Here is a 57,671-nt window from a genome sequence, read left to right on the forward strand (position 1 = left end):
GATAAATCCGTGGTAAATGAATGGTGTTCATTAATCAGTGTTTGATTGTCATCTTTATTCTCACGCAACCATGCTGCTGTAATATACGCCTGTGAGGAAGTCGCCATGCCAGAGCCAAATTCATACCCTAAAGATAACCCAACCTCACTGCGCAGTGACGTAAAGGGACGTACATCACCTCTCATGTCATTCGATAACTTGATTTCTTTTCCCTCAACCTGCAACCAAGTAAATTGTCCATAAGGCTGCAACCAACTGCTCTTGGACGTCTGAAGTCGATAACCTGCTTCAAAGGAGGTTCCCACCGCCCATTGCTTATAACTTCCTTCAATCCCTAAACCATTCGTGGAAACTGCCTTCAGACTATTTTGATAATGATTGTATTTTAAAAGAGCATCCAGATACCATCCACTATGATCCACATACGTGACATAAGCCCCAATGCCATAACTATTGATACCACTGGTACCACCCCGAGTATGTGCAACACGAGCATGATCATAACTGCCAAAACCACCTATATAAAACTCTCCATTTGCCCACTCGCTTAAGCCATTGATCCCTAACACAATCCCTGTCTGATCGAGCTTAAAATCTATATGCTCTGTCGCAATGCTCTCTTTTGCTTTAATTGCATAGCCCCATAAAGCCGTATTCCTTTTATTTTTATCTAGAACTCCTCTTCCCGCACGTACGCTTTGTATTTCATTGTGAAATATCATTGCTGGAGCTACAGACATAGACAATACTGCATCTGTAGAAGGCGTGGTTAAAAACTGAGAACCTGAAAGCTTCTCACTCAATTGTGGAGAAGGTTGTTTCTGATTACTTGGACGCAAAGTCATCTCATCTGCTAAAGACTGAGAAGAGACTGAAACAGCAGCCTGTGGTGTGTCAGAAGAAAGAGAATGTGGAGATGATGGAGGCAATACCACATGCGTCTGATTTTCTTGAGAAGAAGATATCGAAACACTAGAGACATTTTGTGCTTCTCTTAAATGACGTGGAGGCCGTTTCTGGGGTTGCTCTTTTTTAGGGGGACGACGACCAGCCTTTTTCCCTCCTGAAGAATCACCTTGTTTAGACTGTGTTCCCATATCAGCAGACAATGCAACAGGAACCTTCATTTTCTTGTTGACACACTGTACCTCAGAATTAGAACGTTCCGTATCTCCAGAAGCTCTAGCTAAATACCAAGTTGTGGAACTACCACTAGAATTAGCACATCTACCTCTCTTCTCCAAAACATACTGATATGTCCCACCATCAACAGCTGTAATGTCCTTTCCTGAAAGATCTGCCAGAGTAAAATTAGCTCCTCCATCTGGTCCTCTATCGGTAATTAATGGAATCTCAGTAACAAAACTATTCCTTTGTGAGAGAGGACTTGTAATTTCACGACCAGAATCGGCAACATTTATTTTGTGATTACCAGCTCCCTCATCAATCAACAAGTAATCACTCGCATCCCATGTAGCACTAATATTGAATCGAAAATGCAAATTTCCTGAAAGTTTCTCAACATGAAGTGAAATATGACGTGGATCATACGGAATAGAAGTAAAAATAACAGTTCCATCTTGTCCCCCTAAATCTTCAATTTTAATCTGAGGTTTTTCTCCTATATTCCGTTCACCAACATCAAATATTGTTTCCACAGGTCGTCCCTCTATAGGAATCTTTTTCTTATGAGTGTGGTTTGTCCTATCACCAGCAAACAAATAAAGTTCTCCGTGATTATTGACCCTTATTTCTCCAACAACTTCTTGTGCATTAGCGTGGAGCCACGATTGGGCATAATCCATAATTGTTAAAGTATCTACAAACCCTCCAGGATATACTACCTGAGTAGCATGATCCTTCAAAGTAGTAGACAAAGATTCTCCTAGTGCTAAGACATGCTGTCTACCATTTCCTGAGACCTCTGTATCCATTGCTCTTCCCCCCTCTTTTCTCTCTCCCGCATAAAGATTTTGTTCTCCGTTATTTCCTACTTTCGTATTCAAAGCCCATGCACCATCATACACATTCTGCTGTCCTACCGCTCCCCCCTCGCCAGAAACGCTAGTATTATATGCACTGCTTCTTCTAACCACACTTGTAAGATCAATATTTGGCTCTTCATGAACAAACTGCTGACCTCCAAGAATTTTAGCTTCAAAAGCATTCCCTCCGCGCACAACTATCTGCATCCCTCCATTTTTAATAGTGGATCCCACGGAAGTTGCTCCATTTTCAACAATTTCAACACCCCCATCTTCGATTGTAACCTTATTGCTGACAGTACGACTAATTAGTGCTGAACCTTTTGGTACAGTTCCTCCAGGTGTCATAGTTTCTAATCTTTCTAGCTCTTCACTCTTTTTCGCAATTGCACTTGCAGATTGTGCAAGACAACTACTGATCATCAATACTGAAAAACTTAACTTGTATTTATATCGCATTATCCACACTCCACTCTCAATTATTTAGACAAATATCCCGCGGCTACGCAGGTAGCTCGTTTTAGATTGTATCATAATGTGTTTTATTTATGTCTAAATGCAATTTTTTAGTGTATTTTTTAATTTAAACAATTTTTAGTTGTGTTTATAAACCACTAAAAAACGCTAACTGAAAGCAGAAAAACTAAAAAATTTAAATTGTTTATTTGAATTAAAAGAATAATTTTCAGGTTTGTATTTGAAATTATGGATGAAAAAATGCCCGTGCCCTTTAACGGGATCACCACCCCTCACGTAAAAGAGAACGTCATTGGGATGCTCATGCGCTTGTTTGAAAGAAACATCTCTTAATATGCTAAGCCTATATTTTCCAGACGCCGACAATGAATAGCATAATTGCTAAAAATCCATTGAACACTACCATTTTTACACTATGGAGTCGGCTCCTTCAAACACTTTACCAGCTCTAAAACGTTGCGATAGTTCTTAGCTCTTAAAGTGATTTATCAGAAGCATTTTTAGTCCTTTCTTGTACAATTTTGCTCCACACGGTTCTTCCCCACCTTATGACGTGCAAGAAAGTGATTTTGATTGATCAAAATGGAGTAGATTTAGAATGAGAAAATCCTACAATATTCAAGACTCTCATTCAACATACAAAAAAATGAACACTCTTAATTAATACCTTGCTTCAAAAGAGAGTATAAAGGCATCCTTACTGTTTGAAAAGGTCTCTATACTCTCAAAAAGACATCGTAAAGTGTTATCTGTTTAAGCTTGTAAACTTAGTCAGTTGTGTAAAGGTGTATTTAGAAACTATAGCGTAATCCTAAAATACCTTGAAGAGCATTTTTAATCTTATGTCCTTTTAGATAATATGCTTCCGCATAAAGTGTTAGGTTATCATTGACCGAACTGTTTAAACCAATTCCCAATTTACCCGCACTACCCGATAAGTCTGTGATAAATTTATGCTGGTTATTAATTATCGCGTGATTATTATTTATATTCTCACGCAACCAAGCTGCCATTATATAAGCTGTTAATGAAGTTTCTGAATTCACAAAAAATTCATGTCCTGCCGTCAATCCAACTTCACTACGGAATGAGATCAATGGACTTAGATCACCGATCATTCCATTGGAAAGTTTTATTTTTTTACCTTCCACCTGTAAACCTGTTAACTTGATATAAGGCTGCATCCAAGTATTTTGAGCTGGTTCAAAATAACAACCAATCTCAAATGATCCACCTATCGCCCACTGATTGTAATGACTTTGTATTGCTAAACCATTCGTTGATATGGCTTTCAAATTATCTTGATAATAATTATATTTCAAAACACCATCCATATACCATCCACGATGATCAAAATAAGTTGCGTAAGTTCCAATGCTATAAGAGCTTACATCACTCCTCCCCCCTCGTGCATGAGAAACACGTGCTTGATCATAACTGCCGAAGCCACCAATATATAACTCTCCATGCCTTAATTCATTCAACTGATCAGCACCAAAGACTAAACCTGTCTGCCCAAGCTTAAAGTGTGTGTGGCCTGTCGCAATACGTTCTCTGCTCTTAATTCCATAAGTCCATAACTCGATATCTTTCCTATTTCTGTTCCAAATTTTTCTACCATTCCGTACAATTTGCAATTCATTGTTAAAAATAAGTCCAGGGACTACAGACAACGTTAATACTGCATCCGTAGAGGGAGTGGTTAATGTTCCACCAGGAATAAATGGATTTGTAGGATCTGGAATAGAGTTTTCTGGTCCACTAAGGCGATCTGCCGATAAAAACCAAACTTTTCCATTTTCATCCTTTCTTTCTTTCAGTCCATACATATAAGTTCCACCATCAAGGGCGTTAATGTTTTCTCCCTTAAGATCTGTCAGCGTAAAATGCGCTCCACCACTTTGATCAGTAATTAAATCACGCTTATTTGAAAAAGGATCTGTGATTTCAACGCCAGAATCAGCAACACTTATCGTATGCTTCCCTGCGCCTTTCTCAACGAAGAGATAATCTCCACGGTTTTGGGCAAGCGTGGTATTCAATGAGAAATGTAAACTTCCTGAAAGATTATTCACATGAAGCTGAGAATAATAGGGATCAGAACCCGTAAATGCAAAAATAACACTCCCCTCACCACTTAATTTTTGTATCAAAGAGCTTTTTCCATCAGACTCATCCGTGAGTGAATACAGTTTTGTCTCTTTTCCATTTAAAAGAATATCTTCTACTGTGGTGCGATGTTGTTCATTCCCAGCATAAAGATGAAGCTGCCCAAAATGATTTACTTGTGTCTTGCCTTCTAATGTCGCTCCAGCATGTACCCATGATTTTGTCTCATCATTCATTGTTAGATTTTTTACAGATCCACCCGTATATATTTCCTGCATAGCGCTCTCATTTAAAGTGACTCCAATGGCCTGACCGCCTTTTAAGATACGCTGTTTGCCACCAGAAAAAACTTCTGTATCAAATGCAAAACCACCATTCTTTGCATCTTCAGACTTTTTTCCAACCTCTTGGATGCCCCCTTGCATAACTTTTGTATTCCAAACTTTACCCCCGTCATATACTTTTTGTTGACCTAATGTTTCCTCTTGTCCATAAATGACTGTATGAGAAGCGCTACTCCCTTTAATCTCTCCTCCAACATCCCCCTCCCCGAAAACAAGCTGCTCCCCACCATAAATTTTAGTCCCCTCTACTTTTCCTCCATTTCCAACACTTTGCTGTCCGCCTTCTTTAACGACAGCATTTTTCGAAAATCCTTGTTTTCCCTTTAAAGCCTGAACATTCTCAATTCCACCATGTTCAATTTTACTATTCTCACTGAGGCCTCCTGCATATACATAAAGCTCCGCACCATTCTTTACTGTGTTATCGATAGACCGCCCTGGACTATCAATCTCACCATCATTTGAAATGTATGCTTTACCCTCATTATCAAGGACATAATTTTCAAGTCGTGCCCCATCTTTAATGAAGATAAGCTCAGGTTTTTTAAGAAACGCAGTATTTTGTGCTCGCGCATTATCTCCAACATAGTCGCGACGATTGCTATCAAGCCCCTTCTGGCTCGCAAATATTCTAGCACCCTTAACAAGAGTAAAATTCCTAGGCTTTTTAAAAAAGCCTAATTCATTGTGTCTTCTTATAATGAAATCATTCGATGCTCCAAGGATGCATCTTCCTGTTTTCATATCTTCATTATATTGATCGTGAAATACTTGACCATTTCCATTACTTGAAGATTGACAAAAAAGCGGTATCCCCCCCTCATTTGCGGCAGCTACCTGTACAAAACAGCTGCTCAACAAGAGTGCCCAAAAATTGCGTTTCCATTTATATTGTGTAGCCATATCCTCCCCCCTCTTTACGCCTGCATAGACACCAAACGTAACTAGCTCTACAAAATATATTTTCAACCTTAGATTGTAATAATTCTTCTAAGTATCCTCATCATTTCGTTCAAAGAACTATTCTTTATAATCTTTTCGATGTGTTTTTGATCGAGAATATAAGGAAATTCTTGGACTTCTTCAAAGTTTTTTCACCAAATAAAAAAGTAACACATCATAAACTATAATATAAAAAATGGTATACAATCTGTCATGAAAAGCGAGTCTGCACGCTCTGAAAAATTGTTTATGCTTTATTTGAGACTTTTAAAAACAATTATACATTTGAAAGATAACTATACTCTTATAATTAGAAACTATAGCGTATTCCTAAAATGCCTTGAAGGGATTGTTTTGTCTTACGCCCTTTAACATAATGAGCCTCACCATATAACTTCAACTGCTCACTCACAAAACTACTTAAACCTATGCCTAATTTACCCGCATTACCGGATAAATCCGTGGTAAATGAATGGTGTTCATTAATCAGTGTTTGATTGTCATCTTTATTCTCACACAACCATGCTGCTGTAATATACGCCTGTGAGGAAGTCGCCATGCCAGAGCCAAATTCATACCCTAAAGATAACCCAACCTCACTGCGCAGTGACGTAAAGGGACGTACATCACCTCTCATGTCATTCGATAACTTGATTTCTTTTCCCTCAACCTGCAACCAAGTAAATTGTCCATAAGGCTGCAACCAACTGCTCTTGGACGTCTGAAGTCGATAACCTGCTTCAAAGGAGGTTCCCACCGCCCATTGCTTATAACTTCCTTCAATCCCTAAACCATTCGTGGAAACTGCCTTCAGACTATTTTGATAATGATTGTATTTTAAAAGAGCATCCAGATACCATCCACTATGATCCACATACGTGACATAAGCCCCAATGCCATAACTATTGATACCACTGGTACCACCCCGAGTATGTGCAACACGAGCATGATCATAACTGCCAAAACCACCTATATAAAACTCTCCATTTGCCCACTCGCTTAAGCCATTGATCCCTAACACAATCCCTGTCTGATCGAGCTTAAAATCTATATGCTCTGTCGCAATGCTCTCTTTTGCTTTAATTGCATAGCCCCATAAAGCCGTATTCCTTTTATTTTTATCTAGAATTCCTCTTCCCGCACGTACGCTTTGCATTTCATTGTGAAATATCATTACTGGAGCTACAGACATAGACAATACTGCATCTGTAGAAGGCGTGGTTAAAAACTGAGAACCTGAAAGCGTCTCACCCAATTGTGGAGAAGGTTGTTGCTGATTACTTGGACGCAAAGTCATCTGATCTGCTAAAGACTGAGAAGAGACTGAAACAGCAGCCTGTGGTGTGTCAGAAGAAAGAGAATGTGGAAGTGCTCCTTTAATCATTTGACTGCCCAGAGTTGAAACGATTGAAGAAACAGAAGTTGAGGATTTTTGACTCAATTTGTGGCGGTTTTCTTTTTGACGTGGCAATTTAATCGTATGCTCTTGTGTATTGGTCAGAGTTGAAAGAGAAGAAACCGGTTGATTTTGACTTAAATGCCGTGCAGATCGGCTTCTCCTCCGTTTCTCTCTTGGCGTACTATCCATGTAAACTGCGGTCAAATACCAAATTTTCCCCTCTTCATCCTCAATATTTTTGTGTTTTAAGCCATAGGTATAAGTTCCACCATCAACCATTCCAATTTTTGCACCAGAAAAACTTTGTAAGGTAAAAGATGCGCCGCCACTTTGATCCAAAATTAAATCAAGTTCTGTTGAAAAAGGATCAGCAATTTCAATACCAGAATCTACGACATTTATTGTGTGAGAACCACTCCCATTCTCAATAAAAAGGTAATCACCTTTTCCTTCTGCAAGACTGACATTAAAATCGAAATGGAGACTCCCCGAAAGATTATCAACATAAAGCTTGGAGTAATACAAATCATCTTCAGAAGAGGTAAAAATGACTTTTCCTACACCACTTAACTGCTTAATGTGTGTACTTTTGTCGTCAAATTCACGAGAAATGGAGTATAATTGAGCTTCTTCTCCATTTAGATTGATATTTTCTGCTTTAGTTTGTTGATGATCATCTCCAGCATAAAGGTGGAGTCCACCAAAATCCTGAACCGCTATTTCTCCTCCTAATATCGCACCAGCAAAGACCCATGAATTGGCTCTCTCTTCAATTGTCAGATTTTTTACAATGCTCTCAGCATGGACTTCTTGAGCACCACCAGTGCGTAAAATTACTGCATTTGCTTCACCCCCTGCTAATACCCTCTGTACACCACCCGCAAAAACCTCAGTCTTTATGGCTAAACCACCGGCTTTTTCTGCAAAGTTATCATCATCGGGAAACCATTTAGCAAGAGTTTGTATTCCTCCACTCATCACTTTTGTTCCCACTGCCATTCCATCATCATACACATTCTGCTGTCCGGGTGTGTCCCCTTGACCATAAATTATCGTATCATAGGCACTGCTTCCAACAATCCCACCGTTCTCGTAACTATCTCCCCAAATCAGCTGATCACCACCGTAAATTGTAGTCTGCAATGCTGTTCCTCCTCCTTCTACCTTTTGTTGCCCGCCATCGTAAATAATCGTAGAACTTGAAATTCCCTGTTCTCCAATAAGCTCAGAACCACCACGTTCAACTGTTGTATTTTCACTGAAACCACCTGTTTCAACATAAAGTGTTCCAGATCCTGCAACTGTAGCGTTCATGGATTGCTTAAGCGCACCTTGCTCTCCATCATCAGAGATATAAACTACCCTGTCATCATCAAGCAAAAAGCTTTGTAAAATGCCTCCTCCTTCACGAATACTGAAATTAATGACATCAGAATATGGATCAAAATTAATATTAACATCTTGTGACGGTGTGATATTTTCTTCTTTTTCAGGAAATTTCTCTATAGCCGTATGAGATGAAGGAGTTACAGAAGTAGAAGTTGTTTCCAACGGCGCTAAATACCAAGTCTTTCCACCGTTATGATCTTTCGTCTTTAGAGTATACATATAGGCTCCACCATCAATTGTACTAGCCTTTTCACCAGAAAAATCTGTCAGAGTAAAATGCGCATTTCCGCTTTGTTCATGAATTAAATCAAGCTCTAAAACTAAATTCTGGTTTTGTAGAGAAGAATCGGCAATTTCAATACCATAATCAATCACGCTTATTGTGTGATCTCCTTCCCCCTTTTTGATAAGGAGATAATCACCGCGCTGCTCCTCAAAATTGGTGTTCAATCTAAAATGTAATTTCCCTGAAAGATTACCGACCTCAAGTTTAGAGTAATGTGGATTCAATACCGTAGAAGTAAAAATAACACGTCCATTACCACTTAAGTTCTCAATTAAAGAACTTTCATTGTCCATATCAGAAGCGATAGCGTACAATCTTGTATCTCTGCCATTTAAAACAATTTTTTCGACTTCAGTACGAGATCGCTTAGCGCCAGCATAAAGATAAATTCGCCCAGAATCATGAATCATAGTGCTTCCCTCTAATGTTGCACCAGGATGTAACCATGATTGTGCTTGATTCTTAATGATTAAATCTTTTACATAGCCCCCTAAATCTATTTTCTGAAAAGCATTCCCTTGTAAAAGAACACCAAGAGCTATTCCCCCCGCTAAAACGTGTTGCTCTCCACCAGAAAAGACCTCTGTATTAGATGCAAAACTGCTATAATCATCGAGATCTCCTTCTACATAAAGATTTTGTACCCCTCCTGCCTTAATCTTTGTATTAAAAACTTCTCCAGCATCGTACACATTCTGATATCCTCTCACCCCGTTTTTACCAGAAATGATAGTGTCATAAGCGCTACTTCTTACCATCTCCCCTTTGACATCAAAACTTCCTGAAACAAACTGCTCACCACCGGAAATTTTAACCCCTTCAGCTTTTCCCCCCTCCTCAACCTTTTGTTTTCCTCCTTTCTTGACGATACTATCTTGTGAAAGACCTTGCCTTTTAATAAGCTCAATCCCGCCTCTTTGAATTGTCGTATACAAACTAAAACCACCGTTATAAACAGAGAGCGTTCCACCATCTTTAACTGTATTACTAATTGAAGTTTCTCCATTGCTCTCAACTTTTTCGCTGCTCATGTCAAAGCTAGGATCCGTAATCGTAACAATCATTCCCTTTTCAATAGTCAATTCTGTAAGTTCATCCGGTAATGAAGAAGTAGATGACTGTAAGCTAAAATCAGAAAACAAAGAGGTATTTGTCTTATCAAGAGCATAATTTGCATCTAAATACCAAGTTTTACCAGTGCCTTTATTGTTTCTATGTTTCAAATGATATCTATAGGTTCCGGCATCAATCGTTTCGATTTTTTCACCAAAAATATTTGTCAGAGTAAAATGAGCATTTCCACTGTGATCAGAAATTAATTTAAGCTTTTTGTGAGAAGAATTTATAATTTCACGTCCAGAATCAGCCATGCTTATTGTGTGAGAACCAGAGCTTCTTTCTTTAATGACAAGATAATCGTTAAGGTTCTTGGCAAAGTTAACATTAAAATCGAAATGGAAAGAACCTGAAAGATCATCAATATTAAGCTCAGAGTAATGCTTATGAGCCCCTAAAGAGGTAAAAATAACTCTTCCATTTCCTTTTAAATTCTGGATATTAACCTGAGGTTTTTTGCTATTATCTTCAGAAGCAATAATGTAGAGTTTGGTATCTTCTCCGTTTAAATTAAGATTTTCTACTTCCGTAACAGCTTCACCATTTCCAGCATAAAGATAGAGGCTGCCAAAATCATGAATATTTATATTCTTATCTAATATTGCACCAGCAAAAACCCACGATCGTGCTTGATGATTAATTGTTAAATCATCCGCGTATCCAGCATCATATATCTTCTGAATCGCTCTATCGTATAAAGTAACTTCGCTCGCATTCCCTCCTGCAAAAATATTCTGCGCCCCATTTTTAAAAAGTTCGGTATTTAGTGCAAAAGCTCCCTCATTGATTGTAAAGCCTTCATCCTCTGTATCGACTGCATCAGAATCTTCTGAAAAGCTGTTATTAAAATTCTCTTGACCATCAAGATTTTGAACACCCCCTTTCATAACCCTTGTGTCAACAGCTATCCCCCCACTATAGACACTTTGTAGTCCTGGCATTCCATCTGCTGCATAAATTTCAGCGCCATAAGCACTACTTTCCTTATCTTTACGCAACAAGCCATCTCCAAGGACTCCCTTACCCACAATAATCTGCTCACCTCCATGGATTTTAGTCCCTTCAGCATTTGCGCCACTTTCAATAATTTGTTGCCCCCCTTTTTTAACAAAAGCATATTCGGAAGTACTTAAGCTTTGGACAAACTCAATCCCACCATGCTCAATTGTTGTATCCCGACTAACACTGGCCGCATCAATGTAGAGTTTCCCCCCCTCTCGAACCGTATTATTGATAGAATAGCCTGCATCTTCATAGCTAAAGCTATTTATTTTAGATCTTTCAGAGTCACGATTGGTAATATAGATCGTAGCATCATCGCTTATTATTGAACTTGTAAGGACTTCAAAAAACAGATTTTCTTCCCCCTTCCTTTCCTCCTCTGAAAGCTTACTTTCTTCTATTGTCTTTTCATGCACTATCATTTTTGCCCCCCCTGTCTTTTCTTTTAATCCCCTCACTTTTGATAATAATTTTCTTGTCTCTTCTAGATGTTCATTGATAGCTACTGGTGTTAATAGCTTTTCTTTTAATGTCGCTACGCCATCTGCATTTGCAATCTTGATAAAAAAACTACTGGTCATTAACGCATAAAAACTTAATTTCAATTTGCGTTGCATTATCCACACTCCATCATTCCAAATTTTAATCCCCCCATTTAGAAAACAGTGCATAGACCAAAACAACATTCTGTAATGGCTCAACCTTCTATTTTTTTTTAAGATAATCAAGCAGTCGATGATTAAGCTCTGACAGATAAAATGTACACAATGTGTTTTAAAATGTATGCACAACCAAAAGATTTATTTTTAAAGCATACACTTTAAAAGTGTTGTAATTATATTCATAAAAAAAATTTAATATTTTTAAAACACTAAACACTAATTCTGTGAATAAGATTGATCCTCAATAGATAAAAATGGCCTTAAATTTTAAAGGAAATAGCACTGTGAATGAAGAAAGCCTTTATGAGACCGTATTTTTATTTCTCAGCATTTAAAATAGTTTCTTTATTTTATTCAATGTTGATAATCAAAAATACTTATTGATGTCCATCAGTCCGTCAGCATTGTTCAAATATATTAAGAAACATCATAATATCGACTCGACACTGATTTGAAATTTTTATAATTATAGTTGGTTAATTCATATTTGATTTGTCATATATTGAAAGGGACATTCTATTCATGTCTATAAACTTAGAAATGCAAGGTACAAACAACAGAAATTCCCCTCGTCGCATTTTGTTTGCAAGCCTTATTGGCCCAACAATTGAATTCTTTGATTTCTATGTCTTTGCCACTGCTGCAGCGCTCATATTTCCTTATGTATTTTTTCCAACACAAAATGATCAGGTTGCCATTTTACAATCTTTCCTGATCTTTGGAGCAGCCTTTTTTTCTCGGCCCTTTGGATCAATTGTCTTTGGACATTTTGGAGATAAAGTTGGAAGAAAAGCGACACTTATAGCCTCTCTTCTCACAATGGGCCTTTCAACCGTCATTATTGGTTTTCTTCCTACGTATGAAACCGCTGGATGGTTTGCCCCCTTCCTCTTAACCTTGTGCCGTATTGGACAAGGAATGGGATTAGGAGGAGAATGGGGAGGAGCTGTTTTGCTCGCAACAGAAAATGCCCCTCCAGAAAAGCGAGGCTGGTACGCAATGTTCCCCCAATTAGGCGTTCCTATCGGTTTGTTTTTATCCATTGCTGTTTATTTAGGTCTGTTATACTTTCTCGATCATGATGCACTTGTCGCTTGGGGATGGCGCATCCCTTTCATTGCTTCAATTGTTTTCATGATTATAGGATTATGGGTTCGTCTTTCAATCAATGAAACTGTTCAATTCAAAAAAAATCTTGAAAATAAAGAACGTGTCAAAGTTCCTATCATCGATGTCTTTTTAAAATGTCCACGAATCTTATTTCTTGGAATATTTTCTGGCATGGGAACATTTGTTTTGTTTTACTTGGTTACTGCATATTTACTAAGCTATTCAACAAATCATCTGCAGTTGTCATATTATCAAGCTCTTCAAGTCGAAATTGTCGGTGCTATTTTCTGTGGAATTTTTACGATCATTACTGGAAAACTCTCTGATCGTATTAGACGGAGAACTTTGATGATTTGGGTTACAATCATCACCGGTATCTATTCTTTTGCAATTCCTTATTTCTTAAATTCTGGAGTTTTAGGAGTCCTTGCAATGTCTGTCATTGGTTTGTCTATCATGGGAATGGTATACAGTCCTCTTGGTGCTGTTTTGGCTTCACCATACCCAACAGCCATTCGATACACAGGCTCTTCCATTACTTTTAACTTATCCGGTATCGTAGGAGCCTCTCTTGCACCTTACATTGCGGAATATTTAGTGCAACATTTTGATACGTCTTATATCGGCTATTATTTGCTTTTTGCTTCTTTTGTTTCACTGATTTGCTTTGTCGGATTTACAGATGATGAAATATCCAACTAAAATGTAATAACAAAAAATAAAATAAAGACTGGTAGAAAAAATGCTGCCAGTCTCATTTTTAAAGACATAGGTTGCGGTATACTCCACCACAATATTCCTGCAAAAAATGCACTTAAAAAGAAAAATAAAAAATCCGCAACATTGCTCATATCAGCAACAGCAAACATTTCTGATAGAATATGCGTTGTCCCTAACCACGAAATGCAAAAAAAAGCCAACATCACAGCCCATAAAACAAGCAAAATTCGATCAATAATCATCATTATGCCGTTTCATTTTTTTATTATAGACCATATCTTTAGCATGCCTAAAAGAAAAATCACAACAAAAACCCAACGCCCTCCCCCTGATCCTTCCGCAATAAAAAGTGTTGGATTTACGATTCCTACCAATCCTATAAAAACCAGAATAAAAGATACGAGACGCATTAAATCTGTTTTTCCCAACGACAATCTTTGCTCTGTTGCCAATATGTTAAATTATGATTTTCCATTTTATATTTTTTCCACTGTGCTCGAGCAAGATTCAACTGCTCATCATTTTTACCATCAAATAACACAACAAGACGTTGATAAGCATCAATATCCGAACAAACAGCTCCCTCTATGAGAAAACGAATCTTTGAATCATTGGGATTTTCTTGTCCTGTCGTTAAAAATACAGGCTGAAAGTTTGAATATTGATCACACTCAGTTCCATGTCCAATAAATGATTCATCTGCATAAACCCATAAATGCATATCTATAGAATCGCATTGTTCTTTACTCACACATTGTATGGTTACCTTACCAAAACGGACCAACGCCCGCTCCACAAGCGTTGGTAAAATATCTTTCAGCGTTGACTGCGTCAAATGATAGAATAAAATATCCAACCTCTTAAACCCTCATCACTCTTTAATAAATAACGCGAACACCTTTTTTAGAAAAACTTCTATATCCCTTATATAAAAGGAAACGGTTCAAGATATAAACCTCTTTTTCGATTGAGGTGCATTTTTGATTGAAGTCATTATCTTTTTATTTGTGACTTTAAAAGACTCCTTTAAAGATAATTTTTTTATTTTCAAGGTTAATAAAAAAATTAAGCTATTCTTTGGAATTTTTGTAGACTATCGCGGAAAATAAAATATAATGTGTGAAAAAAAATAAAGGGAATTTAACGAGCAATTTTATATTATTTTTTTGCTAAAAATGTCCAATCTCTAAAAGGGTGTTTTTTTAATTTTATTACATTTTAACCGAAAGCGGTAAAAGTATTTTCTATCGAATTAAAGACTGAGGGTGTTTCCCAATTTATGTGTATTATTGAGTTCTACATCCTAAGACGTGTCTTTGTTTTGTTTAGTTCTGTCATGATTGCAGCAGTGGGCGTTAGTTGGACGGTGCAAATTCTTGCACGGATAAACTTTCTCACAACAAGTAAACAAACATTCCTTACAGTCTTGCAATTTTCACTCTCATTGGTTCCTTCTGTTATTTTTCTTGTCATTCCATTTGCATTAGTGATCGCAGTTACAACTATCCTTTCAGCAATGAATCAAGACTCAGAACTTGCTGTCATCAATGCCTCTGGTTTTCCTAAAAGTACTGTTTGGAAACCTATTCTCCTTCTTGCTATTGTTGCATCATGTATCTCCTTTTCTATCTCTAATTTTATTGTTCCTCAAGCGCGTCTTCATATGCGACAAATGCTAGCGAGTGCTCATTTTGATCTTATTAATCTGTTCATTAGTGAAGGAAGCTTTCAAAAACTTGCCAATAACCTTTACATAGAAATTGGGGAACGGAATCCAAACGGAACACTTGAACGTCTTTTTATTGCCGACCAGCGTGACCCTAAAATGGATCTTTTTTATTATGCAACAAAAGCCTCCATTATAAACAATCAAAATGGTCGTTTTTTAATCCTCAATAACGGTGAAATAGAAAGGGTCAACCATCAAAATAATAGCGTTTCAATCGTTCAATTTGGCGCATATACCTTTAGCTTAGGGGAGTTTATTCCCAGTGATAAAAAAACTACTCTTTATCCAAAAGATCGGTCTCTTTCTTATTTACAAAACCCTGACCCAAAGGATCCCTACTATCAACGAAAACCACTCCAATATAAAGCTGAGTTTCACCGCCGACTAACGCAATGGCTCTATCCGATCGTTTTTTCACTTATTGCATTAGCAGCAACAGGGAATGTACACTCTCATCGACAAGCACGCTATTTAGCAAACTTCTTAGCGATTGCTTTTTCTTTTCTGGTCTATTGGATAGGATATTTTTTCGCCGAAAAAGCGAAAAACGACCTTGCATATATCCCTTTCCTTTATATTACACCCATAGGAACAAGTATATTTGTCTTTTTTATACTTTTAACGAATCATAAAATTGGGCTCCCTGCAAAATTTAACGAGGTATTTCAAATCATTTTTCAAAAAGTAGTGAATAAATTTGAACATCGAAAATCTCAAGATTCTCCGGATGAAATATCATGATTGGATGGACACTTGGACGCTATTTTTTTATACGTTACCTTAAAATAACGTGTTATTTTTGTGGGAGCATTTTGGTCCTTGCTCTTTTAATCGATTTCACAGAAAATTCTGGGAGGCTAGCTTCCCTTCCACATTATACAGCAAAAGATGCATTTCTCCTCTCTGTTTTACGTATTCCTTTTATTATGCAACAACTTATCCCTTTTATTGCACTCTTTTCTGCAATGGCAACGCTTATCTCGCTTAACAAAAAACTTGAGCTTGTAGTTACTCGCTCAATCGGTGTTTCTGCATGGCAATTTCTTATGCCGGCTTGTTTGGGCGCTTTTCTTTTAGGATTATTATCAATTTTTCTCATTAATCCATTTGCTGCATGGGGGTTTTCTCAAGCAGAAAAAATGATGACTGAATGGCGTAATAATAATATCCTAACATCTCTTCATAATACCCGTATCCACTGGTTAACACAGCGTACAGATTTAGGCAGAACAACCATTGGTGCTAAATTTATTATTGATCAAGGACCTTCTCTTCTCGATGCAACCTTTGTACAATACAAAGATGACGCAACAGTTAAAAACTGGATTAACACCCCAAAAGCAACCTTAACCAATGGCGCTTGGTTCTTAACAAATGGCACAATCTATAAAATAGGACATCCTCCTGAAAAATTTACCGAGTTGAAAATAAAAACTAATCTAAAACCTGAATTTTTAACGGAACGTTTAATGAATCCCGCAACTATTCCATTTTACCAATTGCCTAAAAAAATTATGATCGCACGTTCATTTGGTTATTCTGCTAATAATTTTGATATGTATTTACAATCTTTGATTGCCTTACCAGCATTGCTTGTGGCAATGACTCTCATTGCAGCAACTGTATCTTTAAATTTTACGCGTTTTGGGCAATCTAGAACGTTGATTCTTGGTGGCGTAATCGCTGGATTTATGCTTTATGTTATTTCTGTACTCGTTCAAGCTTTTGGTAATGCTGGATATATTCCGCCAATTATTGCCGCTTGGACACCTGTTGTTATTGCATTATTCTTGGGAATCTCTTTTTTACTTCATAAAGAGGACGGCTAAGTGAAAGCATTAACGTGTAAGAAACTCATTTTAATAAAATTAAGTACTCTCGCTTTTAGAAGTGTTATGGCGGTTATTTTAGGGGGGGCGTTGCCTTATTGTGCACACGCTCAAAACCTTATGTCTCCTGCTCAAAGCCGCATTCAAAACTTAGAGCGTCCTCTTTTGCTCTCTGCGGATGAACTCATCTATAATCGTGATGAAAACACTGTTTCTGCACAAGGGAATGTCCAAGTTGAATTTAATGGCAATAAAGTTGTCGCTCAAAAAATCATATATAACCAAAAGACAGGACGGCTTATAGCACAAGGAAACGTTGAAATTACTCAAAAAGATGGGAATAAAATTTATTCTAATCAAATTGATATGACCAAAGATCTTGGCGAGGGGTTTGTAAACGCCTTACGGATTGACACAGCCAACAATGTGCATTTTTCCGCTCAAAATGCTACACGCCAAAACAATCAGATAACAATCTTTGAAAATGCATCCTATACAGCCTGTGAACCTTGCTCTTATAAACCAGATAGAGAGGTCCTGTGGAAAATTAAAGCCAGAAAGATTATATGGAATAATAGCGTTAAAAAAATTCGGTTTGAAAATAGCAGTTTTGAAGTTTTTGGTGTACCAATTATAAAATTTCCAAATTTTGAACTCTATGATCCAACTGTCAAGCGTGCTAGCGGTCTGCTTACACCTCATTTTTTCTATACTGATTATCTTGGTATGGGGATAAAGAATTCTTATTTCTGGAATCTCGCTCCCCATTATGATTTCACGCTTTCTTCTACGGTTTATACTCAACAAGGACTTTTAACCGAAGGGGAATGGCGTCAACGTTTAAAAATGGGCAGTTATAACATTCGCTTTGCTCATATATATCAAATGAAACCACATAGATTTGACAATGATACGATTGATGCGCAGCATAAAAACCGTTATATGCTAGCGACTAAGGGGGACTTTCGTATTAATTCACACTGGACTTATGGATGGGATCTTCTTGCACAATCCGATCGGCATTTTAGTCGTGCCTATAAACTTGAAAACTATAGCAATCCTACACAACTTTCTCAGATCTATCTGAATGGTCTTGCAGGAAAAAACTATTTTGACATGCGTTTTTACCATTTTAAAATTCAAGACTCGATATTAAATGATCCTCATTATGAACGTCACTCTCAACAAGCATGGGTTCTACCACGCATCGATTATTCTTTTACACCAGATGAGCCCATTTATAATGGAGAGCTTACCTTCCATAGCAATATACAATCAATTTACCGGCGTCATGCGGACTTCGGTTCACCCGACTGGAACAAAAATCCTCTCAATACTGTACGACTTTCCGGTATGGCTGGAAATAGTTTGCGTTTAACAAATGAGCTTCAGTGGAAAAAGCGCTTTAACACACACAACGGACTCATATTAACCCCCCTTCTCTCTCTACGGGCCGATATCCTTACAATCAATGGACAAGAAAATCATGCTGCTTCTGGAGAAAACAATGCCTTATCTACAATTCGTGGCTCAAAAATTCGTGGCATGGCAACAGCAGGATTAGAAGCACGCTATCCCTTCCTCATTACAGTAGCTCATTCTACACATATTATAGAACCAACCGCACAAATTTTTATACGCAATAATGAACAATATATCGGACAACTTCCTAATGAAGATGCACAAAGCTTTGTTTTTGATGCAACCACTCTCTTTCAACGAGATAAATTTTCTGGTTATGATCGTGTAGAAGGTGGGACAAGAGCCAATATAGGTTTAAGATATTCTGGAAGCTTTAATAATAATTGGTCTCTTTATGGCCTTATTGGACAATCCTTTCATCTGGCTGGAAAGAATTCTTTTGCAGAAAAAGACCTTATTAATGTCAGTATTCATTCTAGCTTAGAGGCAAAACGTTCAGACTATGTTGCAATGTTTGGTGCAACCCATACGAATGGTTTTTCTTTAGAAACGCGTGGACGCTTTGACAAAAAAACAGGAAAAATCCGTCGTAGTGAAATTGAAGCATCACAAAAGTGGAAAAATTTTTGGGCTTCTGTACAATATGCTTATATCGCAAGCCAACCGAATTACGAATATCCACAAGAGCGTCAAGAAATTTCTTTTCAAACAGGCTTTAAGCTGGCAGACTATTGGTCCATTAATAGCAATGCTGGTTATGATCTCGTATCTGGTACATTTATAAAACGAGGAATTAGCTTGAATTATGCCGATGAATGTTTCGGAGTCACCTTCGGTTATCAACAGGTAATGAATCCGGGAAGAAAAACACCTTTGCAGAACTTTAATTTCTCTCTTTCATTGCGTACAATCGCAGATATCGGAAAAAAGATAGATTCAAATTTATAAAGAGAATGTATAGCTGATTTAACTTATTATTGTTTTTATGAAAGAAAACGTATAGTTTAAGTTATTGATGGAAATTAATAAACAATGCGAAAGCTTATTTACATGAATAAATTGAAAAAGCGTGTTCTTGCTTTATTTTGTATTACGTCTTTGAGCGTAAGCAGTCTGCTTATAAATGAATTTTTGATTCCGACAGCCTTTGCGCAAACGACTATTGTTGTTACAGTTAATGGTAATCCTATCACAAATTATGATATACAAAGGCGTGTTGCATTTCTCAGACTGCAACAAAAGCAAGGAAATTTGATAGCACAAGCTAAAAAAGAGCTGATCGACGAAGAGCTAAAAAATATTGAAATAAAACGCCGTAATGTTGAGGTCAGCAATGATGAGGTTGATAGAGCTTTTGAGAACTTTGCAACGCAAAATAATATGACAATTGATCAGCTCAACCAGATTCTGATCCAAAACGATATTACTGTGCAACATTTCAAAGATTACATCCGTGGACAAATAGGGTGGGGGCGTCTTGTTAGCGCACGCTATCAAGCTCAAATGGGGATGATTAGCGAACAAGAAGCTGTACGCAGAATATTAAAAAATGGTGGTGTTAAACCTTCAACAAACGAATATACATTACAGCGCATTATTTTTGTTATTCCAGCACATCGTCGCTCAGAAATCTTTGAAAGACGTCAAAGAGAAGCAAGCAATTTCCGCGCACATTTCCGTGGATGTGCAAATTCTCACAATCAAGCAAAGGGTATTTTAGATGTTACAATCCGCAACTTAGGAAAGTTTCTGGAACCTCAACTTCCCAGTGCATGGGAGCAAGCTATTCTTGCAACACCTGCTGGAAAAATGACAAAATTACAAGAAACATCTGATGGAATCGAAGCAATTGCTGTTTGCAAAATAAAAAGGGTTTCTGATGATTATGTCGCTCGGCTGATATTTTCTCTTCAAGATAATAAAAACAGAAGCCCGAAAAAACTTGAAGAATTAAGCGAAAAATATTTAGAAGAATTGCGGCACATCGCACGTATTCAATAATGACTGCTCTTGTTGTTAGTGGTGGTGATCCTGCCGGAATTGGTCCTGAAATAGCTCTAAAAGCTTGGGATTTGCGTATTACCCGCCATGTCCCAGCTTTTGTGCTTATCGCTGATCCAGATGTTATTCGTTCGCGCGCTCGTTTTTTACAGATGAATGTTGAGGTTGAATCTGTTTTAAACACCAATCCTGTCAAAAATTTTCAAAATGCTCTCCCTATTATACCCTTAAAAAATAAACAAAGTCATCAATTAGGTTTTTCTTCTGCAAATAATGCCGCTGGAATCATTGAGTCTATTGAGCGCGCTGTTCAATTGATTCAAAGTGGACATGCTTCTGCATTGGTTACTTGTCCTATTGCCAAAAAGAATCTTTACGATGCCGGTTTTCAATTTCCAGGACATACAGAATTTTTAGCCGATTTAGCCCATAAAGCTTTTCATAAATCTTATCATCCTGTTATGATGTTAGCAGGACCTCGATTAAAAACGGTCCCAATAACTGTTCATACTCCACTTAAAGATGTTCCTTCACAGCTGACCCGTCATTTAATCATTCAAACGGCCTTCATTACTGAATGTGACTTAAAAACACGATTTAAAATAACGTTACCTCGGCTTGCTATCGCTGGTCTTAATCCTCACGCTGGAGAAGAAGGTACAATGGGAAAAGAAGAGTTTGAAATTATCACGCCTGCTATTGAATATCTTAAAAAGAAAGGACTTAATATTACAGGTCCGCTTCCTGCCGATACAATGTTTCATGAATGCGCAAGAAAAACATATGATGTTGCTCTTTGCATGTATCATGATCAAGCTCTTATCCCTATTAAAACATTAGATTTTGATACCACCGTTAATGTCACCTTAGGGCTACCTTTCATTCGTACGTCTCCAGATCACGGAACTGCTTTTGATATTGCTGATAAAGGGATAGCTTCTCCTGAAAGCTTTATTGCTGCTCTCAAACTTGCAAATCAACTTGCAAAAAATAATTCGATACCATGCCAATAGATAATCTCCCTCCTCTGCGTGAGGTCATTAATACATATGGGTTACAAGCCCATAAGTCTTTGGGGCAAAATTTCCTTTTTGATCTGAATTTAACAACTAAAATTGCTCATCAAGCGGGAAATATAGAAGGAAAACCTGTTCTTGAAATTGGTCCTGGTCCTGGAGGGCTCACGCGTGCTTTGCTAGCAAAGGGCGCGATTGTAACAGCAATAGAGCGTGATGAGCGCTGCATACCAGCTCTCTTAGAAATAGAAAAACATTATCCGAACAAATTAAAAGTTATTTGTAATGATGCACTAAAACAAGATTTCTCAAAACTCTTTGAAAAATCTCTAGAAAAACCACGCATTATTGCCAATCTTCCTTATAACATTGGAACACAACTCTTACTAAATTGGCTGTTAGTGGAACCATGGCCTCCTTTTTATGAATCAATGACATTAATGTTTCAACGTGAAGTTGCCAAACGAATTACGGCCAAACCTCAATCTTCTCATTATGGACGTCTTAGTGTCTTAACTGGCTGGCGTACTACAGCTAAAATTGCTTTTGATGTACCTCCTCAAGCCTTCATACCAGCGCCGAAAGTAATTTCTTCCGTTGTTCATATCATTCCGCGGCCTCAACCTCTTGTTTGCTCTGCACAAAAACTAAGCTTTGTCACAAAAACTGCTTTTGGACAAAGACGAAAAATGCTTCGTCAAAATCTTAGAACTCTGGGAGGTGAAATGCTTTTAAAAAAAGCAGGTATTGATGGAACACGCCGCGCTGAAACACTTTCAATTTCTGAATTTATAACTTTAGCGCATCTCGTACCCTAAAAAATGCACCTTTCATTAGGCTATTTTTTAATAAAGGCGTTTATCAATCTTTTCAGCAATAAGCTCATCAATAAAAGGGCCAAGAAAAGCACAGCGCTCACGTTTTACTGTTTCGGCTAAATAAATCGATTTAAGAACAGATAAAGATTGATCTAAATCCTCATTAATAACCACATAATCATAAGAACGCCAGTGCTGTAGTTCTGTTCGTGCATTCTCTAATCGTAAATTGATGATATCTTGACTATCTTCTGCACGACGATGTAAACGCGAAACAAGCTCTTTCATTGATGGTGGGAGAATAAAAACAGACACAGTATCCCCTCGCATCTTTTGTTGTAACTGCGCGGTGCCTTGATAATCAATATCAAATAACATATCACGACCAGCACTCAATGCATTTTCAACAGTTTCACGTAACGTGCCGTAATAATTCCCATGAACTTCTGCCCATTCAATCAATTCATCTCTATCACGTTTATATTCAAACTCTTCCTTTGAAATAAAGTGGTAGTGGAGTCCATCTACTTCACTGGGACGCTTTTTCCTTGTGGTTACACTGACAGAAAGCTCTAATCGTCCATCTTTTAAAAGCAACCGAGAAATTGTTGATTTACCAGCACCTGAAGGTGAAGAGAGAATAAATAAGAAACCACGGCGTTGATTTGTTTTTATCGTATTCAATTCACTTTCAAAGGCTATCATTACATCACTCTGCTTTGTTTATAAATTTTTCTTCAAAATTTGAACGGTACATTATCTCAACCTTTTCTCTAATCAATTATTTTTTTAGCAGTTCTCCACGCTATTTTGCACTTTCATTGAGAGAATTTATCATAAAATATATTAATTTCTTTCTTAAATATTTTGTATCTATACGCTAATTCCAATTTTAACACACAGGAAAATGATTTTTCATCATTCTTATTCAAAGTTTAAGGTAAAAAAATCTTACTCTATTTTGAGCTCTTATTTACGATGTAAAAAGATGTGGTATGATTGTAAATCAATGTCTTGCCTTTAATTCTCGCCACTTGCGAACATTCATATTATGTTCTTCTAAGGTGCGAGAGAAAACATGCCCTCCTGAACCATCAGCAACAAAATAAAGCGCATCACTGCTTGGTGGATGTGCTACCGCCTTTAATGAATCGCGACCTGGATTGGCAATAGCGGTTGGAGGCAAACCATTAATTTTATAAGTATTATAGGGTGTTTCCTTCTCAAGATCTGAACGGTAAATTGCACGACCCGATGGCTTTCCTTTTCCTCCAAAGAGACCATAAATAACCGTTGGATCCGATTGAAGACGCATGTGCTTTGCAAGGCGGTTATAAAATACTGCAGCAACCATTGGTCTCTCTGCTGCAACTCCGGTTTCTTTCTCAACAATTGAAGCCAATATAACAAATTCATCAATTGATTTAATAGGTAAATCAGGTGAACGCGTAGCCCATATCGCATGAATTAATTTCTTCTGTCCTTCACGCAATCTGTTTATAATTTCTTTCCGCGTTGTCCCCCGAATAAAACGAACAGTATCGGTCATTAAATAGCCCTCTGGAGGCAAAACTTTTGGAAGGTCTCCAATCAAAATTTCATTTGCCGCTAATCGATCGAAAACTTGCTGAACCGTTAAACCTTCTGGTACTGTAAATGTATACTCAATGGATTTTCCTTTCACAAGAATATCCATAATATCGTGCATGGAAGCATGGGCTGGAATTAAATATTCACCAGCCTTTAGGTGACTTGTATTTTTGTGATAACCAACCCCATAAACAAAAATATCTGATGATCGAATAAAACCACGTTTTTCTAACAATGAAGCAATTTCACGAATTCCTGTTCCCGGATGGATAAGAAGAACTTGTCCTTCCTCAATTTTTCCCTTTTCTTCAAAAATACTTTTTCCGATATAAAGAGGAATACTTATGCCGAAAAGAATAATCACAATCAGCATGAGGAAAAAATGACCAAGAATAACCAAAGGATTACGGACGGTAGACGATTTCTTTTGTTTACTATGTATTAACATACCACAACTATCTGCTCAACGATTTGAAGAGGGATCGTTCTCGTCCTTTAATGATGTTCCATTTTTCACATCGGACATAATCCCTCAATAGCGATTAAGGACAATATTATAATTCCCCATACACCTTATAATAAAGGTTAAAATTCAAAAGCAGAAATTAAATGAAAATACTCATTATCCCCTAAAACGTCGCATCACCAACGATGCATTTGTCCCGCCAAATCCAAAAGAATTGGAAAGAATCGTATCAATCTTTCGTTCACGTGGTTTGTGCGGAACAAGATCGATTTTTGTTTCAATCGATGGATTGTCAAGATTAAGCGTCGCTGGTGCTATATTATCTCGTATGGCTAAAACACAAAAAATAGCCTCAGCAGCACCAGCTGCACCAAGCAAATGCCCAATAGAAGATTTCGTTGATGACATAGAAACTTGTGGTGCATAATTCCCTAAAACACGTTCAACAGCTGCTAGCTCTATGGAATCAGCCATCGTTGATGTACCATGGGCGTTAATATAATCAAGTTCACTCTCATTCACTTGTGCTCGCTTAAGAGCGGCCATCATACTCCGCTGAGCCCCCTCACCACTTTCTGAAGGCGCTGTAATGTGGTAAGCGTCACCCGATAAACCATAACCGATAACCTCAGCATAAATACGCGCTCCTCGTTTTTTAGCATGTTCCAGCTCTTCTAAAACAACAACTGCCGCTCCCTCCCCCATCACAAAACCATCACGATCAGCATCATACGGACGTGAAGCCCGTTCAGGTTCATCATTGCGACAAGTAGAAAGAGCTCTACAAGCAGAAAAACCTGCAAGAGATATCCGATTTATCGGAGATTCGGTCCCCCCTGCCACCATGACATCTGCATCACCGAACATAATCAAACGCGCTGCATCACCGATCGCATGAGCCCCTGTCGAACAAGCTGTCACAACCGAATGATTAGGTCCTCGTAAACCATATTGAATAGACACATAACCAGAAGCAAGATTAATCAAACGACCTGGAATAAAAAAGGGAGAAACACGGCGCGGTCCTTTATCACGAAGCGTATAACCTGCTTCAACAATGCCCTCAATCCCTCCAATTCCCGAACCAATTAATACTCCTGTACAAATCTGGTCTTCATCACTCTTAGGAAACCATTCAGCATCTGTAAGTGCTTGGTTAGCAGCAGCCATTGCATAAATAATAAATGCATCAACTTTTCTTTGCTCTTTAGGTTCCATATATAAATCAGCATTATAGGTCCCCTCTGTTCCATCGCCTAAGGGGATACGCGCTGCAATCTGGCATGGCAAATCGGACACATCAAATTCAGTAATACGCCGAACACCACTTCTCCCTTCAAGAAGCCGTTTCCAACTATATTCAATATTACCAGCCAGCGGCGATACCAATCCTAAACCAGTAACAACAACACGTCTCATAACTTCTAACCTTGGACTAAACTTCAGCTCTCAAAGCTCTCTCTTCAAAAGAACTCCGAAGAATACAGGCAAAAGCAATAAATGCCTTTGCCCTTTAATCATCATGCAGAAGCTTTATCAATGAACTTGACTGCATCACCAACTGTGAAAATCGTTTCAGCAGCTTCATCTGGAATTTCTACACCAAATTCTTCTTCAAAAGCCATAACGAGCTCAACCGTATCAAGGCTATCAGCTCCTAGATCATCGATAAAGCTTGCATTTTCTACGACTTTATCAGCATTAACCCCAAGATGTTCCACAATAATTTTCTTAACGCGCTCTACTGTATCACTCATGTTGAAATCCTCGAATTTATATTTTCCTATAATTTGGTTAACTATATCGGCTCATCTAATCAAGCAATAGATGTATTCCTTTAAAAGATTTTAGCAATGATTTAAAACATCCTGTGGATATCCCCTACAAAATGAACCAGTATGACATTCCGACATCAATTGATCAATGACCATGTTAAAGAAATAATGCATTTTTCCATTTCAATCGTTACTATCTAAAATAATACAGCCTATAAATCAATGTGGAATACAAGAAAACATTTAAATCATCGCCATCCCACCATTAATATGGAGCGTTTGACCTGTCATATAGGCCGCTTCATCGCTCGCTAGATAAACAGCAGCTGTGGCTATTTCTTGCCCGCTCCCCATACGCTTCATTGGAATCGCAGACATAATGGATTCTTTTTGCTTTTCATTAAGCTTATCTGTCATAGCGGATTTAATAAATCCTGGAGCAATACAATTGACCGTAATGTTTCGTGAAGCAATTTCTTGTGCCAATGCTTTAGAAAAACCTATCAAACCTGCTTTTGCAGCACAATAATTCGTTTGCCCAGGATTTCCAACAACACCAACAACAGATGTAATATTAATAATTCTTCCATAACGACGACGCATCATAAAATGCACTAATTCACGCGTCAAAAGAGAAGCCGCTGTTAGGTTAACTTCTAAGACGTCATCCCAGTCTTTATCTTGCATACGCACAAAAAGACCATCCTTAGTGATTCCCGCATTGTTAACCAAAATATCAACACCATCCATTTCTTTTTCTGCAATTTCAGCCAATTGTTTAATCGATTGACGTTCAGAAAGATTAGCGGGGAACACAAAAACATTCTGTCCTAATTCTGCTGCAACTCCTTTAAGCTTGTCTTCACGTGTTCCATGAAGTCCAACAATGGCCCCTCGTGCATGGAAACAACGTGCAATTGCCTCACCAATTCCTCCTGATGCCCCCGTTACAAGAGCTTTACGTCCTGTTAATCTAAACATTTTTTTAAACTCCTTCATAGATTAAACGCCAAGCATTCTTAGCGCTGATTCTATTTCATCAACTGTTTCAATCTTTATCCCCTTTATATCCTTGTTAATACGACGCGTTAAACCTGTTAATACTTTTCCAGAACCAACTTCAAAAAGCGTATCAACCCCATGAGAACCGATCCATTCTATTGTTTCACGCCACCGCACCCTCCCTGTTACTTGTTGAATAAGAAGAGTAGCAATACGCTCAGGATCACTTTCTGGTGCAACAGAAACATTAGCAATCAAAGGAATAATAGGGGCTACTTTGTTAACAGTCAAAAGCGCTTTCTTCATGGCATCCGCAGCAGACTGCATTAAAGACGAATGAAAAGGTGCAGAAACCGGAAGAAGCAGTGCACGTTTTGCACCTTTTGTTGATGCAATCTCTACCGCTGTCTCAACGGCTTTTACTTCACCTGAAATAACAATTTGCCCACCACCATTATCATTGGCAATTTGGCATAGTCCTTCTCCAGAAACAGTTTCACAAATTTCTTCTACCACGTGCTCTTCCAAACCAATAAGTGCTGCCATAGCGCCTTCACCAACTGGAACAGCGGCCTGCATAGCATTGCCACGAATGCGCAAAAGCCTTGCCGTATCTGTAAGACTGAATGTACCAGCAGCACAAAGAGCTGAATATTCGCCTAAAGAATGACCAGCAACAAACTTTATCTTTTCTTCTATACGAAGCCCTAATTGTTCCATAACACGAATGACAGCCATGGATACAGCCATTAATGCGGGTTGTGCATTGGCTGTTAACGTTAAAACATCTGCTGGTCCTTCAAAAATGATCTTTGATAATTTCTCACCCAAAGCATCATCAACTTCCTCAAAAACCATCTGCGCTGAAATAAATTCTTCTGTAAGCGCCTTCCCCATCCCAACAAGTTGACTCCCTTGCCCTGGAAAAATAAAAGCTGCACCCATTCATCGACTCCTAAAATTGTGCCATTAATTTTTTTTCTTTTGACCTTATTCATCCGCAAAAAGTCAAGATAAAGTGCTTTATTTAGAATGAATATCTCTCTTCAAATTATATTTTAAGGGTGGCATTTGATATAAAAACTTGGGGAAATATGGGGCTATAAACTGAATAACCCCCAGACTTATGAAACCTCCTAAAATTGTACCTGCTAAAATATCAAAGGGATAATGTACCCCCACAAAGATGCGTGCCCAACAGATCAAGCATAAAAACAACACAGCAAATTTAAAAGTACCTTTGTATCGGTAAAAATAAAAGCTTGCTGTATAAGATGCAATGGTCAAGGCATGATTACTAGGAAAAGAAGCTGTTGCACGATGTTTAATCAGCGGTGTCGTCAACCCCACAACGAATGGGCGTGGATGAAAATAAATGAGAGAAATAAGATAACCTATAAAAAGAGCTATGCAAATACTCATACAAATGCTTAACACGACACATCTTTCCCTTTCCCCACCACAAAACCACAGCACAAAAAGATGAAGGGGAATAACGTAAATTAAAAACTTTGCACAAAAAATACTCAACAAAACTAAAATTGACCAAGACTGATGATTGCCAACAAACATCTTAAAGAGCGTAACATCAATCTGGTTTAAAAAATCCATTTTTCTCTCCTTATCTGTATGTACAGTATTACCTCTTTGTGGAAGAGGGAAATATATTGGAAATATATCAAGATTTAATAAATCTATTTTTTTATGTGTATAAACTTGCTATTTAAGAAAATAACCTGTAGATATGAGGTGTTCGTTGCCGGCATTTAGCTGGAGGTTGAATGGAGGGCTGTGAGATATCAGTAGGAAATATAATGTTTCCGGCCTCCCGTGTCTCCGCTCTGAGATGTCTCAAGTTGTAAACGCGTCCTTTCTTCTTTGGATTTTCCAAAAAGGCAAGTCGCAGAGGCTTTGCGCTAAAACCGGCAGGATTTAATTGAAGAAAGGCAAAATAATGACTCTTTATGAACATATGTTCCTTGCCCGACAAGATATTGCACCGCAGCAAGTTGATGAACTTTTGAGCCTTTACAAAGGTGTCATTGAAATGCACGGTGGAAAAGTTGGGCGTGTAGAAAATTGGGGACTTCGTCCTCTTGCTTATCGTATTCGTAAAAACCGTAAGGCTTATTATGTCTTAGTCAATATTGATGCACCAGCTAAAGCAGTTGCTGAAATGGAGCGTCAGATGCGAATCAATGAAGATATTTTGCGCTATATGACCATTCGTGTAGAAAAACACGAAAAAGAAAAGTCTGCGATGCTTTCACACCTTGATCGCAATACACACATTGGTCATGCTGAAGAGCGTTCTCGTTCCTCACGTCATCAACGTGAAAACTCTATAGAAGAGGTAGAATGATGACTGATACAAATCAAAACTCTGCACGTCGTCCTTTTCATCGTCGTCGTAAAACGTGTCCTTTTTCAGGAGCTAATGCGCCTAAAATTGATTATAAAGATATCAAATTGTTACAGCGTTATATTTCTGAGCGTGGAAAAATTGTTCCTTCACGGATTACGGCTGTTAGTCAGAAAAAACAGCGTGAATTAGCTAATGCTATCAAACGCGCTCGCTTTTTAGGCTTACTACCATACGTTATAAAGTAAACAATCAAGACATTCTAGCAACTAGAGAAACTCTCTAGTTGCTTTTCTTGTATGATTTAGAAAAATAGCTTATTGTATCCTATATTAAGCTATTGAATATTAAAGTTGAGGTATCAACATGCCTCTAACTGCAGAAAGCAGGACAGCAATAAATGAAAAAAAATCGTACGTATGAGATATTGACCGGAGTTTTGGCTGGACTGTTTGCTGTTGTGATAGGAATGGCAATTATTAGTGTTGCTAATATCGCTCCCTTTTTTTCTTTTCTTCTTGGTTGCTTTTTTTCATTGCCAATTTTTATTGTTGCGTTCAGTCAAGGAACATTTGCCAGCTTCGTTGCCTTAATAAGTGCGACTGTTGTTCTTTTCATTGCCACGGATATCTACATTGCTCTTGGGCTTATGCTGTTATTTTTTCTTCCTGCTGTTTATGCCTCTTGGCTTATTGGATTGGCACGACCAGCGCAAAAAGAAAACACATTAATATGGTATCCATTATCATCCGTTATTTTTCATTTAACCAACTTTATTGCTCTTATAGTCACCTTCATTGTACTCTGTGTGAAAACCAGTCCAAATACCCCTCTCATTGCAAAAAAAGTCATTGAAAACATCGCACAAGCTCTACAACAATTGCCGTCATTACAAGAAGCTAATATGCTTAATTTTAGTGAATTTTTAATGGCACATGCTGCAACTTTAGCAGCTATCTCTCTGGCAATTTATAGTTTGATTTTCCTCATTGGTAATCTTTATTTTTCAATGATAACAGCCCAATATATGAAGTGGCTGAAAAGGCCTCGAGATGACTGGAGCAGAACTCTTCGCCTTCCAATTTCTGGAATTGTTATTTTCATCCTCACTTCTATCGCATCAATGACTGAATTGAACAATTCTCTTAATTTGGGTACACTTGTCTTTAGCTCTGCCTATACTGTCATCATATCAATTAGTGGTCTAGCCTATCTTCATAATATTACAAAAGGAGTCAACGGTCGGGTTATTATACTTTCTTTTGTTTATATTGCTATTTTGACTGTTGTTTTTTTCCCACCTATTTCTTTCATGATACTTTTGATGGGCATTTGGGCTTCTATTCAATACAACTTTCAATCACACAAAAAACTTCCCTAAATTTATTTATTCGAAAGGAAAAACTATGGATATTATTCTACTTGAGCGCATTCCTCGTCTTGGTCAGATGGGTGATATTGTCTCAGTGAAAAATGGTTATGCACGTAATTTTCTCTTACCTCAAGGTAAAGCTTTACGCGCAAATGAAGCGAATAAAAAACACTTTGAGATCCAACGCGCACAACTTGAAGCACGTAATCTTGAACGCAAAAGCGAAGCACAAAAAATCGCTGAAAAACTTGATGGTCAATCATTTATTGCTGTTCGTTCTGCTGGTGAAACAGGACAACTTTATGGATCTGTGTCAACGCGTGATATTGCTGAAATCATAACAGATGAAGGATTCTCTATTGGTCGAAATCAAATTGAACTTAATCATCCAATAAAAATGATTGGTCTTCATACGGTTACTCTTAACCTCCATCCTGAAGTTCAAATTTCTGTAGTTATTAACGTTGCACGTTCTACCAGTGAAGCACAACGCCAAGCAGAAGGTGAAATGCTTACTTCTTCTGAAGAGATATATAATATTCAAGAAGAAATATTAGAAGAAAATCAGGAAGAATTGTTGGCAGAAGCAATTAATGACAACAATATAACCAATTTTCATCAAGAAGCTTAATTGCTCCTTTTGCTTTCTATTTTATATCTTTTATTCCATTTAAAATATTGGTCATAAAATACTCATGCTTTTAAACTGGGTATTTTATGGCTATTATATATAAAGAATCTAATTTTTATGAAAAATTAGAAATATATCATGTAAGCACATTCCATACCAGAAATGATAACAGCAATAAGGAGAAATACTTTTGCTTCTTCAGTATAAAAGCAAAAAATAATTTAAAGCTCCACTCTTAAGAGTGAATTTTGTATGAACGGTAAATTAATGATATCCTTACGTGATCTGATTTCAATTATAAAATGCCATTCCACTTATATCGGTATTAGAATTTTAAGATCACATAACTTCAAAATACTTAAATTTAGAGTACCGAAACTTCCACTTAAAAAATCACATATTATAAAAATAGAACATACGAAATGGGTGTTATATTAATAATACACAAATGATAAATGAACCATTAGAAGAGGGTTTTTAAAAATTATAGATTTTAACTTAAAATGAAGCTTTGTAGCTCTATTCTTTTAATATACGATTTTAAATTTATCACCAAAGTCGCTAGACTTGGAATTTCAGTAGGAAAATATTATGGAAGAAACTAGCGTTGTTAATATCAGCTCTTCAAAAAAAGAAGATTCTTCTTCTTTTCGGCAACTTCCACATAATATTGAAGCTGAACAAGCATTACTTGGTGCCATCTTTATCAACAATGATTCTCTCGACCGCGTTTCGGACTTTCTAAAACCAGAACATTTTTTTGAACCATTGCATCAAAAAATTTATGCTGTTTTATCTCACCTTATAAAAATAGGTAAACGTGTAGATCCGGTTACGATCAAGCCCTATATCCAAATGGAAGAGAAAATTGGAGATATTACTGTATACCAGTATGTTGTTCGCTTGGCCAAAGAGGCAGTCACTATTATTAACGCTGAGGATTATGGACGCGTTATTTACGACCTTTTTATTCGTCGTTCTTTGATTAACCTTGGAACTCAGGTTGTTAATACCGCCTTTGATGCTCCTGTAGAGCTTACGCCTACCCAACAAATCGAAACTGTTGAAAATCAGTTATTTGAGCTTGCAGAAAAAGGGAAATATGGAGGTGGATTCGAAAATTTTAATGAGGCTATCAAAAAAGCTATCGATATGGCAAGTGCAGCGAAACAGCGCTCTTCACAATTATCGGGGATAGCTACCCATATTAAAACACTTGATGAAAAAATGGGAGGGTTACAAGCATCTGACTTAATTATTCTTGCGGGACGTCCTGGTATGGGGAAAACCTCACTAGCAACCAATATTGCCTTTAATATTGCTAATGCTTATAATCATAATAGTAATAACCAAGAAAATGAGGGCGGTATTGTAGGATTCTTCTCCCTTGAAATGTCATCCGAACAGCTTGCAACACGTATTATTTCTGAACAAACAGAAGTTTCTTCTTCTGATATTCGACGGGGGAACATTTCAGATGAACAATTTGCAAAAATCATTCGTGCGGTAAACCAACTCCAAAAGGCCCCCCTTTATATTGATCAAACTGGGGGAATATCAATTACGCAACTGGCAGCTCGCGCACGACGTCTCAAGCGACAACATGGTTTAGACGTCTTGTTTATTGATTATATCCAACTCATGACAAGCAGTTCAAAACGTTCATCAGAAAATCGTGTTCAAGAGATCACAGAAATTACCACAGGATTAAAAGCATTAGCGAAAGAATTGAATGTTCCTATTATCGCTTTGTCACAACTTTCGCGTCAAGTTGAAAATAGAACAGACAAACGTCCACAACTCTCTGACTTACGTGAATCTGGTTCTATCGAGCAAGATGCCGACATCGTTCTATTTGTTTATCGTGAAGAATATTATTTCAAAAATGAAGAACCCAAATTGGGCACTCTTGAACATACAAAATGGCAAGATGAAATGGATAAAATTATGGGGAAAGCTGATGTCATTGTTGCAAAACAACGTCACGGACCAACAGGAATCGTATCCCTTGCCTTTCAATCTGACTTTACACGCTTTAGTGATCTGGCAGATACCAATTATCTTCCAGAACAAATTGGCTAAATTACCATGGTACGCAACCGTATTCAATTTATCTGTCAACATTGTGGAACCGTCCATTCCCGTTGGGCAGGAAAATGTAGTGCCTGTGGAGAATGGAATTCCCTTATTGAAGAAAATATAAATGGCGGCATAGGAAGTGGTCCTAAGCAGAATACGCGTAAAGGACGCATCGTCACACTCACATCTCTTTCTGGAGATATCCAAGATGCTCCACGTATTCATTCAGGTATCGCTGAACTTGATCGTGTTACCGGTGGGGGTTTTGTCCGTGGCTCAGCACTCCTTGTTGGTGGTGATCCAGGTATTGGAAAATCAACATTGCTGACACAAACAGCTGCTGCTTTATCACGCAAAGGACATCATGTTATCTATGTCTCAGGTGAAGAGGCTATTGCGCAAATTTGTCTGCGCGCACAAAGGCTTGGTGCTCATAATACAGAGGTGAAACTTGCTGCTGAAACCAATGTTGAAGATATTCTTGCAACCTTAAGCGAGCATAAAAACCTTGATATGGTGATTATCGATTCGATTCAAACCTTATGGTCAGATTCAGCAGATTCAGCACCCGGCACTGTCACACAAGTCCGTATTGGTGCTCAGGCTATGATACGCTTTGCTAAGAAAACAGGGGCCGCTGTTGTTCTTGTTGGTCATGTGACAAAAGATGGGCAAATTGCCGGCCCGCGGGTCGTTGAACATATGGTTGATGGTGTTCTCTATTTTGAGGGTGAAGGAGGACATCATTATCGCATTCTTAGAACTGTAAAAAATCGCTTCGGACCAACAGATGAAATTGGTGTTTTTGAAATGTCTGATAAAGGATTACGCGAAGTGATAAATCCATCTGAATTGTTTTTAGGAGAACGCAATGAAAAAGCTCCAGGCGCAGCTGTTTTCGCCGGCATGGAAGGAACTCGCCCGATACTCGTGGAAATTCAAGCACTTGTTGCTCCCTCTTCCCTTGGAACACCACGACGTGCGGTTGTCGGATGGGATGGAAATCGTCTTTCTATGATTCTTGCCGTTTTAGAAGCCCATTGTGGCATTCGTTTTGGACAGCATGATGTCTATCTGAACGTGGCAGGTGGATATCGTATATCAGAACCCGCTGCTGATTTAGCTGTAGCCGCTGCTTTGGTCTCTTCTCTTGCCAATATCCCTTTGCCAACGGATTATGTATATTTTGGTGAAGTCAGTCTTTCAGGAGCTACTCGCGCTGTTGCACATTCAGCACAACGCATCAATGAAGCAAAAAAACTCGGTTTTCAGGGGGCGTTTCATCCCACGACAACAACCGAAATGATGCAGTCGCTCAATTTTCAACAAAAAACTTTCTCTGACCTTCCCGAACTTGTTGCCACTCTTACCGCAAGTAAAAAATGGTCTACACCACAGGCAGGATAATATAGAAAAAACGCTATAAAATACAAAATATCCTTGCTATAAGAATAAAAAATGACCTAACTAAAATATATTTGCACACAGATTTAAAGAACACAACTTTATGTATAAGGAACAAACAAATGATCATAACAATCCTTGATGGAATTGTCTTAGTAATCATCCTGTTGTCCGCTTTTCTTGCTATGCTTCGAGGTTTTTCACGTGAAGTGTTATCGTTGATTTCTTGGGCAATCGCAGCTGTTACGACACTGTTTTTATTCAAACCTGTCTTGCCTTTCTTTGAACAATATTTTTCTAATAAAATGATCGCATTGATCACAACATTGGTCACAATTTTTATTATTGTTCTCATTATTACTTCAATTATTACAATGAAGATCTCCGATTTTATTATTGATAGTCGAATTGGTATCCTTGACCGTACTGTTGGTTTTATTTTTGGAGCACTTCGCGGTTTACTGATTATGGTCATCGGTATGTTGCTGATTAATGCACTTATTAAACCCGAGCACCAAGCAGACTGGTTAAAAAACGCCAAAACAAGGCCTATTTTAGATTCACTGGGACAAAAAGTTTGGGAAATACTCCCAAAAGATCTTGGATCTGTTCTCGAAAAGGCAGAAAATTTGTTTAAAGACAGCGATAAACATACAAATAAGCAACACCCTCATGAAAAAATACTTCTCAAAAATGGAGAATAGCTTTTCATAAGAAAAGAGAACTAAATGATGTAAAATGTGATGCGGATGATTTCTCTCTATCACAAATGAAAGGATATGATGATAAAAAGCGATATTTCTTGTCAAAAATTTTCATTAGATGATGATACCCTTCATGAAGAATGCGGGGTTTTTGGCATTCTTGGGCATGAAGATGCAGCAACATTAACCGCTCTTGGACTCCACGCACTTCAGCATCGTGGGCAAGAAGCGGCTGGTATTGTTTCTTACCATAATAAAATGTTTCATCAAGAAAAGCATTTAGGTCTTGTTGGTGATCACTATACAAACCCTGCAACGCTTGCGCGTTTACCAGGAAATCGTGCTATTGGACATACCCGTTATTCAACAACTGGAGAAGTGGCATTACGCAACGTTCAACCCCTTTTTGCTGAATTGAAAGTTGGAGGTATTGCTATTGCGCATAATGGGAATCTTACCAATGGTCTTACATTGCGCCGTAAACTCATCGCTTCTGGTGCTATCTGTCAATCAACGTCAGATTCAGAAGTGTTTCTCCATCTTATTGCCCGCTCACGTTATGAATCTTCCTCTGATCGTTTTGTTGATGCGATTCGGCAAGTAGAAGGGGGATATGCTATGTTAGCACTCACACGGACAAAGCTTATTGCAGCACGCGACCCAACTGGAATTAGGCCTCTCGTGATGGGAGAACTTGATGGTAAGCCTATCTTTTGTTCTGAAACTTGCGCCCTTGATATTATTGGAGCAAAATATGTCCGTGATGTTAAAAATGGAGAAATCATCATATGTGAAATACAAAAAAATGGGGAAATTACGAAAAAAATTATACAATCAGAAAATGCAAAACCAGAAAAACTTTGCTTATTTGAATATGTTTATTTTTCTCGTCCGGACTCAGTCGTTGGAGGGCGTAGTGTTTATACAACACGCAAAAATATGGGAATCCGTTTAGCGCAGGAAGCCCCTTGTGAGGGTGATGTTGTGGTTCCGGTTCCAGATGGTGGAACACCTGCCGCAATTGGCTATGCACAAGAAATTGGAATTCCCTTCGAGCTTGGTATTATTCGCAATCACTATGTTGGCCGCACTTTTATCGAACCAACACAACAAATTCGCGCTTTTGGCGTCAAGTTAAAACATTCGGCAAACCGTCCTGTGATTGAAGGAAAACGTGTTATTCTGATTGATGACTCTATTGTACGAGGAACAACCTCCCTTAAAATTGTACGAATGCTTCGCGATGCAGGAGCAAAGGAAGTTCATATGCGCGTCTCTAGCCCTATGATTTTCTATCCTGACTTTTATGGTATTGATACACCTAAAGCTGAAAGCCTTTTAGCAAATCAATATCCAGATTTAAAATCTATGTGCAATTTTATTGGAGCTGACTCTTTAGAATTTCTTTCAACGGACGGATTATATCTCGCTGTAGCAGGGGAAAAACGAAATAACGCCGATCCACAATTTACTGACCATTATTTTACTGGATATTATCCTACGCACCTGGTTGATCAAGAAAATCTCTCCAAAATTCATCAATCATCTGTTCTTAAAACAAGAGATTAATGATGACAAAACATGACTTTAGTCTCCATGGGCGCGTTGCGCTTGTTACTGGTGCATCAAGAGGGATTGGCTATTATTTAGCACTCGAGCTTGCTGCACGCGGGGCTCATATTATTGCTCTTGCACGAACAGTTAGCGGACTTACTGAATTGGATAATCAAATCCGAGAAAAAGGGGCTCTTGCTACCCTCGTTCCGCTCGATTTACATCATATGGAAAACATTGATGCTCTCGCACTCTCTATTGCTAATCGCTGGAAAAAACTAGATATTGTCGTTGCAAATGCAGGAATTCTTGGAACACTCTCACCAATAGCGCATACAGAAAACACGATCTTTGAAAATGTCTTTCAAATAAATCTTTTTAGCCAATGGCGCTTAATAAAAGCCGTTGAGCCTTTATTACGTGAATCTGATGCTGGACGTGCTATCCTGTTATCTTCAAGCGTTGCACATGTTGCACGCCCGTTCTGGGGAGCTTATGCTGCCTCTAAAGCAGCTTTAGAAATGATTGCCCGCTGTTGGGCAGAAGAACTCAAACAAACCCCTATCAAGATTAATTGTGTCAACCCTGGAGCCACACGCACTGCCATGCGTGCTGAAGCTATGCCTGGTGAAGATCCTCAAACGCTCCCCTCACCACAAGAGGTTGCAAAAAAAACAGTCCATTTGCTGTCACCTGATTTAAAGGAAACTGGAAAACTCTTTAATGTCCGTGAAAATCGGTTTGTGGATTATTATGCTCCTCATTGATCATCATCTGAAATGTAAATAGACGAATCTCTTTCTTTCCTGCACTTCTCAACAAAGGAATAAAGCAGTTTATGATTCTTGAATAGCTTTTTTAGCATCAACCTTTTTTTCTTCTAAAGCAGCCCGTTTATTATAAGCGATAAAACTACAGGGGAGAAAAATCATATAGCTAATAGCCGTAATCAATAAAGTTTTCCATGTGTAAGTTGCAAGAAAACCGACATAAATAACGATGATCAACATGCAAGGTATAACGATATCACGCCTCAAGTTTTGATCAATTGTCTTTGCATTCCACACTGGTAAACGACTAATCAAAAGAAAAGCAATAATAACTGTATAAAGACTAAAAAACAATGCCCACCCCCAATTGGGGACCAAACCAAGAGCACCTAAATAGGTAGGCAATAAAAGGAGTAACGCCCCTGCAGGTGCAGGAACACCAACAAAATAACTTTTCTGCCATTGTGGGATATCAGCATTATCCAACATCACATTAAAACGCGCTAATCGCAAACAACAAGCAACACAATAAACAAGAGCTGCAACCCAACCAATGTGGTGTGCTTGATTCAAAATAAAGGAATAAACAATAAGCGCGGGGGTAACACCAAAATTGACAATATCAGCAAGAGAATCCATCTGTGCCCCGAAAGATGAACTACCATCTATTAAACGCGCAATGCGACCATCAGCACCATCGAGAACTGCAGCCAAAAGTACCATTAAAATAGCAGCTTCATAGCGATTCTCAAAAGCCAAGCGGATACTGCTCATCCCAGCGCAAATTGCCAAAATAGTAATGATATTGGGAATAACATAGCGCATTGATGTAGGTGAGCGTCGCCGATTTGCAGTATCATCATGCTGCCCCTCAGGATTGAATGAAGAAAATGGCGAAAAATTTTTCATTGTGTAGCCCTAATCGTATCTGAAGTCCGTTGTGGCACTCTTATCATCAAAAGACCCTAAAACTGTCTCTCCAGCAATTGCTGTCTGCCCAACAGCAACACGCAATTTCACTTCAGTTGGTATATAAATATCAAGGCGAGAACCAAAACGAATCAACCCGAATCGCTCTCCCGTGATAACAGCATCATTTTCTTTTGACCAACAAACAATCCGACGGGCAAACAGCCCCGCTATTTGTACGATAGCAATTTTACCATGCTTGCTTTCAATGACCATCCCATTCCGCTCATTAAACTGACTAGCCTTATCAAACTCCGCATTGGTAAACCGACCTGGATGATAAACAATAGACTCTACTGTACCACTGATAGGAATACGGTTGATATGGCATGAAAAAACGTCCATAAAAATAGAAATACGGACCATTTCATCTTTCCCTAAGCCTAATTCTTCAGGTGGCACACATGATTCTACAAATGAAATACGCCCATCTGCAGGTGAGATAACCCAATTGGGATTTAAAGGGATCACACGATCTGGATCACGAAAAAAGTATATACACCACACCGTAAGAACAAGACCACACCAAAACAACGGACTCCATATCCAACCAAGAATGAGCGAAATAACAAAAAATGCTACAATAAAAGGATAGCCTTCTTTATGAATTGAGACAAAGCTATTGTGGACAGATTGTAGAATACTCATATCATTTCCTATTCGTCGTAAACTTAAACAAGCAATAAATCTTTTTGTTCCTCTTGCTTTTATGTATTTAATCAATCGCTCCATATAAAGATATAGATTACATTTTGCCCACCTTATTTTTTACGACTAACAATACCCGTCTCGTCTTGTTCACGCATTTTACGTAATTTTTCTTCAGCTTGCGATGCTTCAAGCTGCTTATTCCACATTGAAGCATATAAACCTTTCTTTCGTAAGAGCTCTGTATGCGTGCCATTTTCAATAATACGACCACTTTTAAGAACTAAAATTTCATCAGCATTGATAACCGTAGAAAGACGATGTGCAATAATCAATGTTGTGCGTCCACGGCTTACAATATCCAATGCTTGTTGAATTTCCTGTTCCGTTGCCGTATCAAGAGCTGCTGTTGCTTCATCTAGAATAAGAAGTGGGGGGGCTTTTAAGAGTGTCCGTGCAATAGCCACACGTTGTTTTTCACCCCCCGATAATTTGAGACCACGCTCCCCTACCATAGACTGAAAACCTTCCGGTAATATCTCAATAAATTTTGATATTTGTGCCATTTCAGCGGCTTTGTGCATCTCTTCATCTGTCGCACTTGGGCGCCCATAGCGAATATTATAGGCAATTGTATCATTAAATAACACCGTATCTTGTGGGACCATGCCGATCGCTTCACGCAAACTTTTTTGTGTTATGTCACGAATATCTTGCCCGTCAATTGTGATAGAGCCTGCATCAACATCATAAAACCGAAAAAGTAATCGAGAAATGGTTGATTTACCTGCACCCGATAGACCGACAATGGCAACTGTTTTTCCTCCAGGAACTTCAAAATCAATATCTCTGAGAATCTGACGCGTCGAATCATAAGAAAACTTTACCTGATGAAAACGAATGGTCCCATTGTTTATCTCTAACGGTTTAGCATCCGATTTATCAACGATCTCCTGCTGGACATCTAAAAGATCGAACATCGCTTCAATATCCGTTAAACCTTGTCGAACATCACGATAAATTGAGCCAATAAAATTCAGTGGAATGGAAAGTTGCATTAAAAGGGCATTAATAAAAACAAAATCCCCTAAAGTTTGTGTCTTATAAAAGACTTCATAAGCTGACATCAGCATCATGATCGTCATTCCAATACCAAAGATAAGAGCCTGACCAAAATTAAGCCAGCTTAATGATGTCCAAATCTTTGTGGCGGCTTTTTCATAACCTGCCATAGAACTATCAAAACGATCGGCTTCTAGAGTTTCATTGCCAAAGTATTTGACCGTTTCAAAATTTAAAAGAGAATCAACCGCGCGCGTATTTGCCTCAGTATCTGCCATATTCATTTGTTGCCGAATACGAATACGCCAATTACTCGCCTTAATGGTAAAAAAGGTATATAAAAAAACCGTCGCAACAACAATGAGAAGATAATGCCATCCGTAATTGATGTAAAATACAAGGGCGGTTAATATAAACTCTAAAATTGTCGGTACGGTATTGAGAATTGAAAACCTTACGATCGCTTCAATTCCTTTTGTCCCACGCTCAATCACGCGAGAAAGCCCACCAGTTCGGCGCTCTAAATGAAATCGTAAAGATAACTCATGAATATGTACAAAGGTTTTATAAGCTAATTGGCGAATAGCGTGTTGACCAACAGTTGCAAAAAGGGAATCGCGCAATTGATTTAACCCAGCCTGCATAATACGGGCGATATTGTACGCCAAAACAAGCATGATAGGAATAATCCAACTAGATGGAAACCATTCAGGGAGCTGAAAGTTTGTATCAAGCAAATTCGTAGAATATTTAAAGAAATACGGTACAGATATAAGAACGAGCTTGGACAAAATAAGATAAAATACGGCCCATAGTACACGTATTTTTAGATCACGCCGGTCCGCCGGCCACATATAAGGCCATAAATTGTAAAGTGTGTGCAGAGTTTTCCCTGTATCAGATGACACAGTTTTTGTCATTTCATTACGTTTCATAAAGCCCTTACTTCTCTATCATCCACACGAAAAAGGCAAAACACCCCCCCCTGTGGTTGTTTATAAGTTTCTTACACTTTTCAATAAGCTACCTATTCATTGTTTGAGGTTAGACTTTTTTTGAAAAAGGAACAAGAAATAATCCACGATACAGTTTATTATTTTGATCTGTATTCTCATACCATTCTGCTGCAAATAAATTTTCAACTTTTATATGCTTTTTTTTCAATTCTTCCTGAAGCCACTTTTTTGTTTTACCAATCTCTTTAAGACCATCATCAATAACTTCACCGTTTTCTACGACAATTGTCGATTTCTTCCCCTCTTCCTTTTTAATAACAGTACAATCACCATTGGTTTCCAAACGCACAAAAGCAGCTTCATGTAAGTGACACCCTTTAAGACGTAACATCGCAATAAGATCATTAACATTGATCCTTAAGTTTTTAATCTTATCCATTTGAAAGACCCCATCTAAAACCAATGTGACATTCCGCCCTGCAATAAGGTGGCGAAAAAAAACTGAATAGCGTGCCAAAAAATTAAAAGAGGTAATCAAGGCTTGCCAAATCAGCAAAACAAGCAATAATTGAGTGCTGCTAATATTCTGATTATAAATGACTCCTCCAATAATACCTCCCATAACAAAATTGCTGACCAGATCAACGGGTGTCATCTGACTAAGGCTTCCACGACCCGTCGTTCTTAAAATAAATAGGAAGGCAACAAGACCCACAGCCAGCTTAAGCACGATATATCCATAGTGATATAAAAATTCCATCATATTCTCCCTTTAATTTATGAGAACTGCTGGAATAGAGAAATTATAATCGTTTTATTTCCCACACGGTTATGCGCTCACCACTTTGCGGATCCTTACTATCTTTTAAGAGAACCCCTTTAGCTGCAAGCTCATCACGAATTGTATCCGCAGCTTCCCACTCTTTATTATGGATAAGCCGCAATCTTTCGGCAATGCGCTGATCAATAAATTTTGAATCAAGAGACGTTTTTTTTATAAATAATGGACAGTTTATTTTTTTAATCCATTCTTGTCGTAATAGTCCTAATATATTCATGCCATGTGCAAGAGCTAAAACATCTTCTGTTTTATAAAATTTTCGCAAAAGAGTAAATGCTTTTGGCGTATTAAGATCATCACTAAGGGCATCTATCAAACTATCATCAATCACTTCATTGTTTTCCATCATACTCTTTTTACTGCGAAGCAATTCATACCAACGATACAATTCACTGCTCGATTGCATTAAACGCTGCGCTGTCCAATTTAATGGTTCACGATAATGCGTTTGAAGCATCGAAAAACGTGCAGACAAACCCGCCCAATCTTCTTTCATTTCATCGGCTAAAACAGCGTTAAATTCTAAAAAATTATTCTCTAAAACTGAACGAATGGTTATGAAGTTGCCAAAGCTTTTCGACATCTTTTTGCCTTCAACTTGTAAAAAGCCGTTATGCATCCAAAAGTTAGCCATTCGCTCCGTCCCAAAAGCTGAACAACTTTGTGCAATCTCATTTTCATGGTGAGGAAAAATTAAATCAAGTCCACCTCCATGAATATCAAAAATATTCGCAGTCGGATCATCACAAGTTAAACCACCACCATAAGGCGCTAATAACTTTGCCATTGACATTGCTGAACATTCAATATGCCAACCTGGACGACCTAAAACAGGAATTCCGGCCGGCGACTCCCAGCCTGGCTCTCCTTCCAGAGAAGGTTTCCATAAAACAAAATCCATCTCCTCCCTTTTATAAGCAGCAATATCGATACGCGCCCCAGCCCTCATTTCATCTAAAGAACGATTTGCAAATGCCCCATAATGGGGTGGATTTTTTATGCTCTTTATAGAAAATAATATATGATTTTCCGCTTTATAAGCGTGACCCTTTTCAAGCAATCTTTCGATGAGCGCGCGCATCTCCTCTAAATGTTCGGTTGCACGTGGCTGGCTGGTTGGCAATAGACAACCAAGTGCTATTGTATCTTGTTGAAACTGAGAATATGTGCGTTCTGTTAATTGACGAATAGCATCATTCAGTGATGCGTTTGGATATTCACAAGCGGCGCGTGCATTAATTTTATCATCGACATCTGTAATATTACGTGCATAGAGAACATGATCTTTGCCATAAACATGACGCAATAAGCGAAATAAAACATCAAAAACAATGACAGGGCGTGCATTTCCTATATGCGCATAATCATAAACTGTTGGACCACAAACATAAAGACGTACTTTTGTCGGATCTATTGGTATAAAATTTTCTTTTTTACGTGTCAGCGTATTATAAAATCGCAACTCTTTCATCATTATACTCCGTAAACGATATTACGCATCGTTCTTTTAGATGTCTCTTCTCTCAAATGATCACATTATGCGGTTTAGACTAAAGCTTTCACCTTATCATCAATTCTTCTTACCTTAAGGTTATTGAGGCTATTTCTATCATTTATCATAAAAATAATTTCTTTTATTTGATTAGACAAAAGCATTCTACAGATAGAGAGCTTTTCTCTTCTTGAAAGAAAAAAGTTTAGAAAAAATTCCATAGGCAATAGAATATTTATATGAAAAATAGATTACAGGAAGAAAATCTTAAAACTTTAACCCCGTAAAGCTTCATCAGTATTTTCAATATTTCACAATGGGTTCCTTATTATCTCCTACGCCCTATATTTCACCATTAATTATTGAGAATAATGTAGCAATTAATCTTATTTTTTAAACATCGTTCTCGTGACACAATTGTTTTTAAAAGAAAGCAATCAAAATAATGCGTAATAAATTGAAAAAAATCATTCTTTTAATATTTCTTGTCATTTCGATGCCAACCTTTTCACAACAATCTCCACCTTATGAGAAAAAATTACTTCGCCTCGCGGAAATTTTGGGATCCCTGCATTTTCTCCAAAATCTTTGTGAGCCTCCAACAAACCAAGTGCCAATAAATCAATGGTATGACTATATGAACGCACTCATTGAAGCAGAACACCCCATTCCACAAAGACGTGCTTATTTTTATGAGGCATTTAATGAAGCGTATCGCGCTTTCTCAGAAAATTATCATCATTGTACCCAAGCAGCCATTGAAGCCAATCAAAGATATATTAAAGAAGGAAGAGCTTTATCTGAAAATCTTCTCATGCATTATAACAACTAACCCGTATAAAAAGCATCTCCTTGTCAGTTAAGTGATATCAATAGTGCCCTCTTCACAAATGAATAGAGCAATAAGTTATCTTCTCGAAAATAAAGAAACTTCTGAAGAACAATGCCTCGATGTGCCTATATTCTTATGAGCAGCTTTTCCCGTATCACTCTTTGGCTTCTTCTCCACACCTCAAAGGACGAACATTCTTAAAAACCTAGTTTGTAAATAGTCCAAGTTCTATTGAATTTCACTTGGCTTCCCACTCATGTAACAAGCCTAAAAATATTCACCACACATAAAAAAAACTTATGTGTTAAGGAAGCTGATGTACCTTCTCCTTAAATGATAGTATTTTGTGGCATAATAGGATAAAATTTATGCTGTTTACACCAAAGTTTCTATAAATTTAACAGGCTCTCCTTGTGAAGGCGTGACAATTTCACCTTCCCACATAACGCGCATACCACGGATAATAGTTCCGACAGGCCAGCCTTTAACCTTTTGACCATCATAAGGTGTCCAACCGGCACGCGAACCAATTAAACTATTCATCATCACTTCTTCTCGTTTAAGATCAATAATAGTCAAATCAGCATCATATCCAACAGCAAGACGTCCTTTACAGCTTATACCAAAAATACGGCTAGGGCCATGTGAAGTGAGATCAACAAAACGCTCCAGAGATATTTTTCCTGCATTCACATGTGTTAACATAATGGCTGCCGTTGTTTGCACTCCTGTCATTCCTGAAGGTGAAGAGGGATAAGATTGAAGCTTGTCTTCAAGGGTATGAGGCGCATGATCTGAGCCTAAAACATCAATAATCCCCTGTTGAACACCGTACCAAAGAGCTTCACGGTGGCGCGATTCACGAATAGGTGGATTCATCTGAATTAATGTGCCAAACTGCTTATAATCATCAGCCGTGAGAGTCAAATGGTGGTGTGTCACTTCAATTGTTGCAACATCTTTATGTTTTTTGAGAAAATCAATTTCTTCTTCTGTCGAAAGATGTAACACATGAATGCGCGCTTTTGTCTGATGGGCAATTTTTACCAAACGCTGCGTACATTTTAACGCCGCAACCTCATCACGCCAAATCGGATGTGAGGACGCATCTCCTTCAATACGTAGTATTTTACGTTCTTTGAGTCTTTCCTCATCTTCAGAATGAAAAGCTGCACGACGGCGTGTATTTTTTAAAATAAGGCGTACACTTTCATCATCATCAACCAAAAGATCACCGGTAGAAGATCCCATAAAGACTTTAATTCCAGCCGCACCAGGAAGTCTTTCTAATTCAGAAAGTTCATGAGCATTTTCACGCGTTCCTCCAACCCAAAATGCAAAGTCACAATGCATACGATGAAATCCGCGCTTAACCTTATCTCTTAATGTTTCTTCTGATGTTGTCAATGGATGGGTATTAGGCATTTCAAACACTGCTGTAACCCCCCCTAACACAGCAGAATATGAGCCACTTTCCAAATCTTCTTTATATTCATTACCAGGCTCACGAAAATGCACTTGACTATCAATAATTCCCGGCAAAATATGAAGCCCCGTACAATCAATCACCTCACCAGCTGAGGCGCATGTAAGGTCGCCAATTTCAGCAATACGGCCATTTGTAACACCAATATCACGCTTGCTTTTTCCATCATGATTCACAAGTGTTGCACCTTTAAAAATTGTATCAAATGTTTTAAACATAGCCACGCTCCTTACATATTGCTCACTTATCGATTATGTAACTTTGAGCAGAAAGGCAAGAACCATGATTGAAAAACAAAATGCCATTTGCTTAAAAAACCGAAAAATTATTCAAATTACAGGCGAAGAAGCAACAGATTTTCTGCAATCCCTAATCACAACAGATGTAAAAAAAATAAGTCCCCAAGAACTTTTCCCTGGAGCCCTCTTATCCCCACAAGGAAAGGTCCTTGCTGATTTTCTTATCGGTAAAAGAGAGAATAGTTATTTTATTGATATTGTAATGTCTTTGGCCGATACACTCTACAAGCATCTGTTGCTCTATAAACTGCGTAAAAAAGTAGAAATTATACAACCATTACAAGGGCTTGTTATCGTTTCTTGGAAAAATGAATCAAATACTTTAAGTTTTGATTCAAATTTTGTTGATAAACGCTTTCCAAAAAAAGAAAAAATAATACGAATCTATAGCAAAGTTCCTTTTTGGGCTTCAGAAAATTATGACATATGGAATCAATTGCGAATTCGTTATGCAATTGCAGAAAGTGATCAAGACTATGAAATCGGCAAAGTCTTTCCTCATGATATTAATTACGATCAAATTAATGGATTGGCATTCAATAAAGGGTGTTATATTGGACAAGAAGTTGTTTCACGAATGCACCACCGCCATGCAGCACGCCGCCGTATTTTGATTGTAAAAGGCCAATGTGACCTCCCCCCTCAATCAAGCATTGAAGCAGGAACAAAAGTTCTTGGCCGCTTGGGAACATCTGTTGCAAATGAGGCTCTCGCTTTAATGCGTATTGACCATGTCAAAGATGCTATGGATCATAACATTCCCTTTACTGTAAAAAATATTCCTGTCACTATAAGCATTGCTGAAAATATGAATTTTACCTTTTCTGAAAATACGATAGAAAATACGCATGGCTAAAGCTGAATTATTAAAAAGTGGAGAAGCTCGCGCTTGGCAAAGAATGCTCTCTGGACGCAGACTTGATCTTCTTAATCCTTCTCCTTTTGATATTGAAATTGAAGATATTGCCCATGGGCTTGCTCGTGTAGCACGTTGGAATGGACAAACACGAGGAGAGCATGCCTATTCTGTTGCACAACATTCACTTTTGGTTGAACAAATATTTCAAAAACTTTTTCCGCAATCGCTGAAGTATGAGTGTCTCTGTGCTCTTCTTCATGATGCACCAGAATATGTCATCGGCGATATAATTTCACCCTTTAAAGCTGTCATAGGAAAACACTATGAACGCATTGAAAAGCGTATCCAAGATGCGATTCACATGCGATTTTCTCTTCCCGTTGATCTTTCTCAAAAACTTTTAAAAAAAATCAAACAAGCTGACCGTATTGCTGCATATCACGAAGCAATCACACTTGCTGGATTTAATACAGAAGAAGCCCTTCGCTATTTTGGCTCTCCCAATAATATTTTACCCGATGATCTTAATTTATACCCCTCCTCTACACAACAAGTTGAAAACGTATTTTTAGCGCGCTTTAATGACTTAGATACCCAAAAATTATAGACTCTCTTTGTATTGTTGATTTCTTGTCATTATAGACTTACTGATTTATAATAATAATGTGTTTTTTTTCATATTAAATAAGTCCCACCTAATATGGTAAGATTCACTCATTTCAAATCTGTTTATACTAAATTATTTGCTTACACACCATAATCAGAGAAAGCCGTGGGGATAAAACTTACATAATAAGACTAAAAATACCGCTTATGAAAGCCTCTCAAGTCGTAAGTACTCGTCAGCAACATTGGAAGTTGGCAAAGTGTGTGGTGACTCCTACTTTTTTATGAAGCGTAAAGATACTAATGCTTTATAAACTTATAGAGTTCCTAGAAGCCTTCTTGCATTATACCATTCACGAGTGCCGTTGCAAAATAGAATTAGATGTCTAAATATTTCTTTAAAAAAGTATGTAAATTAGCACCCCGATAGCATTCTGTTTTGCATAACTCTCCCTTTAAAACCACGAAAAAAACCATCGCTAAAATTGCATACAAAAATATATGAAATAGTGTACATTCATTATAAAAATAAACAAATGTGCCCTTATCGAACTTTTAGCTTAAACTAAAATTTATTTCAGTTTATAAACTTCCCTGTCCGCTGGAAAAGCACGGGAAATAACATCCTCTGCATAATTTTTGATTGCGGTTTCCATGGCTTTTTCAAGGTCTCCATAACGACGCACAAATCTGGGTACGTGAGCACTATAACCCAACATATCTTCCATCACTAAAACTTGTCCATCACATTGATTAGATGCGCCAATACCGATTGTTGGAATAGAAAGCTTTTCTGTCAATTTTACGGCTAAAGGTTCAACGATTCCTTCCAAAACAATAGCAAAAGCACCAGCCTTTTCAATCGCGGCTCCGTCGGCTTCAATTTTTTGCCAATCACTCTCTTTACGTCCTTGTGTCTTAAAACCACCAAAACGATTGACCGCTTGGGGCGTAAGACCAATATGTCCCATCACTGGTATGCCACGTTTACATAAAAAATCTATTGTTTCCGCTATATAAACTCCACCTTCAAGCTTAACGGCCCCACACCCCGTTTGTGCAAGAATACGCGATGCATTTAAAAAAGCCTGCTCTTTACTTTCTTCATAAGAACCAAAAGGCATATCGATAACGACAAGAGCTTTTTGAGATCCACGCACCACAGCCTGCCCGTGTAAAATCATCATATCTAGATCAACAGGAAGCGTTGTCTCAAACCCATATACCACCATACCAACGCTATCACCAACCAAAAGGATATCGCAATAGGGATCAGCAATCCGCGCAGTATAAGCTTGATAAGCTGTTAAAGAAACAATCGGCTGTTGTCCCTTTCTGTCGCGTATTTGAGAAGATGTTATACGCTTTACAGTTTTATGTACACTCATTTTTCGCCCTTCTCTTGCAATATGTATTGATCAATAAGCCTTACTTCACCAAAGCGAACAGTAAGAAGTAAAACTGCTGGTTTATTCAATGTTCCTTTGACCTCGCATAACGTTTCCATATCCCGTAAATCTATTGCTTCAACGATTGCACGCGTTTCTTTTTGTAAAATATTGCGAACAATTTTGCATAACTTATCAACCGACCGCTCACCTTCATGGAAAAGCTTTTCAACAGCTTTTCCACTTTCAGGAATAATTTTGGCCGCTTTACGATCTTCTAATGTTAAAAGTTTATTCCGTGAAGAGTATGCAACACCATCTGCTTCACGTAAAATAGGGACTCCAATAATTTCAACAGGAAACGCTAAATCTTCAACCATACGCCGAATAATTAAAATTTGTTGAAAATCCTTTTCTCCAAAAAAAGCTTTATCGGGCTGAATAATATTAAAAAGCTTAGCAACCACACTCGTTACACCACAAAAGTGCCCTGGACGTAATTTTCCCATCAAAATACGTGATAATTTTTCTACCTTTACAATCGTATCATTTCCCAAGGGCCACATTTCTTCCACAGAAGGCGCAAAAATACATTCAACACCCGCTTTTTCCAATAAAGCACAATCGCCTCTCAAGTCTTTTGGATATTGATAAAAGTCTTCATCAGGTCCAAATTGCTTTGGATTTACAAAAATAGAAACCAATACGCGATCACACATGGCTTTTGCTCGCTGTACTAATGCCAGATGCCCCTCATGAAGAGATCCCATTGTTGGAACAAAACCAATCGAAAAGCCCAAACTTCGTTCTTCTAAAGTATATTGGCGAACTTCAGAAATTGCCTTTAAAATTTTCATTTTTCCATTCTATTCAATTATGATCACATCAAAAAATGAATGCCTGTATACCAAATCGACGCTCAAACAACTGTATCAAATTCATGCGGACTGATGGCTGTTTTATATCTCGTGGCTCCCAGACATGACGCATAAGAAAAAAACCCGTTAAATTAAAACCATTTATTATATCCCTAAAATCAGCCGGACGAGTCGCTCTTTTCACAAGAAACTGTGGGAGAATAAGAAGCTTTCTTTTCCAAGGTTCCCCTGCTTCTTCACAGACAGCCCGTCCAGATTTTGGCGATACGTAATAAAGCTTTTCCTGACGACCTGTTGCAGCACAACAAGATAAATCAAGACCAAAACCAAGTTCTTCAAGAAGTCGCATTTCAAAACGTACAAGCAATTCTGCATTTACAAATGGTTCATCAAAATTCTGCATAAAAAGGTGTAAAGTATCATATAAAACGGGGTGCGGATCACGCTCAGGAAGGAGCCTCAAATGAAAAGCAACCAATTGCAAAGCATAAAGTGCTTCTGGTCGACAAATTAATCGTGCCGCATGTAAATCAAGTGCTTCTAGGCGAAAAAGTCCCAAATGCTCTTCTAAACGCGCACTCCATTCAGCCTCCACAAAATTTCCAGGCTGAAGAAGAGCTGCCATCCGACGCGAACGTCCCCCTTTTACCACCCCCATATAACGACCACGTTCACGCGTCATAATCTCAAGAATAACACTTGTCTCACCATATTGGCGTGCTCCAAGAATAACAGCTTGTTCTTTCCATTTCATTGTATTTTAATTATTTTTTAAAATATTATTTCAAAAAATCCAATCCCATTTCGCGATAACGTTCTGGATCGGCATCCCAATTATTACGCACTTTCACAAAAAGAAAAAGATGAACCTTTTGATCCATAATTTTCATGAGCTCCTTGCGTGCTGCTTGACCAATCGTTTTAATTGTATCGCCTTTTGCTCCTAAAATAATTTTCTTCTGGCTCTCACGTTCTACATAAATGACTTGATTGATTTTAACGGAACCATCTGAACGCTCTTGAAAGCTTTCTGTTTCAACTGTTGAGGAATAAGGAAGCTCATCATGAAGACGAAGAAAAAGTTTTTCACGCGTAATTTCAGCAGCAAGATGACGCATAGGCATATCGGAAATTTGATCTTCTGGATAATACCATGGCCCCTCCTGCATCATGTTACTCAACGCATGAAGTAAATCCTTGCAACCAGAACCATTTAGGGCAGAAATCATAAATGTTTGCGCAAACTTTACACGTTCATTTATTTTAGTGGTTAATGCTAGAAGAGATGATTTAACAACTGTATCAACTTTATTTAAAACAAGAACTTTTTCTTGTTTCATAGTGTTTACAATATCTAACATCATATCAACTTCATCCGAAAGACCACTTTGAGCGTCAATTAAAACAAGCAGAACATCAGCGCTCTTAGCCCCTCCCCAAGCAGCAGAAACCATGGCACGTTCTAAACGCTTATGAGGACGAAAAACACCCGGTGTATCGATCAACACAATTTGCACATCATCATGAATGACAATACCGCGGATTAAAGTTCGTGTTGTTTGTACCTTATGTGTTACAATTGAAACCTTTGTTCCAACCAATTGGTTAACCAATGTCGATTTACCAGCATTAGGCATCCCAATAAGCACAACAAAACCAGAACGCGTTTTCATAACGTCACTCATGATCATTTTTTCCTATTGTTTTCCACACACCCTCTCGTCGCAAAATTTTTTCAGCGGCCATTCTTTCAGCATATCTTTTAGAGCTTCCCTGCCCAATCTCTGAAGCAAAACCTGAAATACTAACCTCTACTATAAAAACAGGATCGTGATCTGGACCTGAGCGTTTGATAATCTGATAATGTGGTTGTGCATTACCTTGTATATGTGCCCATTCTTGTAACTCTGTCTTGGCATCACGTCGACCAGCATTCATTTTCTTTGCCCGACTTTGCCAATATTTTTGAATAAAGGGACGAACACTCTCTAATCCTCCATCAAGATACATCACTGCAATTAAAGCTTCTACGACATCTGCATGCATATTGATGAGTCGACGCCCTTCAAAATTTCTCATCTCAAAACCAACTTGGATCATATCGGGCAGCCTCATTTCACGTGCAATATCAGCACATGTCTGCGCATTGACCAGATGATTCAAACGGACTGATAGTTCACCTTCACTTGCTTTAGGGAAAAGTTGATACAGCATCTCTGCGATCAAAAGTCCTAGAACCCGATCCCCTAGAAATTCTAATCGTTCATAATTCCCTTGTTCCGAATCTTTCACACTCGCGTGTGTTAATGCTCTTTTTAATTTTTCTTCATCTTGAAAACGATGCCCCGTCAGCTTGAAAAGCTGATCAATCATGAGAGGTTTCATCGTTGTTTCCTTGCTTGATAAGCGGCAAATCATGAACCTTATTTATGAAAGAAAACAAACGTTTCCAACGTACGTCAAATGGCCAGCGCCAAATCTGCCAAGCACTTGAACCGTTACTGATAGAAAAGAAAATCACGCTCGCGCGACCAATCAGATTTTCTTCTGGAACATAACCTACATCCAAACGACTATCATCTGAATTGTCGCGATTATCTCCCATCATAAAATAATGTCCCTGAGGAACTTCAAAGACTTTCGTGTCATCAACTTTTGGAATGAAAGCTAAATCAAGCGTATCGTAGCGAACACCATTGGGCAGAGTCTCGCGATAAACCTCAACAGGATAGTTTACTTCCGTTATATCCGAATTATCAATCTCTCCCATAAAGTGACGTGAAACAGCTTTATCATTAATATAAAGAACGCTTTGACGAACTTGTATACGATCACCTGGTAGCCCAATAACGCGTTTTATATAATCGATTTTCGGATTACTTGGTAAACGAAAAACGACCACATCTCCCCGTTGAGGTTGGGATGCCCAAATACGTCCAGAAAAAAGGGGCGGAGAAAAGGGGATGGAAAAATGAGAATACCCATATGCATACTTAGAAACAAAGAGATAATCCCCAACTAACAAAGTAGGACGCATTGAACCGGAAGGAATACTAAAAGGCTGAAAAAAAAGTGTTCGAATAAACGCTGCTAGAAGTAGAGCCTGTATTAAAACAGAAATTAATTCAAGAATCCCACCTTTTTTTTCTTTTTTATGTATTTTATCTTTTTGGACCATCACCAACTGCCTTTTCATCACAAATATAACTTTTTTTCATCATAATATTCAAATAACAAAAGCACAATCTCTCACGCCATCTATCCACGTGGAAGTGCTTCAATAATAACAAATGCCTGTGCCCAAGGAAAATCATCTGTGATGCTGAGATGAATAACTGCATCATGATGAGGGGGTAATAACTTTTGAAGTTGCATTTGCGCATGATTTGTTAATTGCATGACTGGTTTCCCAGAAGACAAATTAACTACCCCCATGTCTTTCCAATTGATACCATAAGCGATTCCCGTCCCTAAGGCTTTAGCACATGCTTCTTTAGCAGCAAATCTTTTCGCATAAGAAGAAGACTTCTTTTTGAGATTTTCGGACCTATTCCTTTCAATATCCGTAAAAATACGCTGGATAAAACGCTCGCCATAACGAACCAACATTCTCTCAATACGTCGTATATCAACCAAATCATTTCCAAGACCAACAATCATAAGATATTATCCGATCTTTCTTACGATGAACGCTTCTTTAAACGCCTTTTTTTATAATCTTTTGATATCGCTTTTGTTTAAAACGAACCGTTGCTCTGTAAACACCTATATAAGATAAACCACCAAAAACAACACCTAAAAGAGTTCCACCTAAAATCATAGGACTCATAATTGTGTTCCATGCACCTTTAAAAAGGAGAGAGAGATTTGACACCGTCAAACCGTTAAACAGAGCGCGAATTTGAGAAAGAGAAATCTCATTGACATCGCTAAAAAGCGATAAACAAAAATACCCTACTTTATAATCAGCCATGACAATCAATAAAAATGTAAGTGGATTAGAAAAAAACGTCCCAATGATTGCAGCTGCAACGTTTGCACGCAAAACCCAAGAAAAAAATATTGCCAAAATAATATGCACACCGAAGACAGGAGAACAGGCTAAAAAAATGCCAATAGAAAACCCTAATGCAACCTCGTGCGGTGTTGCTGATATACGCAAAATACGTTTGTAGATGTAAGAAAATGAGCGAGAAAATGAACGACGTGGCCATAACCAAAGTCGAATACGCGTTACAAAATCTATTGGTTCTCGACGACGAAAAAGCATATGACTCTCAATATACATCCTTTGATGATAAAATAATCTATATCACTCAAATTAATCTTTTTAAGTTTTTGCATAAAAAAAAATAGAAAGACAATTAAATATTTCGACTTCCTGGTTTAATTGCTGGAAGAGCAGAAAGATCTGCAGGAAGTGCATCACTCGCATAAGAAGCTATCTCGTATTCAGCTAGTGCAATCAACGGAACACCAACATCAACCTTACCACCAGAGCGATCAAGGATGCATGCACTTGCCAATACCTCTGCTCCTGCTGCTGCGAGTGCCTCAACGGTCTCACGAATAGAAAGACCCGTTGTCACAATATCTTCAACAATAACAACCCGCGCACCCTTTTTGATTTCAAAACGACGCAATTCAAAGACGCCATCGACACGCTCTACCCAAAGGGAAGGAACACCAAGGTGACGTGAAGTCTCATAGGAGGGAATAAGACCGCCAATTGCGGGACCAACAACATAATCAATTTGTTCCTCGATAGATTCTTTGATTTTTCCAGCCAATCCACGACAGAGCTTTTCCGTCAAGTCAGCATGCATAAAAACTTTTGCCTTTTGCATATAAGTTGCACTATGGCGCCCCGATGTTAAAATAAAATGCCCCTCTAGAATAGCATCTGCTTGTTTAAAAATATCAATGACATCTTGTGTATTCATTGCAAAATCTTCCCTGTTATCCATGAACCCGCCGCACTGTACTAACTGAATCTGCCTTTTTTAACTGAGAAAAGATACGATTCAAATGTTTTAAATCCCAAACTTCTAGATCAATCATCATTTCCGTAAAATCTGGTGCTGTACGGATAAAAGATAAATTTTGGATATTAGCATCGTTAGCAGAAATTATTTGCGCAATTTCAGCTAAAGAACCAGGACTATTGACAACCAAAATATTCATCCTTGCAGGAAAACGTTCATTCATTTGAGCATCAATATCCCAGCGGACATCAATCCATCGTTCTGGCTGATCATCATAGGCCATCAAAGCCGAAGACTGGATTGGATAAATAACGATTCCTGCGCCTGGTTGCATAATGCCAACAATCCTATCTCCAGGTACAGCCCCTTCCGGTGAAAAGCGTACAGGTATATCTCCACGGGTTCCTCGAATAGGTAAGGCTTTAGATTGATGATCCTCTATCATTGCATCCTTTTCATTTTCTGGAACCTTAAAAATCATCCCTTGAGCATTTTCAATATTAAACCACCCTTCTTCCCCAGGCTTAAAAGATGACTTTTGTACTACACGTTCTTGATAATCAGGATAAACCGCTTTAATCACATCAGAGGAAAACAACTCTCCACGCCCAACAGCAGCCAATACATCTTCTACATCTTTACGTGCCAAACGTGGCAAAACTTTCTTTAAAACATCTTTTGAAAATTGTTTTCCCATATATTCAAACGAACGCTCAAGAATACGATATCCTAAACCCGAATATTGCTTACGTACCGCTGCTCGGCTTGCGCGTCGAATAGCTGAACGTGCTTTACCTGTGACAACAAGAAATTCCCATGCAGCTGGCGGAATTTGAGCATGTGAACGGATAATATCAACTTCGTCACCATTTTTTAATTTAGTCATTAAAGGCATAATACGACCATTGATTTTTACGCCCACACAAGAATCGCCGATGTCTGTATGGACAGCATAAGCAAAATCAATAGGTGTCGCGCCTTTAGGAAAAGCAATTAATCGACCTTTTGGCGTAAAACAAAAAACTTGGTCTTGAAAAAGCTCAAGTTTTGTATGTTCTAAAAATTCTTCCGGATTATCTCCATCAGATAAAGATTGTATCGTTTGACGCAACCATGCATAGGCATTCGTTTCACTTGATAATTTCGAAGTCGAATAATTGGAACCGTGCTCTTTATATATGGAATGGGCTGCAACCCCATATTCAGCAACTTCATTCATGACAGCCGTTCTAATTTGCAATTCAACACGTTGTCTTGAAGGTCCCACAATGGTTGTATGAATAGAACGATAATCATTTTGCTTTGGTATAGAGATATAATCTTTAAAACGACCAGGAACCATCGGCCAGGTCGTATGGATAACACCAAGAGCACGATAACAATCATCCACCGTTTCAACAATCACACGAAACCCAAAAATATCCGATAATTGTTCAAAAGATAATGCTTTACTTTCCATTTTACGAAAAACAGAATAAGATTTTTTCTGACGGCTTTTAACATCTGCTTTAATGCCATTTTCCAAAAAAAGTTTTGTCAATTCATTTTCAATTGTGGAAAGCAAATCACGATTGCGCTTTGATAATTCAGAAAGTCGATTGGTAATCGTACGATGGCCTTCTGGATTTAAATAAAAGAAAGAGAGATCCTCTAATTCCTCGCGCATATCCTGCATTCCCATACGGCCTGCAAGTGGCGCATAAATATCCATTGTCTCCTCAGCAATTCGTCGACGTTTATCATCACGCATGACACCAAGGGTACGCATATTATGAAGGCGGTCTGCAAGTTTGACTAAAAGAACACGAACATCATCAGAAATGGCAATAAGAAGTTTACGAAGATTTTCCGCCTGTACAGCTTTCTTTGATACAAGATCAAGCTTATTAAGCTTTGTAAGCCCTTCAACCAACTTCCCAATTTCAGAACCAAAAAGCTGATCAATTTCTGCCCGCGTAGCGCTTGTATCTTCAATTGTATCATGCAAAAGAGCAACAACAATCGTTGCCTCGTCTAACCGCATATCCGTTAAAATAGCAGCAACTTCCAAAGGATGGGAAAAATAAAGATCACCTGAAGCACGCTTTTGATGGGCATGCTTTTTCATTGCATAATCATAGGCTCTGTTTAGAAGAGCCTCATCTACGTCAGACTTGTAACGCTGAACACGGCCAACAAGCTCACGCTGACGCATCATACGAGCATATCCTTTATCTTTTCACACCTCTAACCCTTATTGAACACGCCTTATCAATAAAGAACAAGAAAAATAACTTCTCCCTATCTGACAAGGTATCTTCACCCC

Annotated in this window: 47 protein-coding genes and 1 pseudogene; 19 read left to right on the forward strand and 29 right to left on the reverse strand. The window is 38.2% G+C overall.

Going from position 1 to position 57,671, the window contains the following annotated elements:
- From bafA (PVV65_RS02765) to bafA (PVV65_RS02775), 3 genes are all read right to left on the reverse strand, one after another.
- Nucleotides 1–2,444, reverse strand: a 2,444-nt coding sequence (gene bafA, locus PVV65_RS02765) for a BafA family autotransporter (RefSeq protein WP_273789127.1), incomplete at its 3' end; no start/stop codon positions are given.
- An 809-nt stretch (nucleotides 2,445–3,253) separates the two neighbouring features.
- Entirely contained in the window at nucleotides 3,254–5,818 is a 2,565-nt protein-coding gene (bafA, locus tag PVV65_RS02770) for a BafA family autotransporter (RefSeq protein WP_273789128.1), read from the reverse strand.
- A 349-nt stretch (nucleotides 5,819–6,167) separates the two neighbouring features.
- Entirely contained in the window at nucleotides 6,168–11,666 is a 5,499-nt protein-coding gene (bafA, locus tag PVV65_RS02775) for a BafA family autotransporter (protein ID WP_273789129.1), read from the reverse strand.
- Between the two features lie 567 nt (nucleotides 11,667–12,233).
- Here bafA (PVV65_RS02775) and PVV65_RS02780 point away from each other — a divergent pair.
- Nucleotides 12,234–13,523 carry an MFS transporter gene (locus PVV65_RS02780; RefSeq protein ID WP_273789130.1) on the forward strand — a complete coding sequence of 430 codons (1,290 nt, stop codon included), beginning with the start codon at nucleotides 12,234–12,236 and terminating at the stop codon, nucleotides 13,521–13,523.
- On the opposite strand, the gene PVV65_RS02785 is transcribed toward PVV65_RS02780, so the two are convergent.
- Genes PVV65_RS02785 through PVV65_RS02795 form a run of 3 tightly spaced genes read right to left on the reverse strand, consistent with a single transcriptional unit; the run spans nucleotide 13,520 to nucleotide 14,397 of the window.
- On the reverse strand, nucleotides 13,520–13,783 hold the full coding sequence (locus PVV65_RS02785; RefSeq protein WP_273789213.1) for a hypothetical protein: 264 nt from the start codon (nucleotides 13,781–13,783) through the stop codon (nucleotides 13,520–13,522). The genes PVV65_RS02780 and PVV65_RS02785 overlap by 4 nt on opposite strands.
- 12 nt (nucleotides 13,784–13,795) lie before the next feature.
- Nucleotides 13,796–13,951, reverse strand: coding sequence for a hypothetical protein (locus PVV65_RS02790; RefSeq protein ID WP_273789131.1), 156 nt, complete (start codon nucleotides 13,949–13,951; stop codon nucleotides 13,796–13,798).
- A complete protein-coding gene (locus PVV65_RS02795; protein WP_273789132.1) occupies nucleotides 13,951–14,397 on the reverse strand; it encodes a DNA polymerase III subunit chi in 447 nt (148 codons plus the stop codon). Before PVV65_RS02795 ends, PVV65_RS02790 begins: the two co-directional genes overlap by 1 nt.
- 423 nt (nucleotides 14,398–14,820) lie before the next feature.
- On the opposite strand from PVV65_RS02795, the gene lptF reads away from it, so the two are divergent.
- From lptF to rsmA, 6 genes are all read left to right on the forward strand, one after another.
- On the forward strand, nucleotides 14,821–16,011 hold the full coding sequence (gene lptF, locus PVV65_RS02800) for an LPS export ABC transporter permease LptF (protein WP_273789133.1): 1,191 nt from the start codon (nucleotides 14,821–14,823) through the stop codon (nucleotides 16,009–16,011).
- Nucleotides 16,008–17,099, forward strand: coding sequence for an LPS export ABC transporter permease LptG (gene lptG / locus PVV65_RS02805; RefSeq protein WP_273789134.1), 1,092 nt, complete (start codon nucleotides 16,008–16,010; stop codon nucleotides 17,097–17,099). The genes lptF and lptG overlap by 4 nt, the downstream gene beginning before the upstream one ends.
- Nucleotides 17,100–19,469, forward strand: a complete 2,370-nt coding sequence (locus PVV65_RS02810; RefSeq protein WP_273789135.1) for an LPS-assembly protein LptD — start codon at nucleotides 17,100–17,102, stop codon at nucleotides 19,467–19,469.
- A 102-nt stretch (nucleotides 19,470–19,571) separates the two neighbouring features.
- Nucleotides 19,572–20,522 carry a peptidylprolyl isomerase gene (locus PVV65_RS02815; RefSeq protein ID WP_273789136.1) on the forward strand — a complete coding sequence of 317 codons (951 nt, stop codon included), beginning with the start codon at nucleotides 19,572–19,574 and terminating at the stop codon, nucleotides 20,520–20,522.
- Entirely contained in the window at nucleotides 20,522–21,535 is a 1,014-nt protein-coding gene (gene pdxA, locus PVV65_RS02820) for a 4-hydroxythreonine-4-phosphate dehydrogenase PdxA (protein ID WP_273789137.1), read from the forward strand. The genes PVV65_RS02815 and pdxA overlap by 1 nt, the downstream gene beginning before the upstream one ends.
- Entirely contained in the window at nucleotides 21,526–22,356 is an 831-nt protein-coding gene (rsmA, locus tag PVV65_RS02825) for a 16S rRNA (adenine(1518)-N(6)/adenine(1519)-N(6))-dimethyltransferase RsmA (RefSeq protein WP_273789138.1), read from the forward strand. The genes pdxA and rsmA overlap by 10 nt, the downstream gene beginning before the upstream one ends.
- A gap of 27 nt (nucleotides 22,357–22,383) precedes the next feature.
- Here the strand turns inward: rsmA and gmk are convergent, their stop codons facing one another.
- The 7 genes and pseudogenes from gmk to PVV65_RS02860 all read right to left on the reverse strand — a co-directional run bounded on the left by gmk (nucleotide 22,384) and on the right by PVV65_RS02860 (nucleotide 28,800).
- A complete protein-coding gene (gmk, locus tag PVV65_RS02830) occupies nucleotides 22,384–23,061 on the reverse strand; it encodes a guanylate kinase (protein WP_273789139.1) in 678 nt (225 codons plus the stop codon).
- A 301-nt stretch (nucleotides 23,062–23,362) separates the two neighbouring features.
- Nucleotides 23,363–24,472 (reverse strand): annotated as a pseudogene (gene mltG, locus PVV65_RS02835) (endolytic transglycosylase MltG).
- Between the two features lie 96 nt (nucleotides 24,473–24,568).
- Complete coding sequence (fabF, locus tag PVV65_RS02840; RefSeq protein WP_273789141.1) at nucleotides 24,569–25,831, reverse strand: beta-ketoacyl-ACP synthase II; 1,263 nt, start codon at nucleotides 25,829–25,831, stop codon at nucleotides 24,569–24,571.
- Between the two features lie 101 nt (nucleotides 25,832–25,932).
- Nucleotides 25,933–26,169, reverse strand: coding sequence for an acyl carrier protein (locus tag PVV65_RS02845; RefSeq protein ID WP_004860281.1), 237 nt, complete (start codon nucleotides 26,167–26,169; stop codon nucleotides 25,933–25,935).
- A gap of 261 nt (nucleotides 26,170–26,430) precedes the next feature.
- Nucleotides 26,431–27,168 (reverse strand): 3-oxoacyl-[acyl-carrier-protein] reductase, encoded by a 738-nt coding sequence (gene fabG / locus PVV65_RS02850; protein WP_273754375.1) that lies wholly within the window; start codon nucleotides 27,166–27,168, stop codon nucleotides 26,431–26,433.
- Nucleotides 27,169–27,189: 21 nt separating this feature from the next.
- Nucleotides 27,190–28,134, reverse strand: coding sequence for an ACP S-malonyltransferase (gene fabD / locus PVV65_RS02855; RefSeq protein WP_273789142.1), 945 nt, complete (start codon nucleotides 28,132–28,134; stop codon nucleotides 27,190–27,192).
- Nucleotides 28,135–28,212: 78 nt separating this feature from the next.
- The gene (locus PVV65_RS02860; protein WP_273789143.1) at nucleotides 28,213–28,800 is read right to left on the reverse strand and encodes an undecaprenyl-diphosphatase; all 588 of its coding nucleotides are present in this window, start codon (nucleotides 28,798–28,800) and stop codon (nucleotides 28,213–28,215) included.
- 343 nt (nucleotides 28,801–29,143) lie between these two features.
- Here PVV65_RS02860 and rpsF point away from each other — a divergent pair, with 343 nt between their 5' ends.
- From rpsF to PVV65_RS02905, 9 genes are all read left to right on the forward strand, one after another.
- A complete protein-coding gene (gene rpsF / locus PVV65_RS02865) occupies nucleotides 29,144–29,551 on the forward strand; it encodes a 30S ribosomal protein S6 (protein WP_273789144.1) in 408 nt (135 codons plus the stop codon).
- Nucleotides 29,551–29,799, forward strand: coding sequence for a 30S ribosomal protein S18 (gene rpsR / locus PVV65_RS02870; RefSeq protein ID WP_005773744.1), 249 nt, complete (start codon nucleotides 29,551–29,553; stop codon nucleotides 29,797–29,799). The genes rpsF and rpsR overlap by 1 nt, the downstream gene beginning before the upstream one ends.
- Before the next feature lie 152 nt (nucleotides 29,800–29,951).
- Nucleotides 29,952–30,932 (forward strand): hypothetical protein, encoded by a 981-nt coding sequence (locus tag PVV65_RS02875; RefSeq protein ID WP_273789145.1) that lies wholly within the window; start codon nucleotides 29,952–29,954, stop codon nucleotides 30,930–30,932.
- A 25-nt stretch (nucleotides 30,933–30,957) separates the two neighbouring features.
- A complete protein-coding gene (gene rplI, locus PVV65_RS02880; protein WP_273789146.1) occupies nucleotides 30,958–31,554 on the forward strand; it encodes a 50S ribosomal protein L9 in 597 nt (198 codons plus the stop codon).
- A gap of 591 nt (nucleotides 31,555–32,145) precedes the next feature.
- Nucleotides 32,146–33,636: a replicative DNA helicase gene (locus PVV65_RS02885; RefSeq protein WP_273754381.1), complete on the forward strand. Its 1,491-nt coding sequence runs from the start codon at nucleotides 32,146–32,148 to the stop codon at nucleotides 33,634–33,636.
- Nucleotides 33,637–33,642: 6 nt separating this feature from the next.
- Nucleotides 33,643–35,040, forward strand: a complete 1,398-nt coding sequence (gene radA / locus PVV65_RS02890; protein WP_273789147.1) for a DNA repair protein RadA — start codon at nucleotides 33,643–33,645, stop codon at nucleotides 35,038–35,040.
- 119 nt (nucleotides 35,041–35,159) lie between these two features.
- Entirely contained in the window at nucleotides 35,160–35,741 is a 582-nt protein-coding gene (locus PVV65_RS02895; RefSeq protein WP_273789148.1) for a CvpA family protein, read from the forward strand.
- 78 nt (nucleotides 35,742–35,819) lie between these two features.
- Nucleotides 35,820–37,310 (forward strand): amidophosphoribosyltransferase, encoded by a 1,491-nt coding sequence (gene purF, locus PVV65_RS02900; protein WP_273789214.1) that lies wholly within the window; start codon nucleotides 35,820–35,822, stop codon nucleotides 37,308–37,310.
- A gap of 2 nt (nucleotides 37,311–37,312) precedes the next feature.
- Entirely contained in the window at nucleotides 37,313–38,062 is a 750-nt protein-coding gene (locus PVV65_RS02905) for an SDR family NAD(P)-dependent oxidoreductase (RefSeq protein ID WP_273789215.1), read from the forward strand.
- A gap of 69 nt (nucleotides 38,063–38,131) precedes the next feature.
- Here PVV65_RS02905 and pssA read toward each other — a convergent pair whose 3' ends face one another.
- From pssA to cysS, 5 genes are all read right to left on the reverse strand, one after another.
- Nucleotides 38,132–38,974, reverse strand: a complete 843-nt coding sequence (gene pssA / locus PVV65_RS02910; protein ID WP_273754385.1) for a CDP-diacylglycerol--serine O-phosphatidyltransferase — start codon at nucleotides 38,972–38,974, stop codon at nucleotides 38,132–38,134.
- Between the two features lie 9 nt (nucleotides 38,975–38,983).
- Nucleotides 38,984–39,682 carry a phosphatidylserine decarboxylase gene (locus PVV65_RS02915; RefSeq protein ID WP_273789149.1) on the reverse strand — a complete coding sequence of 233 codons (699 nt, stop codon included), beginning with the start codon at nucleotides 39,680–39,682 and terminating at the stop codon, nucleotides 38,984–38,986.
- 113 nt (nucleotides 39,683–39,795) lie between these two features.
- On the reverse strand, nucleotides 39,796–41,679 hold the full coding sequence (locus tag PVV65_RS02920; protein WP_273789150.1) for an ABC transporter ATP-binding protein/permease: 1,884 nt from the start codon (nucleotides 41,677–41,679) through the stop codon (nucleotides 39,796–39,798).
- A 109-nt stretch (nucleotides 41,680–41,788) separates the two neighbouring features.
- A complete protein-coding gene (locus tag PVV65_RS02925) occupies nucleotides 41,789–42,460 on the reverse strand; it encodes a DUF421 domain-containing protein (protein WP_273754389.1) in 672 nt (223 codons plus the stop codon).
- 43 nt (nucleotides 42,461–42,503) lie between these two features.
- A complete protein-coding gene (cysS, locus tag PVV65_RS02930) occupies nucleotides 42,504–44,012 on the reverse strand; it encodes a cysteine--tRNA ligase (protein WP_273754522.1) in 1,509 nt (502 codons plus the stop codon).
- Nucleotides 44,013–44,478: 466 nt separating this feature from the next.
- Between cysS and PVV65_RS02935 the strand changes: the two genes are divergently transcribed.
- Nucleotides 44,479–44,865, forward strand: coding sequence for a TIGR02301 family protein (locus tag PVV65_RS02935; RefSeq protein WP_273789151.1), 387 nt, complete (start codon nucleotides 44,479–44,481; stop codon nucleotides 44,863–44,865).
- A 375-nt stretch (nucleotides 44,866–45,240) separates the two neighbouring features.
- On the opposite strand, the gene PVV65_RS02940 is transcribed toward PVV65_RS02935, so the two are convergent.
- Nucleotides 45,241–46,569, reverse strand: coding sequence for a dihydroorotase (locus PVV65_RS02940; RefSeq protein WP_273789152.1), 1,329 nt, complete (start codon nucleotides 46,567–46,569; stop codon nucleotides 45,241–45,243).
- A 64-nt stretch (nucleotides 46,570–46,633) separates the two neighbouring features.
- Between PVV65_RS02940 and PVV65_RS02945 the strand changes: the two genes are divergently transcribed.
- Complete coding sequence (locus PVV65_RS02945; RefSeq protein ID WP_273789153.1) at nucleotides 46,634–47,506, forward strand: folate-binding protein YgfZ; 873 nt, start codon at nucleotides 46,634–46,636, stop codon at nucleotides 47,504–47,506.
- Complete coding sequence (locus PVV65_RS02950; protein ID WP_273789154.1) at nucleotides 47,499–48,116, forward strand: HD family hydrolase; 618 nt, start codon at nucleotides 47,499–47,501, stop codon at nucleotides 48,114–48,116. The genes PVV65_RS02945 and PVV65_RS02950 overlap by 8 nt, the downstream gene beginning before the upstream one ends.
- A gap of 571 nt (nucleotides 48,117–48,687) precedes the next feature.
- On the opposite strand, the gene panB is transcribed toward PVV65_RS02950, so the two are convergent.
- From panB to PVV65_RS03000, 10 genes are all read right to left on the reverse strand, one after another.
- Nucleotides 48,688–49,503, reverse strand: coding sequence for a 3-methyl-2-oxobutanoate hydroxymethyltransferase (gene panB / locus PVV65_RS02955; protein ID WP_273789155.1), 816 nt, complete (start codon nucleotides 49,501–49,503; stop codon nucleotides 48,688–48,690).
- Nucleotides 49,500–50,360, reverse strand: coding sequence for a pantoate--beta-alanine ligase (gene panC, locus PVV65_RS02960; protein WP_273789156.1), 861 nt, complete (start codon nucleotides 50,358–50,360; stop codon nucleotides 49,500–49,502). The genes panB and panC overlap by 4 nt, the downstream gene beginning before the upstream one ends.
- Nucleotides 50,361–50,388: 28 nt before the next feature.
- Entirely contained in the window at nucleotides 50,389–51,135 is a 747-nt protein-coding gene (recO, locus tag PVV65_RS02965) for a DNA repair protein RecO (RefSeq protein ID WP_273754403.1), read from the reverse strand.
- Between the two features lie 25 nt (nucleotides 51,136–51,160).
- A complete protein-coding gene (gene era / locus PVV65_RS02970) occupies nucleotides 51,161–52,066 on the reverse strand; it encodes a GTPase Era (protein ID WP_273789157.1) in 906 nt (301 codons plus the stop codon).
- Nucleotides 52,059–52,766 carry a ribonuclease III gene (rnc, locus tag PVV65_RS02975; protein ID WP_273789158.1) on the reverse strand — a complete coding sequence of 236 codons (708 nt, stop codon included), beginning with the start codon at nucleotides 52,764–52,766 and terminating at the stop codon, nucleotides 52,059–52,061. Before rnc ends, era begins: the two co-directional genes overlap by 8 nt.
- Nucleotides 52,747–53,559, reverse strand: a complete 813-nt coding sequence (gene lepB, locus PVV65_RS02980; RefSeq protein ID WP_273789159.1) for a signal peptidase I — start codon at nucleotides 53,557–53,559, stop codon at nucleotides 52,747–52,749. Before lepB ends, rnc begins: the two co-directional genes overlap by 20 nt.
- 80 nt (nucleotides 53,560–53,639) lie before the next feature.
- On the reverse strand, nucleotides 53,640–54,041 hold the full coding sequence (gene acpS, locus PVV65_RS02985) for a holo-ACP synthase (protein WP_273789160.1): 402 nt from the start codon (nucleotides 54,039–54,041) through the stop codon (nucleotides 53,640–53,642).
- Between the two features lie 37 nt (nucleotides 54,042–54,078).
- Nucleotides 54,079–54,651, reverse strand: a complete 573-nt coding sequence (locus PVV65_RS02990) for a DUF2062 domain-containing protein (protein WP_273789161.1) — start codon at nucleotides 54,649–54,651, stop codon at nucleotides 54,079–54,081.
- Nucleotides 54,652–54,745: 94 nt separating this feature from the next.
- Nucleotides 54,746–55,324 carry an orotate phosphoribosyltransferase gene (gene pyrE / locus PVV65_RS02995; RefSeq protein ID WP_273789162.1) on the reverse strand — a complete coding sequence of 193 codons (579 nt, stop codon included), beginning with the start codon at nucleotides 55,322–55,324 and terminating at the stop codon, nucleotides 54,746–54,748.
- Nucleotides 55,325–55,340: 16 nt separating this feature from the next.
- On the reverse strand, nucleotides 55,341–57,563 hold the full coding sequence (locus tag PVV65_RS03000; protein WP_273789163.1) for a bifunctional (p)ppGpp synthetase/guanosine-3',5'-bis(diphosphate) 3'-pyrophosphohydrolase: 2,223 nt from the start codon (nucleotides 57,561–57,563) through the stop codon (nucleotides 55,341–55,343).
- Nucleotides 57,564–57,671 lie beyond the last annotated feature (108 nt).

It is taken from the genome of Bartonella sp. ML70XJBT, from assembly GCF_028618425.1.
Lineage (GTDB): Bacteria > Pseudomonadota > Alphaproteobacteria > Rhizobiales > Rhizobiaceae > Bartonella.

Excerpts from the sequence above, each read along its gene's own strand:
- PVV65_RS02790 (WP_273789131.1), bottom strand. The coding sequence starts at position 13,951 with ATGCGTCTCGTATCTTTTATTCTGGTTTTTATAGGATTGGTAGGAATC.
- gmk (WP_273789139.1), bottom strand. The coding sequence starts at position 23,061 with ATGATAGCCTTTGAAAGTGAATTGAATACGATAAAAACAAATCAACGC.
- pyrE (WP_273789162.1), bottom strand. The coding sequence starts at position 55,324 with ATGAATACACAAGATGTCATTGATATTTTTAAACAAGCAGATGCTATT.
- PVV65_RS02945 (WP_273789153.1), top strand. The coding sequence starts at position 46,634 with ATGATTGAAAAACAAAATGCCATTTGCTTAAAAAACCGAAAAATTATT.
- lptF (WP_273789133.1), top strand. The coding sequence starts at position 14,821 with ATGTGTATTATTGAGTTCTACATCCTAAGACGTGTCTTTGTTTTGTTT.
- fabG (WP_273754375.1), bottom strand. The coding sequence starts at position 27,168 with ATGTTTAGATTAACAGGACGTAAAGCTCTTGTAACGGGGGCATCAGGA.
- PVV65_RS02785 (WP_273789213.1), bottom strand. The coding sequence starts at position 13,783 with ATGATTATTGATCGAATTTTGCTTGTTTTATGGGCTGTGATGTTGGCT.
- rpsR (WP_005773744.1), top strand. The coding sequence starts at position 29,551 with ATGACTGATACAAATCAAAACTCTGCACGTCGTCCTTTTCATCGTCGT.
- PVV65_RS02935 (WP_273789151.1), top strand. The coding sequence starts at position 44,479 with ATGCGTAATAAATTGAAAAAAATCATTCTTTTAATATTTCTTGTCATT.
- recO (WP_273754403.1), bottom strand. The coding sequence starts at position 51,135 with ATGAAATGGAAAGAACAAGCTGTTATTCTTGGAGCACGCCAATATGGT.
- PVV65_RS02990 (WP_273789161.1), bottom strand. The coding sequence starts at position 54,651 with ATGCTTTTTCGTCGTCGAGAACCAATAGATTTTGTAACGCGTATTCGA.
- PVV65_RS02895 (WP_273789148.1), top strand. The coding sequence starts at position 35,160 with ATGATCATAACAATCCTTGATGGAATTGTCTTAGTAATCATCCTGTTG.
- PVV65_RS02860 (WP_273789143.1), bottom strand. The coding sequence starts at position 28,800 with ATGGATTTTTTAAACCAGATTGATGTTACGCTCTTTAAGATGTTTGTT.
- lepB (WP_273789159.1), bottom strand. The coding sequence starts at position 53,559 with ATGGTCCAAAAAGATAAAATACATAAAAAAGAAAAAAAAGGTGGGATT.
- era (WP_273789157.1), bottom strand. The coding sequence starts at position 52,066 with ATGAGTGACGTTATGAAAACGCGTTCTGGTTTTGTTGTGCTTATTGGG.
- PVV65_RS02845 (WP_004860281.1), bottom strand. The coding sequence starts at position 26,169 with ATGAGTGATACAGTAGAGCGCGTTAAGAAAATTATTGTGGAACATCTT.
- PVV65_RS02905 (WP_273789215.1), top strand. The coding sequence starts at position 37,313 with ATGACAAAACATGACTTTAGTCTCCATGGGCGCGTTGCGCTTGTTACT.
- pssA (WP_273754385.1), bottom strand. The coding sequence starts at position 38,974 with ATGAAAAATTTTTCGCCATTTTCTTCATTCAATCCTGAGGGGCAGCAT.
- purF (WP_273789214.1), top strand. The coding sequence starts at position 35,820 with ATGATAAAAAGCGATATTTCTTGTCAAAAATTTTCATTAGATGATGAT.
- PVV65_RS02925 (WP_273754389.1), bottom strand. The coding sequence starts at position 42,460 with ATGGAATTTTTATATCACTATGGATATATCGTGCTTAAGCTGGCTGTG.
- lptG (WP_273789134.1), top strand. The coding sequence starts at position 16,008 with ATGATTGGATGGACACTTGGACGCTATTTTTTTATACGTTACCTTAAA.
- PVV65_RS02815 (WP_273789136.1), top strand. The coding sequence starts at position 19,572 with ATGAATAAATTGAAAAAGCGTGTTCTTGCTTTATTTTGTATTACGTCT.
- PVV65_RS02920 (WP_273789150.1), bottom strand. The coding sequence starts at position 41,679 with ATGAAACGTAATGAAATGACAAAAACTGTGTCATCTGATACAGGGAAA.
- bafA (WP_273789128.1), bottom strand. The coding sequence starts at position 5,818 with ATGGCTACACAATATAAATGGAAACGCAATTTTTGGGCACTCTTGTTG.
- fabF (WP_273789141.1), bottom strand. The coding sequence starts at position 25,831 with ATGAGACGTGTTGTTGTTACTGGTTTAGGATTGGTATCGCCGCTGGCT.
- PVV65_RS02780 (WP_273789130.1), top strand. The coding sequence starts at position 12,234 with ATGTCTATAAACTTAGAAATGCAAGGTACAAACAACAGAAATTCCCCT.
- rnc (WP_273789158.1), bottom strand. The coding sequence starts at position 52,766 with ATGAAACCTCTCATGATTGATCAGCTTTTCAAGCTGACGGGGCATCGT.
- bafA (WP_273789129.1), bottom strand. The coding sequence starts at position 11,666 with ATGCAACGCAAATTGAAATTAAGTTTTTATGCGTTAATGACCAGTAGT.
- rpsF (WP_273789144.1), top strand. The coding sequence starts at position 29,144 with ATGACTCTTTATGAACATATGTTCCTTGCCCGACAAGATATTGCACCG.
- PVV65_RS03000 (WP_273789163.1), bottom strand. The coding sequence starts at position 57,563 with ATGATGCGTCAGCGTGAGCTTGTTGGCCGTGTTCAGCGTTACAAGTCT.
- rplI (WP_273789146.1), top strand. The coding sequence starts at position 30,958 with ATGGATATTATTCTACTTGAGCGCATTCCTCGTCTTGGTCAGATGGGT.
- PVV65_RS02915 (WP_273789149.1), bottom strand. The coding sequence starts at position 39,682 with ATGAGTATTCTACAATCTGTCCACAATAGCTTTGTCTCAATTCATAAA.
- PVV65_RS02885 (WP_273754381.1), top strand. The coding sequence starts at position 32,146 with ATGGAAGAAACTAGCGTTGTTAATATCAGCTCTTCAAAAAAAGAAGAT.
- PVV65_RS02940 (WP_273789152.1), bottom strand. The coding sequence starts at position 46,569 with ATGTTTAAAACATTTGATACAATTTTTAAAGGTGCAACACTTGTGAAT.
- PVV65_RS02950 (WP_273789154.1), top strand. The coding sequence starts at position 47,499 with ATGGCTAAAGCTGAATTATTAAAAAGTGGAGAAGCTCGCGCTTGGCAA.
- radA (WP_273789147.1), top strand. The coding sequence starts at position 33,643 with ATGGTACGCAACCGTATTCAATTTATCTGTCAACATTGTGGAACCGTC.
- rsmA (WP_273789138.1), top strand. The coding sequence starts at position 21,526 with ATGCCAATAGATAATCTCCCTCCTCTGCGTGAGGTCATTAATACATAT.
- pdxA (WP_273789137.1), top strand. The coding sequence starts at position 20,522 with ATGACTGCTCTTGTTGTTAGTGGTGGTGATCCTGCCGGAATTGGTCCT.
- fabD (WP_273789142.1), bottom strand. The coding sequence starts at position 28,134 with ATGGGTGCAGCTTTTATTTTTCCAGGGCAAGGGAGTCAACTTGTTGGG.
- panB (WP_273789155.1), bottom strand. The coding sequence starts at position 49,503 with ATGAGTGTACATAAAACTGTAAAGCGTATAACATCTTCTCAAATACGC.
- cysS (WP_273754522.1), bottom strand. The coding sequence starts at position 44,012 with ATGAAAGAGTTGCGATTTTATAATACGCTGACACGTAAAAAAGAAAAT.
- panC (WP_273789156.1), bottom strand. The coding sequence starts at position 50,360 with ATGAAAATTTTAAAGGCAATTTCTGAAGTTCGCCAATATACTTTAGAA.
- acpS (WP_273789160.1), bottom strand. The coding sequence starts at position 54,041 with ATGATTGTTGGTCTTGGAAATGATTTGGTTGATATACGACGTATTGAG.
- PVV65_RS02875 (WP_273789145.1), top strand. The coding sequence starts at position 29,952 with ATGAAAAAAAATCGTACGTATGAGATATTGACCGGAGTTTTGGCTGGA.